At 69.3% G+C, this 57671-nt stretch carries 50 protein-coding genes (2 of these 50 cut by a window edge); 20 read left to right on the top strand and 30 right to left on the bottom strand.

Annotated elements, in window-relative coordinates; genetic code table 11:
• The 3 genes from OX958_RS15765 to OX958_RS15755 all read right to left on the bottom strand — a co-directional run.
• Window positions 1–1497, bottom strand: partial view of a X2-like carbohydrate binding domain-containing protein gene (locus OX958_RS15765; protein ID WP_270138440.1) — the 5' portion only. The gene continues 1011 nt to the left of window position 1, outside the view; 1497 of the gene's 2508 nt are visible here — the first part of the coding sequence; the start codon lies at window positions 1495–1497; the stop codon falls past the left edge of the window.
• Window positions 1498–1659: 162 nt separating this feature from the next.
• Window positions 1660–2637, bottom strand: a complete 978-nt coding sequence (locus OX958_RS15760) for an iron-siderophore ABC transporter substrate-binding protein (protein ID WP_270138439.1) — start codon at window positions 2635–2637, stop codon at window positions 1660–1662.
• 44 nt (window positions 2638–2681) lie between these two features.
• Window positions 2682–3032, bottom strand: coding sequence for a hypothetical protein (locus tag OX958_RS15755; protein ID WP_270138438.1), 351 nt, complete (start codon window positions 3030–3032; stop codon window positions 2682–2684).
• 143 nt (window positions 3033–3175) lie between these two features.
• Between OX958_RS15755 and OX958_RS15750 the strand changes: the two genes are divergently transcribed.
• From OX958_RS15750 to OX958_RS15735, 4 genes are read left to right on the top strand one after another with little or no spacing between them, the layout of a single operon-like run.
• Window positions 3176–3979 carry an alpha/beta fold hydrolase gene (locus tag OX958_RS15750; protein WP_270138437.1) on the top strand — a complete coding sequence of 268 codons (804 nt, stop codon included), beginning with the start codon at window positions 3176–3178 and terminating at the stop codon, window positions 3977–3979.
• Window positions 3976–5172, top strand: a complete 1197-nt coding sequence (locus OX958_RS15745) for a PP2C family protein-serine/threonine phosphatase (RefSeq protein WP_270138436.1) — start codon at window positions 3976–3978, stop codon at window positions 5170–5172. The genes OX958_RS15750 and OX958_RS15745 overlap by 4 nt, the downstream gene beginning before the upstream one ends.
• A 55-nt stretch (window positions 5173–5227) precedes the next feature.
• Entirely contained in the window at window positions 5228–5986 is a 759-nt protein-coding gene (locus OX958_RS15740) for a GAF and ANTAR domain-containing protein (RefSeq protein WP_270138435.1), read from the top strand.
• Window positions 5979–6335, top strand: coding sequence for an STAS domain-containing protein (locus tag OX958_RS15735; RefSeq protein WP_270138434.1), 357 nt, complete (start codon window positions 5979–5981; stop codon window positions 6333–6335). The genes OX958_RS15740 and OX958_RS15735 overlap by 8 nt, the downstream gene beginning before the upstream one ends.
• Here the strand turns inward: OX958_RS15735 and OX958_RS15730 are convergent.
• The 6 genes from OX958_RS15730 to OX958_RS15705 are packed head-to-tail and all read right to left on the bottom strand — an operon-like array spanning window position 6312 to window position 10255.
• Window positions 6312–7049, bottom strand: coding sequence for a lipoate--protein ligase family protein (locus tag OX958_RS15730; protein WP_270138433.1), 738 nt, complete (start codon window positions 7047–7049; stop codon window positions 6312–6314). The two genes, OX958_RS15735 and OX958_RS15730, sit on opposite strands and share 24 nt — an antisense overlap.
• 55 nt (window positions 7050–7104) lie before the next feature.
• The gene (locus OX958_RS15725; protein ID WP_270138432.1) at window positions 7105–7794 is read right to left on the bottom strand and encodes a transglycosylase SLT domain-containing protein; all 690 of its coding nucleotides are present in this window, start codon (window positions 7792–7794) and stop codon (window positions 7105–7107) included.
• Between the two features lie 29 nt (window positions 7795–7823).
• Complete coding sequence (locus OX958_RS15720; RefSeq protein WP_270138431.1) at window positions 7824–8708, bottom strand: serine/threonine-protein kinase; 885 nt, start codon at window positions 8706–8708, stop codon at window positions 7824–7826.
• A gap of 39 nt (window positions 8709–8747) precedes the next feature.
• Window positions 8748–9050, bottom strand: coding sequence for an ester cyclase (locus OX958_RS15715; protein ID WP_270138430.1), 303 nt, complete (start codon window positions 9048–9050; stop codon window positions 8748–8750).
• Between the two features lie 39 nt (window positions 9051–9089).
• A complete protein-coding gene (locus tag OX958_RS15710; protein WP_270138429.1) occupies window positions 9090–10049 on the bottom strand; it encodes a TIGR03557 family F420-dependent LLM class oxidoreductase in 960 nt (319 codons plus the stop codon).
• A gap of 14 nt (window positions 10050–10063) precedes the next feature.
• Entirely contained in the window at window positions 10064–10255 is a 192-nt protein-coding gene (locus OX958_RS15705; protein WP_270138428.1) for a hypothetical protein, read from the bottom strand.
• Between the two features lie 100 nt (window positions 10256–10355).
• Between OX958_RS15705 and OX958_RS15700 the strand changes: the two genes are divergently transcribed.
• Complete coding sequence (locus tag OX958_RS15700) at window positions 10356–11483, top strand: MalY/PatB family protein (RefSeq protein WP_270138427.1); 1128 nt, start codon at window positions 10356–10358, stop codon at window positions 11481–11483.
• Here the strand turns inward: OX958_RS15700 and OX958_RS15695 are convergent.
• The 4 genes from OX958_RS15695 to OX958_RS15680 are packed head-to-tail and all read right to left on the bottom strand — an operon-like array spanning window position 11477 to window position 13770.
• Window positions 11477–11821, bottom strand: a complete 345-nt coding sequence (locus OX958_RS15695; RefSeq protein WP_270138426.1) for a hypothetical protein — start codon at window positions 11819–11821, stop codon at window positions 11477–11479. The two genes, OX958_RS15700 and OX958_RS15695, sit on opposite strands and share 7 nt — an antisense overlap.
• Window positions 11808–12101, bottom strand: a complete 294-nt coding sequence (locus OX958_RS15690) for a hypothetical protein (protein ID WP_270138425.1) — start codon at window positions 12099–12101, stop codon at window positions 11808–11810. The genes OX958_RS15695 and OX958_RS15690 overlap by 14 nt, the downstream gene beginning before the upstream one ends.
• A 2-nt stretch (window positions 12102–12103) precedes the next feature.
• Complete coding sequence (locus OX958_RS15685) at window positions 12104–13333, bottom strand: NRAMP family divalent metal transporter (RefSeq protein WP_270138424.1); 1230 nt, start codon at window positions 13331–13333, stop codon at window positions 12104–12106.
• Window positions 13330–13770 (bottom strand): hypothetical protein, encoded by a 441-nt coding sequence (locus OX958_RS15680; protein WP_270138423.1) that lies wholly within the window; start codon window positions 13768–13770, stop codon window positions 13330–13332. Before OX958_RS15680 ends, OX958_RS15685 begins: the two co-directional genes overlap by 4 nt.
• Window positions 13771–13903: 133 nt before the next feature.
• Between OX958_RS15680 and OX958_RS15675 the strand changes: the two genes are divergently transcribed.
• The gene (locus tag OX958_RS15675) at window positions 13904–14869 is read left to right on the top strand and encodes a TIGR03557 family F420-dependent LLM class oxidoreductase (protein ID WP_270138422.1); all 966 of its coding nucleotides are present in this window, start codon (window positions 13904–13906) and stop codon (window positions 14867–14869) included.
• Here the strand turns inward: OX958_RS15675 and OX958_RS15670 are convergent.
• Window positions 14858–15475, bottom strand: coding sequence for a UdgX family uracil-DNA binding protein (locus OX958_RS15670; RefSeq protein ID WP_270138421.1), 618 nt, complete (start codon window positions 15473–15475; stop codon window positions 14858–14860). The two genes, OX958_RS15675 and OX958_RS15670, sit on opposite strands and share 12 nt — an antisense overlap.
• 14 nt (window positions 15476–15489) lie before the next feature.
• Window positions 15490–15696, bottom strand: a complete 207-nt coding sequence (locus OX958_RS15665; protein WP_270138420.1) for a CDGSH iron-sulfur domain-containing protein — start codon at window positions 15694–15696, stop codon at window positions 15490–15492.
• An 80-nt stretch (window positions 15697–15776) separates the two neighbouring features.
• Between OX958_RS15665 and OX958_RS15660 the strand changes: the two genes are divergently transcribed.
• Window positions 15777–16754, top strand: a complete 978-nt coding sequence (locus OX958_RS15660) for an iron-containing redox enzyme family protein (RefSeq protein ID WP_270138419.1) — start codon at window positions 15777–15779, stop codon at window positions 16752–16754.
• 9 nt (window positions 16755–16763) lie between these two features.
• On the opposite strand, the gene OX958_RS15655 is transcribed toward OX958_RS15660, so the two are convergent.
• The 5 genes from OX958_RS15655 to OX958_RS15635 form a co-directional block, all read right to left on the bottom strand.
• Window positions 16764–19139, bottom strand: coding sequence for a phosphoketolase family protein (locus OX958_RS15655; protein WP_270138418.1), 2376 nt, complete (start codon window positions 19137–19139; stop codon window positions 16764–16766).
• Window positions 19140–19149: 10 nt separating this feature from the next.
• Window positions 19150–19473 carry a plasmid stabilization protein gene (locus OX958_RS15650; RefSeq protein WP_270138417.1) on the bottom strand — a complete coding sequence of 108 codons (324 nt, stop codon included), beginning with the start codon at window positions 19471–19473 and terminating at the stop codon, window positions 19150–19152.
• Between the two features lie 55 nt (window positions 19474–19528).
• Window positions 19529–21202 (bottom strand): alpha-amylase family protein, encoded by a 1674-nt coding sequence (locus OX958_RS15645; protein ID WP_270138416.1) that lies wholly within the window; start codon window positions 21200–21202, stop codon window positions 19529–19531.
• A complete protein-coding gene (locus OX958_RS15640) occupies window positions 21199–22170 on the bottom strand; it encodes a TIGR03885 family FMN-dependent LLM class oxidoreductase (protein WP_270138415.1) in 972 nt (323 codons plus the stop codon). The genes OX958_RS15645 and OX958_RS15640 overlap by 4 nt, the downstream gene beginning before the upstream one ends.
• 84 nt (window positions 22171–22254) lie before the next feature.
• A complete protein-coding gene (locus OX958_RS15635) occupies window positions 22255–24828 on the bottom strand; it encodes a chitobiase/beta-hexosaminidase C-terminal domain-containing protein (protein WP_270138414.1) in 2574 nt (857 codons plus the stop codon).
• Window positions 24829–25012: 184 nt separating this feature from the next.
• Between OX958_RS15635 and OX958_RS15630 the strand changes: the two genes are divergently transcribed.
• Window positions 25013–27232: an NADP-dependent isocitrate dehydrogenase gene (locus OX958_RS15630; protein ID WP_270138413.1), complete on the top strand. Its 2220-nt coding sequence runs from the start codon at window positions 25013–25015 to the stop codon at window positions 27230–27232.
• 81 nt (window positions 27233–27313) lie between these two features.
• Here OX958_RS15630 and OX958_RS15625 read toward each other — a convergent pair whose 3' ends face one another.
• The 5 genes from OX958_RS15625 to OX958_RS15605 all read right to left on the bottom strand — a co-directional run bounded on the left by OX958_RS15625 (window position 27314) and on the right by OX958_RS15605 (window position 35334).
• Window positions 27314–28501, bottom strand: coding sequence for a type III PLP-dependent enzyme (locus OX958_RS15625; RefSeq protein WP_270138412.1), 1188 nt, complete (start codon window positions 28499–28501; stop codon window positions 27314–27316).
• A complete protein-coding gene (locus tag OX958_RS15620) occupies window positions 28498–30219 on the bottom strand; it encodes an IucA/IucC family protein (RefSeq protein ID WP_270138411.1) in 1722 nt (573 codons plus the stop codon). Before OX958_RS15620 ends, OX958_RS15625 begins: the two co-directional genes overlap by 4 nt.
• Before the next feature lie 157 nt (window positions 30220–30376).
• Window positions 30377–32035, bottom strand: a complete 1659-nt coding sequence (locus tag OX958_RS15615; protein WP_270138410.1) for an IucA/IucC family protein — start codon at window positions 32033–32035, stop codon at window positions 30377–30379.
• On the bottom strand, window positions 32032–33234 hold the full coding sequence (locus OX958_RS15610; protein ID WP_270138409.1) for an ATP-grasp domain-containing protein: 1203 nt from the start codon (window positions 33232–33234) through the stop codon (window positions 32032–32034). Before OX958_RS15610 ends, OX958_RS15615 begins: the two co-directional genes overlap by 4 nt.
• A 45-nt stretch (window positions 33235–33279) precedes the next feature.
• Window positions 33280–35334 (bottom strand): HelD family protein, encoded by a 2055-nt coding sequence (locus tag OX958_RS15605; protein WP_270138408.1) that lies wholly within the window; start codon window positions 35332–35334, stop codon window positions 33280–33282.
• A 349-nt stretch (window positions 35335–35683) separates the two neighbouring features.
• On the opposite strand from OX958_RS15605, the gene OX958_RS15600 reads away from it, so the two are divergent.
• The gene (locus tag OX958_RS15600; RefSeq protein WP_270138407.1) at window positions 35684–41371 is read left to right on the top strand and encodes an RHS repeat-associated core domain-containing protein; all 5688 of its coding nucleotides are present in this window, start codon (window positions 35684–35686) and stop codon (window positions 41369–41371) included.
• A 51-nt stretch (window positions 41372–41422) separates the two neighbouring features.
• On the opposite strand, the gene OX958_RS15595 is transcribed toward OX958_RS15600, so the two are convergent.
• On the bottom strand, window positions 41423–41851 hold the full coding sequence (locus OX958_RS15595) for a hypothetical protein (RefSeq protein ID WP_270138406.1): 429 nt from the start codon (window positions 41849–41851) through the stop codon (window positions 41423–41425).
• Window positions 41852–42033: 182 nt separating this feature from the next.
• On the opposite strand from OX958_RS15595, the gene OX958_RS15590 reads away from it, so the two are divergent.
• Window positions 42034–43365, top strand: coding sequence for an ABC transporter ATP-binding protein (locus OX958_RS15590; protein WP_270138405.1), 1332 nt, complete (start codon window positions 42034–42036; stop codon window positions 43363–43365).
• Window positions 43366–43388: 23 nt separating this feature from the next.
• Here the strand turns inward: OX958_RS15590 and OX958_RS15585 are convergent, their stop codons facing one another.
• Entirely contained in the window at window positions 43389–44072 is a 684-nt protein-coding gene (locus OX958_RS15585) for a FadR/GntR family transcriptional regulator (RefSeq protein ID WP_270138404.1), read from the bottom strand.
• 51 nt (window positions 44073–44123) lie between these two features.
• Here OX958_RS15585 and OX958_RS15580 point away from each other — a divergent pair, with 51 nt between their 5' ends.
• A complete protein-coding gene (locus OX958_RS15580; RefSeq protein WP_270138403.1) occupies window positions 44124–45317 on the top strand; it encodes an MFS transporter in 1194 nt (397 codons plus the stop codon).
• On the opposite strand, the gene OX958_RS15575 is transcribed toward OX958_RS15580, so the two are convergent.
• Entirely contained in the window at window positions 45314–46552 is a 1239-nt protein-coding gene (locus OX958_RS15575) for a Gfo/Idh/MocA family protein (protein WP_270138402.1), read from the bottom strand. The genes OX958_RS15580 and OX958_RS15575 overlap by 4 nt on opposite strands.
• Window positions 46553–46626: 74 nt before the next feature.
• Between OX958_RS15575 and OX958_RS15570 the strand changes: the two genes are divergently transcribed.
• The 6 genes from OX958_RS15570 to OX958_RS15545 all read left to right on the top strand — a co-directional run bounded on the left by OX958_RS15570 (window position 46627) and on the right by OX958_RS15545 (window position 54005).
• Window positions 46627–47754: an ROK family transcriptional regulator gene (locus tag OX958_RS15570; RefSeq protein ID WP_270138401.1), complete on the top strand. Its 1128-nt coding sequence runs from the start codon at window positions 46627–46629 to the stop codon at window positions 47752–47754.
• A gap of 63 nt (window positions 47755–47817) precedes the next feature.
• Entirely contained in the window at window positions 47818–49068 is a 1251-nt protein-coding gene (locus tag OX958_RS15565) for an ABC transporter substrate-binding protein (RefSeq protein WP_270138400.1), read from the top strand.
• A gap of 1 nt (window position 49069) precedes the next feature.
• Window positions 49070–49972: a carbohydrate ABC transporter permease gene (locus OX958_RS15560; protein WP_270138399.1), complete on the top strand. Its 903-nt coding sequence runs from the start codon at window positions 49070–49072 to the stop codon at window positions 49970–49972.
• Complete coding sequence (locus OX958_RS15555) at window positions 49965–50774, top strand: carbohydrate ABC transporter permease (RefSeq protein ID WP_270138398.1); 810 nt, start codon at window positions 49965–49967, stop codon at window positions 50772–50774. The genes OX958_RS15560 and OX958_RS15555 overlap by 8 nt, the downstream gene beginning before the upstream one ends.
• A gap of 29 nt (window positions 50775–50803) precedes the next feature.
• Window positions 50804–52567 (top strand): DUF4832 domain-containing protein, encoded by a 1764-nt coding sequence (locus OX958_RS15550; protein WP_270138397.1) that lies wholly within the window; start codon window positions 50804–50806, stop codon window positions 52565–52567.
• A gap of 16 nt (window positions 52568–52583) precedes the next feature.
• Entirely contained in the window at window positions 52584–54005 is a 1422-nt protein-coding gene (locus OX958_RS15545) for a DUF4832 domain-containing protein (protein WP_270138396.1), read from the top strand.
• Here the strand turns inward: OX958_RS15545 and OX958_RS15540 are convergent.
• Both OX958_RS15540 and OX958_RS15535 read right to left on the bottom strand, forming a co-directional pair.
• Window positions 53992–54471 (bottom strand): winged helix-turn-helix transcriptional regulator, encoded by a 480-nt coding sequence (locus tag OX958_RS15540; RefSeq protein WP_270138395.1) that lies wholly within the window; start codon window positions 54469–54471, stop codon window positions 53992–53994. The genes OX958_RS15545 and OX958_RS15540 overlap by 14 nt on opposite strands.
• The gene (locus OX958_RS15535) at window positions 54468–54785 is read right to left on the bottom strand and encodes a hypothetical protein (protein ID WP_270138394.1); all 318 of its coding nucleotides are present in this window, start codon (window positions 54783–54785) and stop codon (window positions 54468–54470) included. The genes OX958_RS15540 and OX958_RS15535 overlap by 4 nt, the downstream gene beginning before the upstream one ends.
• Before the next feature lie 68 nt (window positions 54786–54853).
• Between OX958_RS15535 and OX958_RS15530 the strand changes: the two genes are divergently transcribed.
• From OX958_RS15530 to OX958_RS15520, 3 genes are all read left to right on the top strand, one after another.
• A complete protein-coding gene (locus OX958_RS15530) occupies window positions 54854–55729 on the top strand; it encodes a helix-turn-helix domain-containing protein (RefSeq protein WP_270138393.1) in 876 nt (291 codons plus the stop codon).
• Between the two features lie 74 nt (window positions 55730–55803).
• Window positions 55804–56796: a hypothetical protein gene (locus OX958_RS15525; RefSeq protein ID WP_270138392.1), complete on the top strand. Its 993-nt coding sequence runs from the start codon at window positions 55804–55806 to the stop codon at window positions 56794–56796.
• Window positions 56797–56831: 35 nt separating this feature from the next.
• Window positions 56832–57671: the 5' end (the start) of a helix-turn-helix transcriptional regulator gene (locus tag OX958_RS15520; RefSeq protein WP_270138391.1), read on the top strand. 1899 nt of this gene lie beyond the right edge of the window; 840 of the gene's 2739 nt are visible here — the first part of the coding sequence; its start codon is at window positions 56832–56834; its stop codon lies off the right edge, out of view.

Raw genomic sequence — 57671 nt, 5'->3', positions numbered from 1 at the left:
GTCGCCGGTGTAGGAGACGCGCAGATCGTCGTCGTTGACGCGGACCGTCGACTTGCGCTCCGGCTTGACGGTGAACAGCCGGGTGCCGTGCGGCGGCACGGTCGCCGCGGTGTACGCCGACCCGAACTCGCCCAGGTTCTTCTTCGCCCACAGGTCACGCACGTCGGCCGGCCCGGTCAGGCCGAGATCCGACCAGTTCACGGTGATGTCGGCCTCGGTGGCGCCGAGGTTGAACAGCGCGACGGTGTAGGAGCTGTCCGCGTTGAGCGAGTACCACACCTGCTTGTTGGTCTTCGTCGAGACCGGCTGCGCGGGACGCCCGGCCTGGTTCACCGCGATCACCTCGCGGTTGGTCAGCAGCTCCAAGCCGTACGGGTCGAGCTTGGTCAGGTCGTTGCCGAGGTAGAACGGCGCCGCGGAGACGGCCCACAGGGTGGCGGCGGTCCGGCGCTCGTCCTTGGTCAGCCCGTCCATCTTGCCGTTGCCGACCAGCAGCGAGTCCAGGTCGTTCCAGCCGCCCGGCCCGGCGTGGCGCCACCAGTCCGCCGCCCGGGGGAAGAGCCGCGAGATGCTCGGCCAGTTCGTCAGGGCCTCGCCGGGGCAGTAGCACTCGACGTCCCAGTCGACCCGCCAGCCGTTCGCCCACTGCTTCCAGTAGTCGGCGTACTTGATGTCGAGGGCCCAGGACAGCTCGAACCAGATCTTGTGCCTGGCCAGCGCCTGCGACCAGCCCTTGACCTCGTCCCGCGCGTCCATCGACAGGTCGTTCTTGCCCGAGCCGGGCGTCACGCTGTCGTACTTGAGGAAGTCGACGCCCCAGCTGGCGTACAGGTCCGCGATCGAGTCGATGTACTTCTGCGAACACGGGTTGGTCATGTCCATCCGGTGCCCGAAGCCCCAGTAGTCACCCGGCTGGTGCGGCTTCACGGCCAGATCGCCGGTGCTGCACTCCGGGTGGCCGAAGACCGGGTAGTCGGCCTTCAGCGTCTCGTCCGAGATGCCCGGGATGCCGTACAGCCCGACCTTCTGCCCGTTGGCGTGGATGTGGTCGATCACGTCCTGCAAGCCCTTGGGGTACAGGGTTTTGCTGGGCACCGGCCGGCCGTAGGCGTCCAGCCCGCCGTTCCAGCCGGCGTCGATGTTGATGTACTCGTACCCGAACGGCTGGAGCGTGCGGTGCATCGCGTCCGACTGGGCCTTGAGCTGCGCCGCGGTGATCCAGCCACCGGGCGTCGGCTCGTACACCTGCATGCTGTAACTGCTCCAGCCCATGTAGGGCTTCTGCGCGACCTCACCCGCGGGGGCGAGCGGGTCCGGCGTCGCGGTGACGCTCGCCGCCGCGGAACCAGCCGCGGCGGTGGCCGTCGCGGTCTGCGCCCTGGGCGGAGCCGGCATGGCGGAGGACGAGGAGGACAGGCCGAAGGAGCCGAGCGCGGCGATCACGACAGCCGCGAGCACACCTCGCATCGCTGTCCTGGTTCGAAGGGATCTGGTCATGAGCGGCGACCTCTCTACGTGGTGCAGCGTCCGATCCCCGGGTGGATCACCGGGCAAATCGGATACGATATAGGAACCCTGAAGGGTGCCGGACGCTGTGTCAAGATCGCGCGGGCATTAACTTTCCTTGGGTAACAAACTCGTCGCGAGGTCGCCGCGCGGTCAGCGCAGGGCCGCGGCGAACAGCGGCACCACCTGGTCGAGGGCGTAGCCGATGGACAGGATCGAGTCGGTGGCGAACGCGCTGCTGAGCGTCTTGTCGGTGAAGACCACCACCCGGCCGGCCTTGACCGACGGCACCGCCCTGAACAACGGGTCGCCGCTGATGGTCGAGGCGTCGACCCCGATCGGCGCCATCACCGTCAGGTCGGCGTCCAGCAGGTCGAGCTGCTCCTGGGAGACCTTGACGGAGAATCCGTCGGTCGCCTTGGCCTCGACCTTCGGGTTGTTCCTGAACCCCAGCCGCTGGACGAAGTCCACCCGGCCGGTGCCGCCCACGTAGGCGCCGTACCCCTCACTGGTCCGCGAGCCCAGCGTGATCGTCTTCCCGGCGAACTCCGGATGCGCCGCGACGGTCTTCGCGAACTTCTCCTTGGTTGCCGCGATCAACTGCCTGCCCTGCTCCACCCGCCCGAGCGCGGCGGCCACCATTTCGGTCTGCTTCTCCCACGAGACCTTGTACGAGTCGCCACCGGCCGGTACGCCGACCGTCGGCGCGATCCCCTTGAGCGTGTCGTACCGGGTCTGGTCGCCACTGGACTTGGTGTCCAGGATCAGGTCGGGCTTCAGCGCGGCGATCTTCTCGAACTCCGGCTCCAGCGTGCCGATCTTCTCCGGCGCCTGCTGGTACCGGCCGGTCGCCCAGGGCCCGAGGCCGTCGCCGCCGAACGCGAGCCAGTCGCTGGCTCCGACCGGCTCGACTCCGAGCGCCAGCGCCGTTTCCGCGTCACCCCAGCCCAGCGCCACGACCCGCTTCGGCTCGGCCGGGATCGAGATCTCGCCGAACTTCGTGGACACCTTGGCGAACGCGGCCGCGGGGTCCGCCGTCCCGCCGTCGCCGCCGCACCCCGCCAACGTCACTACCGCGGCCAGCACCAGCGCCGACGAACGAACCAGGCTTCGAGTTGAGAGAAGTCGCATGTCGTCAAGGTTAGCCTGCCCTAACTTAACCGGATCACGCAGCCTCAGCCAGGCGCCGCGGCCGGTTGCAGTTCGGCGGAGATCCGGGCTCCGGCCAGCAGCCGGAGAACGGCCGGGTCCGGAGTGGCGACCAGGCAGCGCAGCCGTGCCGAGTGGAACCGGGCCTGGGTCTCGCGAACGATCCGGGCCACCAGTTCGGCGCCGTCGACCGAGATCTGCAGGTGCACGCGCAGCGTCTTCGGGCGCCGGTTGGCCACCTCCAGCAGGACCTTGCGCAGGGCGACCGCCAGCCGTACGTCGATCGTGCCCGCCACTGTCACGGTCACGGTCTCGCCTGTTGTCGACAACACGATCTCGCCCGGCGGCTCCGCCGTCCCCGTCTCGGTCTCGCTCACCCGGGTCCTCTCCGCAGTCGATCCCGGCCCCACGCCGCGACCGGTACCCAGCCGGCAATCCACCATGCCAGGTCCCGGCGGCACCAGCATGCACCACCCGTGTCGCCGCAACCCGGCCCAGCCGCTGCTGACAAGATGACGGCGTGGACATCCTGCGCCGGAACAACGTCGTGGTGACCGGCAACCCGGACGGGCGCCCGGTCGTCCTGGCCCACGGATTCGGGTGCGACCAGAACATGTGGCGGCTGACCGTCCCCGCGCTGGCCGACGACCACCGGGTGGTGCTGTTCGACTACGTCGGATCCGGCCGGTCCGAGCTGTCGGCCTTCGACGAGTCGCGCTACGCCTCCCTCGACGGGTACGCCGACGACCTGGCCGAGGTCTGCGCCGCCCTCGACCTGACCGGAGCCGTCCTCGTCGGGCACTCGGTCAGCGCGATGATCGCGGTGCTGGCCGCCCGGAAGGCGCCGGACCGGATCGGTGCGCTGGTGATGGTCGCGCCCTCTCCCTGCTACGTCGACGACGGTGACTACCGCGGCGGCTTCAGCCGCGAGGACATCGACGAACTGCTCGACTCGCTGGAGTCGAACTACCTCGGCTGGTCGGCCGCGATGGCCCCGGCCATCATGGGTACGCCGGACCGCCCCGAGCTCGGCGAGGAGCTGACCAGCAGCTTCTGCGCCACCGACCCGGCGATGGCCCGCGTCTTCGCCCGCACCACGTTCCTGTCCGACTCCCGCGCGGACCTGGCCACCGTCGGGGTACCGACTCTGATCCTCGAGTCGACCGAGGACGTCATCGCGCCTCGCCAGGTCGGCGCCTACGTCCAGGCGGCCGTCGAAGGATCGACCCTCGTCACCCTCGACGCGATCGGCCACTGCCCGCACCTGTCGGCGCCCGAGGCCACCAACGCGGCGATCACGCGCTTCCTGGCCCAGCTGGGATGACGATCCAGGACAGCACCGAGGAGGCCTACGAGACCGCCGCGTGCGGACATCTCTCGACCTCGCTGGACGGCATCATCGTCAAGGTCAACGACACTTTGCTCGGCTGGCTCGGGCTGCCCCGCGAAGCAGTGGTCGGGCAGCTCCGGTTCACCGATCTGCTGACCGTCGGCGGCAAGCTCTACCACGAAACCCACCTCGCTCCCCTGCTCAGCCTGCAAGGCGAGGTCAACGGCGTCGCGCTGGAGCTCAAGCGCGACGGCGGCGTGCGGATGCCCGTACTGGTGTCCTCGGCCGTCTCGTACGACGGCGACGGCCGGGGCCGGCTGATCCGCACCACCCTCTTCGACGCGCAGATCCGGCGCGCCTACGAGGAGGAACTGCTGCGGGAGCGACAGGCCGCCGAGCAGGCGCGACGGCAGGCCGAGGAGGACCGGGCCCGGCTGCAGGACGCGCTGGCCGTCCTCCAGCAATCGTTGCTGCCAGCAACCATGCCGGAGGTGCCCGGGGTCAGGATCGCGGCGTACTACCACACCGCCTCGCCCGATCAGCTCGGCGGCGACTTCTACGACGTCTTCTCCATCGACAGCGAGCGCTGGGCGTTCTTCCTCGGCGACGTCTGCGGCAAAGGGCCCGCCGCGGCCGCGGTGACCTCGGTCGCCCGCTACACCCTGCGCGCCGCGGCGTTGCACGATCCGGCGGCCGCCCTGGGCACGCTGAACGCGGTACTGCACGAGCGGTACGCCGGTGGCGACCCGCGGTACTGCACCGCTGTCTTCGGCACCCTGCGTACTGACCCGGCCACCGGACGGATCGCCGTCCGGTTCGCGTCGGGCGGTCATCCACCGCCGCTGCTGGTCCGCGCCGACGGCGCCTGCGAGTATCTGCACAGCGTCGACGGCACGCTGATCGGCATCCTGCCCGGCTCGCAGTTCCCGCACACCGACGTCACCCTCGAACCGGGCGACCAGCTGCTGCTCTACACCGACGGGCTGACCGAGGCCCGGGTCGCCGGCCGGCACGACTTCTACGGGCCGGAAGCCCTGCAAACGCTGGCCTCTCAGCATGCCGGCACGTCACCGACCGCGTTCGTCGAGGCACTGTCCGGCGTCCTCGCCGGGTTCGGGCCGCGCCTCGCGGACGACACGGCCCTGCTCGCCCTCGGCGCTCCCCGTCGCTCACGCGACGGGGTATGAAATCTTTACCTCCCACCGGTCCGATCAGCGGCGGTGGCCAGGCATCATATGGCCCATGGAACAGTCTGCTCAGCTTCCCGGAGTCCGGAGGGTCGACCCACCGCTCACCCCGGCCCCGGCGAACTCTCCGGAGCCGTTCGGGGCGGACGCGTTCGCTCGCCTGGCGGTCGAGCTGCACGACGCCGAGGGAATGAACGAGACGGTCGAGGCCGTGGTCCAGTTCGCCCTGCAGGCCGAGGCCTGCTCGTACGCCGGTGTCACGCTGACGGTGAGCGGCCGTCGCGAGGTCGCCGCGGCCACGGATCCCCTGGTGGTGGAGATCCACCAGTTGCAGTCCGAGCTCGGGGAAGGGCCGTTGCTGGCCGCGCTCAGCGAAGGGGTCACCGTGCACGTCACGGACGTCGAGGCCGAGACCCGCTGGCCGGGCTGGGCGGCCGCGCTGACGCAGTACCGGGTGCGGTCGTCCCTGCACGTGCCGATGTGGGCCGGCCCGGAGCTGATCGGGGTGCTGTCGCTGTTCAACACCGAGCCGCACGCGTTCTCGGTCGACGACGAGGCGATCGCCCAGATCCTCGCCCGGCACGCCTCGGTCGCGGTCGCCTCGGCCCGCGACGGCGAGACGATGACCGCGGCGGTGGACGCGCGCAAGCTGGTCGGTCAGGCGATGGGCATCCTGATGGAGCGGTTCGACATCGACGACCCGCGCGCCTTCGAGATCCTGAAGCGCTACTCCCAGCAGCACAACGTCAAGCTGCGGGACGTCGCCCAGGAGTTGATCGACACCCGCAAGCTGCGAGGCTCGTTCGGTGAGTGAGGAACTGCTGACGTTCGAGGTCCTGGACCGCGGCGCCGATGTCGTGGTCAGCATCTCCGGCGAACTGGACTTCGGCACCACCGCCGAGTTCCAGTCGGTACTCCAGCCGCTTGCGCGGGGCGGGCGACCGCTGGTGCTGGATCTGGCCGGCCTGGCCTTCTGCGACTCGACCGGCCTCGGCGCGCTGGTCCGGCTGCACAAACTGACCGAGGAGAGCGGCGGCAGGCTGAGTCTGGCCCGCCTCCGCCCGCGGATCGAGTCGACGATCAAGCTGACCATGCTGCACCGGCTGCTGCACCTCCTGCCCGAGGTGCCTGCGGATCACTCAGGCCCGGTGATCCGCGACTAGCGAGCCGGCCAACCGCATCGTCGCCTCGTCCAGGTCCGACCGCTGGAGCGAGCCCAGTACGCCGTACGCCGCGACGACGCGTTGCTCGAACCCGTCCAGGTCGAAGCCGGGCACCTCCGCGGCCAGTGAGCCGGCCGATGCCGGATCGAAGGGCAGTTCGAGCAGCGCGTAGATCTCCGTCAGCAACGGGCGGAGCACGTCGTCGTCGCCCGCCACGACCAGCGTGCTGAACAGCCACGCGTTGCGAACGACCCGCTGGCCGGTGCCCACCAGTTTCACCACCCCGCGAGCGTTGACGCTGTGCGCGCCCGGACAGTACTCGCCCGGTACGGCGCCGACCCGCGCGTCGATGCCGGCCTCCCGCAGCAGGGCGGCGTACAGGTCACCGAAGTACTGGAACCTGCTCTCCAGTCCCTCGGGAGCGAGCGGCTCGTGCTTGACGTGGTCGATCACCAGGGCTTGCGGGGTGTAGGCAACAGGCCGGCCGCCGACCGCTCGGACCAGCGGCTCGAACCCGGCCGACCGGGCTGCCTGCACCGCGGCGCCGAATCCGGGCAGCCGGGTGTCCCGCCGCCCGAAGACGACCACCGGCGCGGACGGACGGTAGATCCGCAGCGCCTCGCTGACGTCCGCGGTCGAGGCCCGGCTCACCAACGCATGAGCGAGCGCCAGCTCCATCGCCTCGTCGCCGGCCGCACCTGAGAAGAAACGCACCTCGGCATCGTGTCACGTCCGCCAGGACGTCACCCGGCTCCGGGCCGCGTGGCCGTCACTTGACCGCGGTCGCGGCCTTGTCCCAGTTGTCGTGCAGCCGGTCGAGATAGGACTGCGCCTGCCTGCCGGGCTTGGCGCCACCGGCGAAGGCCCGCATGTTGCCGGAGCCGGTGTTGTAGCCCAGGGCAAGCAATTCGTCCTTGGTGAAGGTCCCGCGCCGGCGAGTCGGCAGTCGTGCGGCGAGGTCGTGCAGGTGCCAGGCCGCGGCCTCGATCGCCAGCTCGGGGTGGTCGGGCAGCTCTTCCCAGCTCCGGCGGGCGAACCGGCCCCGCTTGGTCTCGTCGAAGGCGGCGCGGTGCATGTTGGCGATCCCGAACGCGGCATCGGGCTTGATCCGTTGCCACGAGCGTTCCAGGTCGGGCCGGTGCGGTTTGTAGTCCTCGTTGTAGAGGATCGCCATCAGCAACTGCGGGCTGATTCCCGCCTTGCGGGCGGACCGGCGTACCGGGGCGGCGAAGTGCGCCGGATCGTAGTCCTCGAACCATTCCGCGGCGGTCGGCGTCGCCTTGGGCTTCGGCGTCCGGGACGCCTCAGGCGTCCCGCGCTTCCCGGGCGTCTCCGTGACGGTGGCCTGGGGGGTAGCGGTCTTCTCCGGCGCAGCGGTTTGCTCGGCGTCCCCGCCCCGCGCGGCCCACGCGCCCACCACCACGGCGCCCACCGCGAGCCACCACCAGCCCTTGCTCACCCGACAAACCCTACTTCGTCTCCAGTTGACTAGACCGCGACGGTTTCGGTGAGAGCCGGTGAGGTCGCGAAACTGCCGTGCGGTTGAGGTTGCGCGGCCGTCTGGTCGTCAGCGGGACTCTCCAGGTAGGTCTGCCAGCACCAAGCCACCACGTCGTCCGCGTCCGGCCGGTCCGCCGGGCTCTTGGCCAGCATGCGCATCAGGTACTGCCTGAACCTCCCGTCCAGCCGCGCCGGCTGCACCGGTACGCCGACCAAGTGCTGCCGCAGTACGCCGGCCGGCGTGTCCGCGAGGAAAGGCGGATCGCCGGTCAGCAGTTGGTACAGCACGCATCCGAGCGAGTAGACGTCGGCAGGCGGCCCGACCGGTTCTGCCTTGGCTCGCTCCGGCGCTACGTAGTAGCTGGTACCGAGGATGCCGCCGTTACAGGCCGGCTCTTCCGGCTGGTCGCTCACGAAGCACGCGATGCCGAAGTCGGCGATCTTGACCGTCCCGTCGGCGGTCATCAGCAGGTTGCTCGGCTTGATGTCGCGATGGACCACCCCTTGGTGATGCGCCGCCGACAGTCCTTCCGCCGCCTGCGCGATGATCCGGGCGGCGAGCGGCGGGCTGAACGGCCCTTGGTGCCGCAGCGACGTCGCGAGGGTCTCCCCCACGACGAGTTCCATCACGAGATAGAAGCTCTCGCCGTACGGGCCGAAGTCGTGCACACCGACCACATGCGGGCTGTTCACCACCGCGGCCGCCTGCGCCTCGCGGTGGAACCGTTCGGCCGACGCCTCGTCGGTGCTGTCCGGCCGAGGCAGCTTGACCGCCACCGGCCGCGTCAGCACCTCGTCGGTGGCGCGCCAGACCTCCCCCATCCCGCCGTGCCCGATGACAGAGTCGAGTTCGTACCGGTCCGCGATGCGCATCACACCTCCCGACGATCCTCTGGACCACCAGGTACCCCTTCACTCGTCCAGCCACCGCGACACTCCGCACCGAGATGCGCCCGTAACCGAATCAACATGCCGACGGCAACTGATCAGCCGGGCCGACAGCCAGTCACCGTCCACCAGCACGTGCTGAAGGTCCCAGTGATAGTCCGGGAAGGCCTTCACCACCGCCCGCAGGCCGGTGACGTAGTGGTCCAGGCCGGCGACCGAACCGGAGACGTCCTCGGCGACGAACTCACCGAGTTCTTCGAACCGATACTCGTTGCACCGCTGCAGGTAGCGTCGGTAGAAGTCCACCCGGTCGTCGCGCGATGACACCGAGGATCTCCCGTCAGTACGGCGGACGTGCCGGAGTGGTCAGAGCTGTTCGCGGAGGGCGGGGCCGAGTTCGTTCTCGAAGAACTCGAAGAAGCCGTCCGGGTCCGGGCCGGCGTTGAGCAGAGCCAGCCGGTCGTACCCCGCGTCGGCGAACTCCTTCGCCACCTCCACGTGCCGCTCGACATCGGGTCCGCAGGCGAACTGTTCTGTCATGTGGTCGGCGGTGACGAGTGAGGTGGCGGCGTCGAAGTTCACCGGGTTCGGCAGTTCGGCCTGCACCTTCCAGCCGGTCACGCCGAACCGGAACAGGCGTCGAGCCGACTCGGCGGCTTCAGCGGCCGACGGCGCCCAGGCGAGCGGCACCTCGGCGTACCGGGGTCCCTGTCCGCCGGCCTTCTCGTACTCCGCGATCAGGTCCGCGCGAGGCTCTGTGGTGAAGAGCGCGTCCCCCAGCTCGCCCGCGATCCGAGCCGCGGCGGGACCGCCGGCGGCGACCGCGATGCGGGGCAGGGGATCGGGCAAGTCGAAGACCCGGGCGTCCTCCAGCCGTAGGTGCTTTCCCTCGTAGGAGTGGTATCCACCGCTCCACAGCAGCCGGATGATCTCCAGTGACTCACGGAGCATTTCGTGGCGCTGGGCGACCGCCGGCCACCCCTTGCCGACGACGTGCTCGTTGAGGCGCTCTCCCGCTCCGAGCCCGAGCGTGAACCTGCCACCGGACAGCAGCGCAGTGGTCGCCGCCGCCTGCGCGACGATCGCCGGGTGGTAGCGGATGAACGGGCATGTCACTCCGGTCGCCAGCTCGATCCGCGAGGTCCGCACGGCGGCGGCCGCGAGCATCGAGAAGGCGAAACCGGAGTGCTCGTGCTCGGGCACCCACGGATGGAAGTGATCACTGACCTCGACGAAGTCGAACCCGGCCTGCTCGGCCCGGACCGCCTGGTCGACGATGTCGGTCGGTGAGTAGGCCTCAGCGATCAGCTTGTATCCGAGTCGCATCCGATCAGGCCGCCTCAGTCGCGCGGGAGCTGCTCGTTCGGATCCTCGTCGGGATCGGGCTCCGGGATCGAGAGCGGGCTGTCGTCACCCGGCCGCCCGCCGACCTCCGGGTTTCCCACTCCGGGATCGTCGACCAGATCCGGGTTCTCGTTCGGGTCGCTGCCCGGACCGGTCGGCACGATCGGCGGCATCGGGGTGGTACTCATGGCAGTAACCTCCTGGTAGTTGGACGAAGTTCTGGTACCCCAAGGGCGCTTCGGGCAATCAGCCCCGGGGATCGGACCGGCGAGCGACCGAAGGAGAACCATGCCGAAGGTGCCGGCACTCGCGGAGCTGCAGCAGCGCCGGAGTGAGAAGTGGTACGGCCACGGCGAGGGCGTGATCGCCGCGACCGTCGCCGAGATGGATTTCGAGCTCGCCGAGCCGATCACCGCCGTACTGCGGGACGCGATCGCCCGCAGCGACCTCGGCTACACCTCCGGCGTACCGTCCGCGCTCGGTACGGCGTTCGCCGGGTTCGCGCAGCGCAGGCTGAACTGGCAGGTCGACCCGGACCGGCTGACGTTGGTCCCCGACGTGATGATCGGCCTGATCGAACTGTGCCGGCTGATCGCGCCGGGCGGTTCGATCGGCTTCGCCAGCGCCGCCTATCCCCCGTTCCTCCAGCAGCTCCCGGCAGCCGGGTTCTCGCTGGCGCCGATGCCGTTGCTCCCCGACGGCTCTTTCGACTTCGACACCCTCTCCGCCCGGCTCCAGGACGGCCTGGACATCCTGATCCTCGCCAATCCGCACAACCCCACCGGCCGCACGCTGCCGGAGGCCGAACTGGCCCGCATCGCGGAGCTGTGCGCGCAGTACGACGTCTGGGTGCTCGCCGACGAGATCCACGCACCGCTCGTCCTGCCGGGCGCCGAGCACAAACCGTGGCTCGAGGTCTCCGAAGCGGCCCGGTACTGCGGTATCTCACTCACCTCCGCGTCCAAGGCCTTCAACCTGGCCGGTCTGAAGGCCGCGCTGGTGATCAACTCCTCGGACCGCGCACAGGACCTCGTCCGCCGCCTGCCGCTCACCAACGACCAGGTGGGGTTGCTCGGCGTTCTGGCGGCCGAGGCGGCCTTCACCTCGGGTGACGAGTGGCTGGACGACGTGCTCCGCCAGCTCGACCGCAACCGGACGCTCATCGGCGAGCAGCTCCCCACCGGGATCATCTGGACTCCCCCGCAAGCCACCTTCGTGGCCTGGCTCGACTGCACCCAGGCCGGTGCCGGCGCCGATCCGGCCGCGTTCTTCCTCGAACACGCTCGGGTCGCGCTCAGTCAGGGCCGGACCTACGACCCCGCCGCCACCGCGTTCGTGCGCCTGAACTTCGGTACCGGTGAAGAACTCGTCACCGAGATGCTCACCCGGATGTCCGGCGCGCTGCGGCGTCAGTAGCGAGCCAGGTCATCGAGCCGCCTGAGGCCGGCGCGGCCGGTCTTCAGCTCGATCGCGTCCTCGGTGATCCGGGCGATGTCCGCCAGCGGCAGGTACCAGACGTCGCCGAGCCTGCTGTGGACGAGTGCGCGCAGCAAGGCCGGGCCGACGTGACGTTCGTAGCCGAACAACCGGCTGGCGTGGCGCTCGACGACGATCAGGCCGTCGATCCGGAACGCCGCCTGACCGCCGCCCGGAGGCAGCGGTCCGTCCTGCACCAGCCGGACATCCGCGACACCGCCGACACGCTGCTGGTCGCGATCGACCACGGGCCGGCCGAGCAGCTCATTCAGGCGCATGGCCGGCTCCCGGAATCTTGTCGATGACGTGCCGCTCGACCCAGTCGTCGCCGGCGGTCAGGTCGAGGTCGCCGGGCACGATCTTGACCGCCGTACCGACCTCCATCACTCGCACGGCAGGGATTCGCTCCCGGCCGGAGATCAGCGCGGACACCACCGGCGGGTCGGCGTCCAGGTCCAGTTCGACGTCGTCGACCTTGCCCAGCAGGGCTCCGGTCGCCTGGTCGATCAGCTGCCGGTCCAGCAGATGCAACTGGGCGTGCAGCACCCGTCCCGTCATCCTCATCGCCCCGCTCTGGTCAGGATCATCAGTGGGATCGCGGCAACGGAGGCCAGCAGCAGCAAGCCGAGATAGAGCTGCGCGAAGAAGTTCAGCACCCGGCCGTTCACGTGCTCGCCCATGTAGTCGGGATCGTTGGCGATGATCAGGATCGGCAGATAGGTCAGCGGCAGCGCGACCGCGGCGAACACCACCGAGTACTCCGTCACCTTGACCGGATCGACCATCGTCATCAGGGTCAGGATCGCCAGCAGCAGGCAGACGATCATCACCAGGTGGAACCGCGACGCCTGCCGCGGCCGGACGAACTTGCCCCACTGCCAGCCGAAGTACTGCGCGATCGTGTAGCCGCTCGACAGCGCCGTCTCCAGCGCCGCGCCGAAGGTGGCCGCGAACACCCCGATCAGTACGACCGCCAGCCCGACCTTGCCGAAGGCAACGGCCGCCGGCAGGGTCACCTGGCCGAGGGTCTCCACCTGGATCCCGGCCGGCAGGTAGAGCACCGCGGCGCAGCCCGCGATCGCCAGCGACAGCAGGCCACCGAGCGGGAACCCGATCAGCACGTTCGAGCGTGCGACCGACAGGTCCCGCCGGGTCCACTTCTCCTCGACCCCACCGGAGGAGAAGAAGAACACCTCGTACGGCGTCATCGCCGCGCCGAACAGCGCGATCGCGTAGTACGCGTAGGTCGCCCACGTCTCGTGCCCGACGGGGTGCGGGTTGCTCGCCTGGTGCACCAGCTCACCCCAGTCCGGGCCCAGCTTCCACAGCGCGACGGCGAAGACGATCAGCAGCAGGCCCATCAGCCCGAACATCGTCTCCAGCCGGGAGAACTTGACCCGCCAGATGACCAGCCAGACCGCCAGCGCGGCCAGGGGTACCCAGAGCAGGTAGTTGACCCCGGTGGCCAGTTCGAAGGCGAGCGCGACGCCGCCGATCTCGGCGATCAGGGTCAGCAGCGTGACCAGGAACGAGGCGGCCAGCGTCACCAGTCCGGTCCGCCGGCCGAGGCGTTCGCGGATCAGGTCGAAGACGGGGCGGCCGGTGATCGCGACCACCCGGCCGGACATCTCGGCGTACAGGCAGATGCCGATCACGCCGAGGACCACGACCCAGCTGAGCCGCATCCCGAAGCGGGCGCCGACCAGGGCGTTGGTGACCAGGTCGCCGATGTCGACGAAGCCACCGATCGCGGTGAGGATGCCGAGGGTGACCGCGAGCAGCCGCTTCACTTCTCGGTCTCCCCCAGTTCGCGCAGGCCCGCGGCGGTGCCGGTCAACTGCCGCACCAGCTTGCCGACTCCGTCGGTGTCGCCGTTGGTCAGGGCGATCCGCAGGTCGGTCAGGGTGCCCTCGGCAACCTCCAGCGCTTCGGTGAACCGGTCGTAGGTCTGCCGGGACTCAGGAGTCTTCGGCTGTTGCCGGCCGAAGGTGCTGACGACCTGCTCCATCGCCTCCTCCGCCTCGCCGACCATCCGGGTGGCGGGCTGGGACCACAGCTTGCGGTCGAGGTACGCCTGACCGGCCACCCGTGCGGCACCGACCGCCGACGCCGCGTCGCGCGCGGCGCGGGCGCCTTCCGACCGCAACTGCTGGTCGGGATCGCCGCAGCCTGCCGTCAACGCCAGCAGCAGGCAGCCGACACCGCACCAACCGAAGAGACGCCGCACCCGAAAACCCCTGTCCGTCGAACCCCTGTCCGTTAGTCGTACTCAGGCCGGGTACCCGACTTCGGAGCCACCATGCGTAACGGCGTGCCCGCCGGGGAACCGGACGCGGCACAGACGAGCTTTTGGAGGCGCAGTGAAGATCGGCTATTTCCTGTCCAGCGAGGAGTACACCCCGGCGCAGTTGATCGAGCAGGCCAGGGTGGCCGAGGAGTCCGGTTTCGACGGTCTGTGGATCAGCGACCACTTCCATCCCTGGAACGACGAACAGGGACAGAGCCCGTTCGTCTGGTCGACGATCGGGGCGATCTCGCAGGTGTGCGAACTGCCGGTCACGACGGCCGTCACCTGTCCGACGGTCCGGATCCATCCGGCCGTCGTCGCGCAGGCCGCCGCGACCTGCGCGGTCCTGCTGAACGGCCGGTTCAGGCTGGGGATCGGCAGCGGCGAGGCGCTCAACGAGCACATCTTCGGTGGCCCGTGGCCGACCGTGGACGTCCGGCTGGAGATGCTCGAGGAGGCCGTCGAGATCATGCGGAGACTCTGGAGCGAGGACGGCTTCGTCTCGCACCGCGGCAAGCACTACACCGTCGACACGGCCCGGATCTACACCCGCCCCGACGCCCCGTTGCCGATCTACATGTCGGGTTTCGGCCCCGAGGCGACCGATGTCGCGGCCCGGATCGCCGACGGCTTCGTCACCACCAGCCCCGACCGGGAGCTGCTCGAACGGTTCCGCAAGAACGGCGGCTCGGACAAGCCCGCGCAGGCCGGCTTCAAGGTCAGCTACGCCCCGACCGCCGACGAGGGGATCGACCAGGCCCACCGGATCTGGCGCAACGCCGGCCTGCCGGGCGAGCTGGCCCAGATCCTTCCTTCCCCGCGGCACTTCGAACAGGCCGGCGAACTGGTCACCAGGGAGCAGACCGCCGGCTCGATCGCCGCCGGGCCGGACGCGGCCGACCACCTCGCGGCCTTCCAGCCGTACGTCGAGGCCGGCTTCGACGAGATCTACGTCGCGAACATGGGCCCGCATTCCATCGACATGATGAAGCTGTACCGCGACGAGGTACTGCCCGAGCTGCGCCGGTCAGGTCAGTAGCGCGGCAGCGGCCCGGAGATCGTCGACGAAGAGCCCGAAGTCCCGGCGGTACTCGTCGGAGCGCACCACAGCCGACGGATGGACTGTCGCCACGGCGGCAGTCCCATCCGGGAGTTCCGTCGGGCGGCCGCGGTGCTCGGTGACCTTGAAGCCGGTGCCCAGCAGCGATCGGGCGGCCGTTGCTCCCAGGACCACCACCAAGGCGGGCTCGACGATCTCGAGTTCCCGCCGCAACCACGGGCTACAGGCAACGATGTGCCCGACGGCCGGGGTCTTGTGGATCCGCCGTTTGCCGCGCCGCTCGAACCGGAAGTGCTTCACCGCGTTGGTCACGTAGACCTCGGTGCGATCGATCCCGGCCGCTTCGAGCGCCTTGTCCAGCAGCCTGCCGGCCGGCCCGACGAAGGCCTCTCCCGCCTTGTCCTCGACGTCGCCCGGCTGCTCACCCACCAGCATCATCCGCGCCTTCGCCGGACCACCACCCGGTACGACCTGCTCCGCGTCCTGCCACAGATCGCAGCCCCGGCAGTCCGGCAGCGCCGCCTCGAGCTTGGGCAGACCGCCCCGGGCGGGCACCCACTCCGCCGCTCCAGCGAACTTCTGCATCACTGGCTCCCTTTCTAGCGGCGCTTCTTGAGCACGCTGTGGGTGCCGTCACACAGCGGTTTCAGAGCGGAACGGCCGCAGCGGCACAGGGCGATCGTCGCCCGACCGGGATCGATCAGCGCGCCGTCCTCGTCGCGCAGCTCGAAGTCACCGCGAACGATCAACGGCCCGTCGGGGTAGGCACGAATGCTGGCTGCTCCGGGCTCGGACGATTCACTCATGCGCTGCCGGTACCCACCGGTAAAAATGCTTGAGGCACCGATCCGGCGGGTACTGGGCCGACGTCAGAAGGAGACACACCATGCAACTGCCCCCACCCCGTGGGCCGCTCACCCGTTGGCTGACCGATCACCTCACCGGCCGTCCGGCGGTACCGCCACCGCCGGTCGTGGTGACCGGCGAGCCGTGGGCCGACGAAGACCTGCAACTCGCGCTGTGGTGCTGCTACGAGCTGCACTACCGCGGGTTCGACGACGTCGACCAGGCCAGCGAGTGGGACCTGGAGGTGCTGGCCTTCCGCGCCGAGCTGGAACGGCCCTGGACCGAGTGGCTGACCAGCAGCTACCGGCCGGAAGTTGCCGACGGCAAACCTTCGCTGTTGCTGAAGCAGCTGATCGAGCACGACGACGGACCGTCGCTGTCCGCCTACCTGCAGCGTCATGCCGACCTCGACGAGTTCCGCGAGTTCGTCCTGAACCGGTCGGTCTACCAGCTGAAGGAAGCCGACCCGCACAGTTTCGGTATCCCCCGGCTCGACGGCGCGGCCAAGACGGCGCTGGTCGAGATCCAGTCCGACGAGTACGGCGGCGGGCGGCCCGAGCGGATGCACGCGGAGCTCTTCCGGACGACGATGAGCTGGCTCGGCCTGGACGGCAGCTACGGCCGGTACGTGCCCGAGGTCCCCGCCGTCACGCTGGCCGTCTCCAACGCGATGTCGTTGTTCGCCCTGCACCGCCGCTGGGTCGGCGCCCTGATCGGCCACCTCGCGGCCTTCGAGATGACCTCGACCCTGCCCAACCGCCGGTACGCCGGCGGCGCGGTCCGGCTCGGCGCCGATCCGGCTGCGGCCCGCTACTTCACCGAGCACGTCGAGGCCGACGCCGTGCACGAGCAGATCGCGGCGCACGACCTGTGCGACAGCTACGCCCAGGACCACCCCGAAGCCGTGGCCGACATCGTCTTCGGGGCAGCCTGTTCACTGGGGCTGGACAACCTGTTCGCCGCGCAGCTGCTCAGCAGCTGGGACGCCGACAAGAAGTCCATCCGGACAGCCAGCTGAGCAGCGGCCTCACCGGCTCCACCGCCAGTTGCGGACCTCCGGCAGATCCTCGCCGTACGTCGTGACGTGCGCGCGGTGCCGGGTCCGCTGGTCGGCGAACCACTGCCGCCGCGACACGGCCCGACTGCCCAGTGACGGCACCCGGTCGATCACGTCCATCGCCAGGTGGAACCGGTCGAGGTTGTTCAGCACCACCATGTCGAACGGCGTGGTGGTGGTGCCCTCCTCGACGTAGCCGCGGACGTGCAGGTCCTCGTGGTTGTTCCGCCGGTAGGTCAGCCGGTGGATCAGCCACGGGTACCCGTGGTAGGCGAAGATCACCGGCGTACCGGGCGGGAAGAGCGCGTCGAAGTCCGGATCGGTCAGCCCGTGCGGATGCTCCTTCGCGTCCTGCAGGCGCATCAGGTCGACCACGTTCACCACCCGGATCCTCAGCTCCGGCAGGTGTTCGCGCAGCAGGTCGACCGCGGCCAGCGTCTCCAGCGTCGGTACGTCGCCTGCGCACGCCATCACGACGTCCGGTTCGCCTTCGTCGTTGCTGGCGAAGTCCCAGACGCCGATCCCGCGGGCACAGTGCAGCGCGGCCGTCTCCCAGTCCAGCCAGCTCGGCTGCGGTTGCTTGCCGGCGACAACGACATTGACGTAGTTGCGGGTGCGCAGGCAGTGGTCCATGGTGGACAGCAGCGTGTTGGTGTCCGGCGGCAGATAGACCCGGACCACCTCGGCCTTCTTGTTCACCAGGTGATCGATGAAGCCCGGGTCCTGGTGGGAGAACCCGTTGTGGTCCTGCCGCCAGACGTGCGACGTCAGCAGGTAGTTCAGCGACGGGATCGGCCGGCGCCAGTCCAGCCGGCCCACCGTCTTCAGCCACTTCGCGTGCTGGTTCACCATCGAGTCGACGATGTGCACGAACGCCTCGTAACACGAGAACAGCCCGTGCCGGCCGGTCAGCAGATAGCCCTCCAGCCATCCCTGGCAGGTGTGCTCGCTGAGCATCTCCAGCACCCGGCCGTCCACCGCGAGATGCTCGTCGGTCTCCAGCCGGCCCGCGTTCCAGGCCTTGCCGGTCACGTCGTAGACCGCCGACAGCCGGTTCGACTCGGTCTCGTCCGGCCCGACCATCCGGAAGTTCCGGTGCTCGGCGTTCGCCGTGAAGACGTCCCGCAGGAAGGTGCCCAGCACCTTGGTCGGCTCACCGTCCTCGGCCCCGGGCGCCTTCACCGGTACGGCGTACTCCGCGATCGGCGGCAGCTCCAGGTCACGGGTGATCGACCCGCCGTTGGCATGCGGGCTCGACCCCATCCGCAGCTCGGCCGGCGGCGCCAGCTCCAGTAAGCCGGCCACCGGCCGCCCGTCCGGCTCGAACAGTTCCTCGGGCCGGTAGCTCCGCAGCCAGTCCTCTAGTTGCCGGAGGTGCTCCTCGTTGCTGCGAACCCCGGACAACGGCACCTGGTGGGACCGCCAGGTGTCCTCGACCGGCAACCCGTCGACCGTGTGCGGCCCGGTCCAGCCCTTCGGCGTCCGCAGCACGATCATCGGCCAGGCCGCCCGCGGCGGTGCACCGTCGGCCGCCGTCCGGGCTTCGAGCTGGATCTCGTCGATCCGGTCGAGGCAGTGGTCCATCGCGGCGGCCAGCGCCTGGTGCACGGCGGCCGGCTCCGACCCCTCGACCAGGTAGGGCTCGTGCCCGTACCCCTGGAGCAGGGCGGTCAGCTCCTCGTCACCGATCCGTGCCAGCACCGACGGGTTGGCGATCTTGTAGCCGTTCAGGTGCAGGATCGGCAGCACCGCGCCGTCGTTGCGCGGGTCGAGGAACTTGTTCGAGTGCCACGAAGTTGCCAGCGGCCCCGTTTCCGCCTCGCCGTCGCCGATCACGCAGGCGACCACCAGATCCGGGTTGTCGAAGGCGGCGCCGTACGCGTGGCTGAGCGAGTAGCCCAGCTCGCCACCCTCGTTGATCGATCCCGGCACCTCGGGCGCGACGTGGCTCGGAATGCCACCGGGGAACGAGAACTGCTGGAACAGCTTGGTCAGCCCGGCCAGGTCCTGCCCGGTACTCGGGTACGTCGCCGACCAGCTGCCCTCCAGCCAGCTGTTCGCCACGATCGCGGGACCACCGTGCCCGGGCCCGATCACGTACATCAGCTCGCGCTCGCGCTGCCGGATCACCCGGTTGAGGTGCGCGTAGACCAGGTTCAGGCCCGGCGTGGTGCCCCAGTGGCCGAGCAGCCGCGGCTTGATGTGCTCCGTCCGCAGCGGCTCGGTCAGCAAGGGGTTGCCGAGCAGGTAGATCTGGCCCACGGACAGGTAGTTGGCCGCCCGCCAGTACGCGTCGAGGCCCTGCAGCTCCTCGTCGGTCAGCGGGTTGGCGTCGATCAGCTGCACTGCTGCTCCTCTAGCGGCCGACAGCCTTCTCCAGCTCGGCCTTGCTCATCTTGGATCGGCCCTTGATGTTCTTCTGCTTGGCCTCGTTGTAGAGCTGCTCCTTGGTCCGGCCCTGCGCCCCGCTGTGCGAGCGCAGACCGCCGCGGCGGCCCGACGAGATGTCGTGGGTGGAGCTGCGGCTCTTCTGCTTCGCCTCGCCCGAGCGGGCGCGCTCCTTGTTGACCGTGCGCGCGGCGATCTCCTCGGCGGTGTCCTCGCTGCGGCCACGCTTCTTCAGGCCGGCCTTGATGTGCTCGTACTGCCGTTCGCGTTTCTTGCTCGACCCTGCGGGCATGCTGATCTCCCTTCGACCTTCGGCCGGTACCCCCTGGCCCCGGCGCCAATCAGGCTCAGATGATGTACCGGTCCCCCGGGCGCAGCACTCGCAGCCAGCACGAGCCGTAGCCGGCCAGGGCGTGCTCGAGGGTTCCGTCGACGTCGACCTCGCTGGTCTTGCCGGTCAGCAGATCCGCAACCCTGAGGCCGGCCCCGGCGCCGGCGACCGGCAGTGTGACGGTGACCGGGGTGTCGGCGAAGTTGTGTACGGCGATCACCGCACCGCCCTCGCACTCCGAGCGGTGGGCGAAGACCGACTTGTGGCCGAGGTCCAGCAGGGTGCACTCGCCCCAGGACAGCTCCGGGGACTCCCGGTACCGCCGGACCAGCAGCTTGATCCAGCTCAGCAACGAGTCGGGGTCGCGCCGCTGGGCGGCGACGTTGACGTGTTCCGGCGACAGCTCACCCTCCACCACCGGCGCGGCCAGCTGATCCGGGTCGGCGATGGAGAAGCCACCGTTGACGCCGTCCGTCCACTGCATCGGCGTCCGGACGGCGTTGCGCCCCTCCGCCTCGAGGTTCTCCCCCATCCCGATCTCCTCGCCGTAGAACAGCACCGGCGTACCGGGCAGCGAGAACAGCAGGCTGTAGACCATCTTGATCCGGGCCAGGTCGTTGCCGAGCATCCCGGGCAGCCGGCGCCGCAGGCCACGGCCGTAGAGCTGCATGTCCGGGTCGGGCCCGAAAGCGTCGAACACCTCCTGCCGCTCGTCGTCCGACAGCTTGTCCAGGGTGAGTTCGTCGTGGTTGCGGATGAACGTGCCCCACTGCGCCTCCTCCGGCGCGGCCGGGCGTTCCTGCAGGGCCTTGATCAGCTCGGCCGGCTCCGACCGCGCGAGCGACAGGTACAGCCGCTGCATGCCGATGAAGTCGAACACCATGTTGAGCTCGTCGCCGTCCTCGTCACCGAAGAAGGTCCGGGTGTCGGCGTAGGACAGGTTCACCTCGCCCAGCAGCACCGCCTGGCCGTTGCGCCGGCTCAGGAAGGACCGCAGGTCCCGTAGGTAGTCGTGCGGGTCGGCCAGGTTCGCGGCGTCCACCGAACCGGCGGTGTCCAGCAGGAACGGCACCGCGTCGACCCGGAAGCCGGACAGCCCGAGGCGCAGCCAGAAACCGATGATCCGGAGGATCTCGTCGCGCACCTCGGGGTTGGCGATGTCCAGATCGGGCTGGTGCTTGTAGAACTGGTGCAGGTAGTACTGGCCGGCCTGCTCGTCGTACTCCCAGAGACTGTCCTCCTGGTCGGGGAAGACGATCCCCTCGTGCTGGTTGGCCGGCGGCTCGTCCCGCCAGACGTACCAGTTCCGGTACTTCGAGTCGCGGGACGCCCGCGCGCTCTGGAACCACGGATGCTGGTCGGAGGTGTGGTTCACCACCAGGTCGGCGATCACCCGGATGCCGCGGTCCTGGGCCAGCGTGATCAGCTCGACCAGGTCGCCGTGCGTGCCCAGGTTCGGGTCGACGCCGTAGAAGTCGGTGATGTCGTAGCCGTCGTCGCGATCGGGCGTCGGGTAGAACGGCATCAGCCACAGACACGTCACGCCGAGGTCGGCGAGGTGGTCGATCCGTTGCGACAGGCCGCGGATGTCACCGCGGCCGTCCCCGTCGGTGTCGAAGAAGGTCTCGATGTCCAGGCAGTAGACGACGGCGTTCTTCCACCAGACGTCGGCGGTCTCGGTCAGCCTCACGGGTGAGTCACCTCCAGCTGGGAGAGCACCTTGGCGCCGAACACGTCGAGGAACTCCGACTGCTGCTGCCCGACGTGGTGCAGATAGATCGCGTCGAACCCGAGATCGGCGTAGTTCTGCAGCCACCCGGCGTGCCGGCCGGGATCGGACGAGATCCGGACCGCGTCGTGCATCGCCTCCGGCCGGACGTGCTCGGCCGCCAGGTCGAAGGCCTCGGCGGAGTCGGTGTCCCAGCAGAACGGTGGCGGGAACACGTTGGACCGCCACTGCTCGTGCGCGATCCGGAGCGCCTCGTCCTCGTCCGGGTGATAGCTCAGGTGCACCTGCAGGCAGACCTTCCCCCGGCCGCCGTTGTCTTTGTACGCCGCGATCATCCGGCGCAGGTGATCGTCGTCGCCGGCCGGAATGGTGATCATCCCGTCGGCCCAGGCCGCGCTCCGCTCGGCCGTCGCCGTGGAGACTGCCGCGGCCAGCAGCGCCGGCGGCTCCTCGGGGCGGGTCCAGACGCGAGCTCGGTCGACAGTGACCAGCCCGTCGTGGCTCACTTCCTCACCGCTCAGCAGCTTCCGGATCACGTCGACCGACTCCTCCAGCCGCTGCTGCCGCACCTCCTTGCGCGGCCACGGGTCGCCGGTGATGTGCTCGTTGCTCGCCTCACCGGTGCCGAGCGCGGCCCAGAACCGGCCGGGGTACATCGACCCCAGCGTCCCGATCGCCTGCGCGATGATCGCCGGGTGGTACCGCTGGCCGGGCGCGTTCACGACGCCGAACGGCAACCCGGTCGCCTGCAGCGCGGCCCCCAGCCAGGACCAGGCGAACCCGGACTGGCCCTGCCGGGCGCTCCACGGGCTGAAGTGGTCGGAGCACATCGCCGCGGTGAACCCCACCTGCTCGGCCCTGACCACCGCGGCCAACAGGTCGGCGGGCGGGACCTGTTCGTGCGAAGCATGGAATCCGTAGACAGTCATGCCCCCTCTCGTGCCCACAGACCCGCCCGGCCATGCGGCCGGACGGGTCTGTGGTCGATCCACTGCTCAGCTCACCTGGTCAGCTCACGGAAAGCTGACCACGTTCACCGGGACGGTTCCCGGCGGTGTCACCCCGCCGGTGTCGTTGATGACGTGGGTGATCGTGCCCTGGTAGTTCAGGGAGACCGTGGCCAGACTGTGGAAGCGCACTCCCGCGTTGACCGGTGTCTCGAAGGCGTTGTACGCGCTCACCGAGGGATTGACGTTGAAGAAGTTGTAGCTGCCCAGCCCCCAGGCCTCGTGCGAGGTGACGTTGTCGGCGACCTTGTACGCCGCGAAGCCGTTGCGGCCGCTCGGCCGGTTCCAGCTCGCCTGGTTCGGCACGTCGTAGGGCATCTCGTTCTGGAAGAAGATCGTCCGGCCGCCCTGGCCGTTCCAGATCACCTGGGTCTTCTGGTAGTGCTCGACGAACAACCCGGTCGCCAGCACGTTGTTGCCGTTGACAATCAATCCGGTGTCCCCGGTGGCCTGGGTCCACCCCCAGGTACCGGCGTTGCCGTGGTCGGCGCGCCAGGCCCAGATGTGGTCGATGATCGTGTTGTGGCTGTTGACGATCAGGCTGGTCGTCGCGTGCCCGGCGATGTAGCCGCCGATCCGGAAGAACACGTCCTGCAGCGTGGTCGGGTTGGTCGCGTGGTTCGCCGACGAGCCCACGTGGCCGACGGTCAGCAGCGCGGCCGAGTTGGTCGTCCCGGCGTCGAACAGGATGCCCTTGATCCGGACCCCGTCGACGTCGGCGACCTGCATCGCGTTGACGCCGTTGTCGGGAATCAGCGTCGGGTAGCCGATGCCGAGCACGACGGTGTTGGGCTTCGTCACGTTCAGCGTCTGGTTCAGGTGGTAGATGCCGGGCGTGAAGAACAGGTGGCAGCCCGACGCGAGCGCCGAGTTGATCGACGACGCGGTGTCGCCGGCCTTGACCACGTAGAACTGGCTCATCGGGATCGAGGTCCCCGGGGTGGAGCCGTTCGCCCAGCTGGCGCCGGAGGCGTTGGTGCGCAGCGACGGCGTGAACACCCGGTACTTGCCGGCGCTGTCGAGGTACAGGTAGGGCACGTCCCGGGAGACCGGCGTGGTGGCCAGGGAGGTGATCGGCGGGTTCGGGAAGGTGGTCGCCGGAGCGCCCGGCGTACCGGAGAAGACCATGTTCCAGACGCCACCGGCCCAGCTGCCGAGGTTGCTGTCGCGGGTGTACCACTGCTGCTGCGAGATGGAGGCCGTCTGGCCCGACACCTTGCTGTCGGCGATGTAGCCGCCGCTGGCGAAGCCGTAGCTGGCCGGGTAGAGCTGCAGGTTGCCGCGGATGTCCATCCGGCGGAACGGTGCCGCCTGCGCGACCGCCCAGCGGTTGGAGCCACCGATCGGGTTCACGGCCATGTTCTCCGCGGACCGCCAGAAGTTCTGCAGCGCGACGCCCTGGTCGGACTCGTTGAACGCGTCCACCGTGATCGCACCGTTGATGACCACGTCACCGGGGTTCTGGCCCAGGCCGGCGACCGAGGTGTAGTAGCCGACGTCGTCGTGCACGCTGTACGCGCCCGGCTTGAACAGATGGGCGATCCGCCCGGTGCCCATCTGGTGCGTCAGGGTGTCCTTCTGCGCGTTGAAGTCGGCGTCCAGCTGCGCCTGGATGGTCGCGGCCGGCATGCTCGGGTCGAAGATCCGGGTGTTCGGGCCGAAGTTCGGGACGTCGGGCTGCGTCGGGCAGCCCGCCTGGGTACCGATCGTGTACGTCGCGCTCGCGACGGCCGAGTTGGCCAGCCCGGACTTGATCCCGATCGCGTTGACCGTGCGGGTCGACGGCACGCTGATCGGGCCGCTGTAGAGCGGCGAGGAAGCGGTCGGCGTGGAACCGTCCACCGTGTAGCGGATGGTCGAGCCGGAGGTGGCGGTGGAGATCGTCACCGTCTGGGCGGTCGCGTAGCTGCCGCCGGCCGGCGAGAACGTCGGCGTCACCACCGGCGTACCGATCACGTAGCCGGCCGTCGCGACCGCGGAGGTGGTCGACCCGGCCTTCAGCGCGATCGCCTTCACCGTCCGGTTGGTGGTGATCGAGATCGGGCCGCTGTAGAGCGTCGAGGACGCGGTCGGCGTGGAGCCGTCCAGCGTGTACCGGATGGTCGATCCCGCCGTGGCGGTCGAGATCGTCACCGACTGCGCGGTCGGGTAGGTGCCCGCGGCCGGCGAGAAGGTCGGCGTCGCGACGGTCGACGTCCCGCCGCCGTGGGTGTAGCCGAAGTGCGGCGTGTCGTACTGCGGACCGCTCTTCTCGTAGGTGAACCAGTAGTCGATGACGCTGCCCGTGGAGAGTCCGCTCACGGTCTTGCGCCAGGTGCCGGCGTTGAGCTCCATCCGGAAGTTCTGCTGGCCCTGCCCGGCGACGACGTAGTGCACGTCGACGTAGACCGCCGAGGTGGCCGGAGTGAAGGAGAGCTGCGCCTGCGTCGCGCTGAGTGACGTCGCGGACTGGGTGTAGTCGTCGGCGGCCGTCGCCACGCCCCCCACCAGGAGGGTCGAGCAGACGGCCAGGACGAGGGCGACGAGGGCCGCGCGCAGGCGCGAGCGGCGTCGGCGGGACTTTTCGGGACTCCGTAGCACGGGGTACCACCTCCGGGGCGGAAGAGGGCGAGTCAAACGATGGAGTGAGTGAGAGCGCTCTCACGTCCCGTGAATGTAGACGTGATCGGCGCCATGGGGAAGAGCTCGGGCCACCTACTAAGGTGGGGCCTGCTCGACCGGGAGGCCCGGGGAGCGACATCGACGGAGCAGAGGACAGACGCGAGTGACTGAGTCGACCATCATCTACACCCACACCGACGAGGCGCCGGCCCTGGCGACGTACTCGTTCCTGCCGGTGATCCAGGCGTACGCCGCGCAGGCCGGTGTCGGCGTGGAGACCCGGGACATCTCGCTGGCCGGGCGGATCATCGCCGTCTTCGGCGACCACCTGACCGAGGACCAGCGGATTCCGGACGCGCTGGCCGAGCTGGGTGACCTGGCCAAGACCCCGGGCGCCAACATCATCAAGCTGCCGAACGTGTCCGCCTCGATCCCCCAGCTGAAGGCCGCGATCGCCGAGCTGCAGAGCCAGGGCTACGCGCTCCCGGAGTACCCCGACGAGCCGAAGACCGACGAAGAGCGCGACATCCGCACCCGCTACGACAGCACCAAGGGCTCGGCCGTGAACCCGGTCCTGCGCGAGGGCAACTCCGACCGTCGCGCGCCCGCGTCGGTGAAGAACTACGCCCGCACCCACCCGCACCGGATGGGCGCCTGGGCCGCGGACTCGAAGACCAACGTGGCCACCATGGCCGCCGACGACTTCCGCTCCACCGAGAAGTCCGTCGTGCTCGACGCGGACAAGACGCTGCGGATCGAGTTCGCCGGCGCCGACGGCGAGACGACCGTACTGCGCGAGTCGATCCCGGTGCTGGCCGGTGAGGTGGTCGACTCCTCCGTCATGCACGTCGCCGCGCTGCGCGAGTTCCTCACCGCCCAGGTGGCCCGGGCCAAGGCCGAAGGCGTGCTGTTCTCGGTGCACCTGAAGGCGACCATGATGAAGGTGTCCGACCCGATCGTGTTCGGTCACGTGGTCCGGGCCTTCTTCCCGAAGACCTTCGAGCAGTACGGCGCGACGCTGGCCGCGGCGGGGCTGTCCCCCAACGACGGGCTGGGCGGCATCTACAACGGTCTGGCCGCGCTGCCCGAGGGCGACGCGATCAAGGCCTCGTTCGACGCGGAACTGGCCGACGGGCCGGCGCTGGCGATGGTCGACTCCGACAAGGGCATCAGCAACCTGCACGTGCCGTCCGACGTGATCGTCGACGCCTCGATGCCGGCCATGATCCGCACCTCCGGGCACATGTGGGGTCCCGACGGTGCCGAGGCCGACACCCTGGCCGTGCTGCCGGACAGCAGCTACGCCGGGATCTACCAGGTCGTCCTCGACGACTGCCGGGCCAACGGCGCCTTCGACCCGTCGACGATGGGCTCGGTCCCGAACGTCGGCCTGATGGCGCAGAAGGCCGAGGAGTACGGCAGCCACGACAAGACCTTCGAGCTGGCCCAGGCCGGTACCGTCCGGCTGGTCGATGCCGACGGCAACGTCGTGCTCGAGCAGGAGGTCGCGGCCGGTGACATCTTCCGCGCCTGCCAGACCAAGGACGCGCCGATCCGGGACTGGGTCAAGCTGGCCGTCACCCGGGCCCGCGCCACCGGCAGCCCGGCGGTGTTCTGGCTGGACGAGACCCGGGCGCACGACGCGTTGCTGATCACCAAGGTCAACCAGTACCTGACCGAGTACGACACCGAGGGTCTGGACCTGAAGATCCTGGCGCCGGTGGAGGCGATCAAGTACTCGCTGGACCGGATCCGCCGCGGTGAGGACACCATCTCGGTCACCGGCAACGTGCTGCGTGACTACCTGACCGACCTGTTCCCGATCCTCGAGCTGGGCACCAGCGCGAAGATGCTGTCGATCGTCCCGCTGATGGCCGGTGGCGGTCTGTTCGAGACCGGCGCGGGCGGCTCGGCGCCGAAGCACGTGCAGCAGCTGGTCAAGGAGAACTACCTGCGCTGGGACAGCCTGGGTGAGTTCTTCGCGCTGGCCGCGAGCTTCGAGCACCTGGCCCAGACCACCGGTAATGCGCGCGCCCAGGTGCTCGCGGACACCCTGGACCGGGCCACCGCGACCTTCCTGAACGAGGACAAGTCCCCCACCCGCAAGGTCGGTGGGATCGACAACCGCGGCAGCCACTTCTTCCTGTCTCTGTACTGGGCGCAGGAGCTGGCCAAGCAGACCGACGACGCCGAGCTGGCGAAGTCGTTCAGCCAGGTCGCCGAAACGCTGGCCACCAACGAGAAGACCATCATCGAAGAGCTGCAAGCGGTACAGGGCAGCCCGGTCGACCTCGGCGGCTACTACCACCCCGACCCCGCCAAGGCGGCAACCGTCATGCGCCCCTCCCCCACCTGGAACGCCACCCTCGCCACCCTCGCCTGAAATCCCGGAGAGTTACCCCCAGCTGAGGTGAGTTACCCCCGGTACCAACCGGGGGTAACTCGCGTGGAGTCGGGGTGGGTTTCAGGGGAGGAAGTGGAAGGTCGGCGGTGGGTGCATGAGGAAGTTGTGGTGGGAGATGTTCCAGGCGTAGGCGCCGGCCAGTTCGAACAGGACGCGATCGGCGGCGCGGATCACGCCGACCGGGACGCGGGACGCGAGCACGTCTTTCGGCGTACAGAGCTGACCGGTCAGGGTGACCAGTCCCCTGGCCGCGGGGCGCTGCCAGGGGTGAGGCCAGGCGGTGACGGGCAGCACCGTGAAGGGCTGGTCGTGGCCCTTCGTGGCAGGTGTGCGCAGGTGGTGCGTCCCGCCCTTCAGTACGGCGAAGTCCTCGCCGTGGCTGCGCTTCACGTCCAGCACCTCCGTCACGTACCACCCGCAGTACGCCGTCAGCGCGCGTCCGGGCTCGAGCCGCAAGGTCAACCCGGGATGCCAGTCGAGCAGCTTCTCCAGACCTGCGCCGAACGCCGTCCAGTCGAAACGGGCGCCCGGATCGGCATAGTCGACCGCCATCCCGCCACCGACGTTGACCTCGTTCAAGGTGTGCCCGTAGTGCTCGGCGAACAGTTTCGACCACTCGACGATCTGCTCGGCGAGCAGCAGTTGCTCACTCGCACCCAGACCGCTGGCCAGGTGGGCGTTGATGCCCTGGAGCCGAAGCTGCTCCCCCAGCGGTCCGGACAGCAACCGCATGCACTCGTCCGCGCCCTCGGGATCCAGGCCGAACGGACTCGGCCGGCCGCCCATCGCCAGTGAGACCGAGTCCAGTGAGCCGGCCGTCACCGGCAGATTGACCCGCAGCAGGATGTCGAGCGTGACGTCCGGCGTGGCCGTCAGCGCCCCAGCGAGCTGATGGATCTCCTGGACGCTCTCCACGTGCCATCGGTGCACCCCGGTCCGGAGCGCCAGCGCGATCTCCGCGGCCGTCTTGCCCGGACCCCCGAAGGCAAGGCGAGCTTCCGGCACCACTTCGTGGACGTGGGCCAGCTCGCCGCCACTGGAGACCTCGTAGCCGTCGACGATTCCGCGCATCGCGGTCAGGACGGCCGCCTCGGGATTGGCCTTGGCCGCGTAGTAGAGCTCGACCCGCGGCGGCAGCGCAGTACGGACCGCTTCGAGCTGAGAACGCAGTTCGGCCAGGTCGTAGACGTACGCCGGGAACGCCTCCGAGTCGAGACCTGCGACGAACTCACGAACTGCAGCGGTCACAGCTCGCTCCAGGCGGCGGGCCGCGCGGCAGCGGCGAGGACCGACTCGGCGATGGGTGACGACAGCAGCACGTACTCCGCCTCGCGGTCCGCCTTCCGCGCCCAGCGGATCAGCATGTTGGCCTTCGCCGGCAGCGGCCCACCGGCCAACAGCGCCTCCAGACGCGGCGAGCAGCCGTAGTCATCGGCGTACGACTGCAGGGCGGCGCGCACGGCCTTCCACAGTTCACCTTCCAGCTCCGGGTGCTGGTCGGCGATCGCCGCGAGTACTTCGGAGACGTTGTTGACGAGCAGGCAGTAGACCACCCGGTCCCAGCCGCGCTGCGCGTCGTACGTCATCGGCCGGGCGACCTCGGCCGGCAGCTCGGCCAGCAGCGCCGCGTTCTGGTCGGGAACCAGTTTGGTTCCTTCCATGTCGCGGAAGAGGATCTGGGCGGGCCGGCCGTCGTCGTCCACGCAGACCATCACGTTCTGCAGGTGCGGCTCCAGCACGATGCCGTGGTCGAAGTACGCGGCGAGCACTGGCGGCAGCAGCAGTCGCAGGTACGTCGTCCACCAGCTGAGGGCCTCGCCCGGACCCGCTCCGGCGAGCAACCGGGAAATCTGCGCCGAGCTCGTCGGATACTCGTCGGCCACCGCGGCGGCCAGCAACGGGGTGAGGCCGGGGCGGACGACGCTGTCCAGGCTGTCGCGGACGATCAGCCCGAATCCCTCGAACAACGACACGTCCGGCGTACCGTCCGGGCCTGGTACGCCGAGGGTGCGGAAGGCGGGCTCCCGCAGCATCGCGGCGTCCGGGAACCTCGTCGCCAGGTCGTCGAGCGCCGGAGCGAGCAGCCGGCTTCCGGCGACCGCGCCGGCCAGCTCGTACGCCGCGTTCTTGCGCAGGCAGTTGGTGATCCGGACGTTCAGGCTGAACTTCAGGAACGCCTCCGTGCTGTGCAGCGTGCGGACCGAAGCCGTCGGGGTGAGCCTGTCGCCACCGGTCCCGAGGTCGAGCACGTCACCACGCGAGAGGGCGTCGCGCAGGGCCTGGTTGTCCTGCAGCAGCTCGTACTGCCACGGATGCGCGGGCAGCAACCGATAGCCGGCCGGTACGGCGTACAGGCTGTCGAGCAGCGCTGTCGCTTCCCCGGTCAGGCTCTCCTCGGCCAGGAGGTCGGCGCGCACCGCGAGGTAGCGCAGCGGGAAGGAGGCCCGCGCCTCGGGCGCATAAGCGGCCCAGGCGTCGGAGCCTTCCGACCTGGACTTCGGCGCTGGGTGGAAGCGGTGACCGAAGACCAGCGCCTGCTCAGACTCCAGGTAGCGATCGGGGCCGGCGTCGCCGCGGCTCTGCAGCGCGTTCGCGACGCCTTCATGACTCAGGGCGATCTGCTCGAGGAACTCCTCGTTGGCGAAGCCGCTGCGCAGCGCCAGCTCCTGACCGACGTACCCGGCGAACTCACGCCAGCCCAGTTCGGTCCAGCCGAGCGGTCCCTCGGCGAAGACCGGACCGGTGAAGCGGTGGGCGCCGATCAGCGACGTACGCCGGAGCGCGACGCGCAGCAGGGCGTCACAGCGGGGCAGGCGGATCAGGAGGTGACCGTCGTCGACAGTGCTCTGCCGATCGGGGCCCGACACCTCGCGGAGCAGGCAGTTGAGCAGGGTGTGCGCGACGACGTGGTCGGCGCTCGGCAACCCCGTGCCGGTTGAGGTGAGCGACTGTGCGGATGCAGGCATATAGAACTCCAGGAGAGGACGAGGGGCGAAAACGGCAAGGGGGCGCGCGGGATCGCGAGCGGGGAGCTGGCAACGATGCCCGGGACAGCGGCGAACGGAGGAACGGCCATCCTCAAATAGTGCCGGTCGGCGGCGATCCGCGGGCTGGAACCGAGCGTCACCGCGGGCTCGCCGGCCCGCGCAGGTAGTTCGGACCGGAGGTGTAGTGCTTGTTGATGTCGGCGGCACCCGAGCGTGCCTTGCTGAGCAGCGTTCCGGCGGTGACCATCGCTTTGACCGGCAGGCGATCCGCGTCCAGCAGGTCGGCACGCAGTACGGCACCTTCGGCGCCCAGTGCGTCGATGGCCTCCGTGAGTCGCCGGCGCAGTACGCCGAGGGAGCGTTGCAACGGGAGGCGGTCGGCCAGCGCGAAGGCGACGGACGCCGCGCAGAGATGGACCGTGATCGTGGTGAACAGGTCGGTCAGCCCGCGATCCCCGTCGGTGAAGATCCGGGCGTCGTCGAACTCCTCGGCCGGCAGGTTCGCGGGGAGCCTGGCCGGATTGATCCGCAAGCCGTCATTGTCCTTGTAAAGCAGGCGGATCCGGGTCACTCCGTCGACTCGATCGAGCACCAGGGAGGTGTTCTGCTGGTGTGACTCCAGGGCGATGCCATAGCGGAAAAGAGTTATCTGCCAGTCGAACAGGAGCAGCACGAAGGCGTCGTACAGAGCGAGCACCTCGCCGCCGTAGAAGCTGTCCGCGAGTTGCTCGATGACGAGGCGGCCGTTGGGCGCCGTAGCGGTCAGAGCGGCGAGCGGCACGGTGACCGCGTCGTCGAGTCCGGCGGGATAGCGACGAAGGAGAACGGCCAGCAACTCATGGCCGCTCTCGGCGAAAGTCTGCTCGTCGGCGTTCAGAATGGTGGTCGCGAAGCGCGGCTCCCGCGCGATGACGGAGCGCATCAGCCGCTCCCCCGCCGCACCGTCGGCCAGTACTCCGGCCTTGATCGTCCGCCGGTTACGCACCCCGAGGGTCGCGGTCGGCAGCGGCAGCTTGAGGTGGTGCCGAGGATCCTGCACCACAGCCACCGACCGCATGGACAGCGTCGGCACGACGTCCAGGTACGGCGCTGGTCCTCTGACGCCTCCCAAGATCTCCGTCGGCGCCGTGTCGAAGGTCAGGGGGTGGATGGGCAGTGTCGAACAACCTTCCAGCTCAGGAAGGCCGATCTGTGCCGGAGTCGGCCACCACTGCGGCAACTGCCCGCCCTCGAACCTGAGCGTGCCGCTCGGCACGGCGATCCAGCGCAGCTTGAACGATGGGTGGAACTCGGGCGCGTAGCGCGCCAACTGGTCGTCGGTCAGCCCCGAACGACCCCGCGCGGCCGGATAGACCGGGTGATCCAGGAAGGCGGCCAGCGTGTCCTGAGCGAGCGAGCTGCCCAGCCCGATCCAGCCGGCCGGGTCGCTGCCGTAGCGGGCGCCGAGTGCGGCCAGTACCCCGGGTTGCACTTCGGCGTGAAGTTCCATGGTCGCGAGCGTTTGCCTGCACTCCTCGGCGAAGGCGTCATACCCGCCTTGGTCCTCCGGGTCAGCGCGCTCACGCAGTACGGCGATGAGGTGGTCGAGGCCGGCGACAGGCTGCCCGTCGACCTCCAGGAGCGGCAACCGGGCGGCATACTCGGACTGGAAGCCTTCCTCGATGACCGGCAGGGCCAGGTGATCGCCGCTCAGCCAGAGACCGTCGGCCCGCTCCTCCACCGTGCGCACCCCGAGCACGTTCTCGCGCAGCAGCGCGGACAACACTCGCAGAGTCAGCTGATCCTCGGCGCTCACTCGCTGATCGTCCACTCGTGGGCAGCGACGAAGTCAGCAGTGACCCGCCGCAGCTCCTCCAGTTCAGGACCCATCGCCTCGACCACTCCGAGGTAGTCGCGGTTGGTGCCGTAGAGCGGATGGTGCTCGCCGACGGCACGCAGCGGCCGGTACGACACCTCGACGCCGTCGATCACCAGGTCGCTCGCCGCCGGGGCAGCGGTCAGGACGCCGGCGCGGTCGGCACAGAGGTAGAAGCTGTGGGTCAGCAGGCCGGTCTGGATTCCGAGGTCTGCCGGCAGGGACTCTCCGAGGTGAGCCCGCAGGACCAGTTCGAAGTACGGGATACCGAGCAGCCGGGGCAGCAGCAGGTCCAGCCGGTCGCCGATCGCGCGGTAGTTCACCTCGATGATCCGGGCCCGGCCGTCGGGCTGGACGACGAACTCGGTGTGGCAGGCGCCGAGGCCGACGCCGACCGCGTCGAGCTGCGCGAGGAGCTGGTCCATCACCGGCCGAGGGTGCTGAGGCACGAACTCCAGCGACTTCTCGATGAAGGTAGGCAGCACGACCTCGGTCCGGAAGCCACCCAGGACGTGCCGGGTGGTCCCGTCGCCGAGGGTCTCCAGCGTGTAGAGCTGCCCTTCGAGGTACTCCTCCACCACGAGCCCCGCGTCCGGACGCCGCTCGCGGATCCCCCGGGCTGCGGTCAGCAACTGCTCCAGGTCGCCGGCCAGCGCGACGTCCTCGCTGGCGACGCCCTCCCGCGGCTTCACGATCGCCGGGAACGGGAGCTCCAGGCCGGCCAGCTCACCAGGATCGTTGCCTGGGGCCACTTCCACGGACCGGACCGTGTCCAGCCCGGTACCGGCCAGGTGCCGCCGGAGCTGCGCCTTGTTCTTGGCGCGGAAGGTGGCCTTCCAGTCCTTGCCCGGCAGCCCGAAGTACTGCGCGGCCAGCGCGGTCTGCGTCTGCAGGTGATCGCTGTTGCTGAAGATCGCGGCCGGCACGTGCTGCCGGGAGACGAAGCTGATCACCTCACGGAAGTCGCGCGGATCGACCTCCACCACCTCCGGGGCGCCGGGCAGCCCGGCGTACGCGCGCCGGTGCGGTTCGGCCCGGTCGGTGAGCACGGTGACCTCGAACCCGAGGCGCAGGGCAGCAGGCAGGAATCCTTCCGTGACGGAATCGGTCGGGGGCAGGGCGAGCAGGTACAGCCGCATAACGACCTATGTTAGGTAAGGGTCACCTAAGGCCTCAACCGGGACTCACTTCAATGCCGTAGGCAACGACGTCGCATGCACGATCCGCAGGCTGCTGACCGCCCGGGTGAGGACGACGTACAGACGTTGCAGGCCGCGCGCTTCGGCCGCCACGATCCTTTCCGGTTCGGCCACGACGACCGAGTCGAACTCCAGACCCTTCGCCAGCGTCGCGGGAACGCAGACCAGCCGGGTGGTGTCCATCTCGTCCTCGGTGGTGCCGAGCAGCGCCGGCTGCAGGCCGGCCGTGAGCAGCGCCTCGTGCAGAGCGACGATCTGGTCGTCGGCGGCGATCAGCGCGACCGATCCGTCACCGGCCAGAGCGGTCCGGCAGGCCGTGACGAGCTCCGCCACGAAGGTCTCGGCGCCGGTCTCGACGATGCTCAGCGCGTCGGCGACCGTGCGGACACCCCGCGGTACGCCGAGCGTCGGGGCGATCTGCGGCAGCAGCTTCGCCGCGAAGTCGATGATCTGGTCCGGAACGCGGAAGCCACGGTCCAGCTCGACCACCAGAGCATCGGACTTGCCCAGGTGACCGAGGACCCGGTCCCATGACCCGGCCGCCGACGGAGCCGTGGCCTGCGCGAGGTCACCGAGCACCGTCGCGGACCCGGAACGGCAGCGGCGGCTGAGCGCGCGCAACTGCATCGCCGACAGGTCCTGTGCCTCGTCCAGGACGAGATGGCCGAGTGAGCCCGAGCGCCGTTCGATCAGGTCCTCCAGTTCGTCCAGCAGCAACGTGTCGGCCGCCGACCACTTCGCCGACTTCCACGACCGGGCCGGCTTGGTCCAGAGCAGCTCGGCGCGCTCCTCGGCGGTGAACTCGTCACCGGCACACCAGTCCAGGAACGCGGCGTCGGACAGCAGTCGATGCAGCACCTGCTCCGGTACGACGCGCGGCCAGACGGCGTCGACCACCGCCTTCACCGGCTTGGAGCGGGCCACCGCGTTCTGCGTGCGGTCGTCCGGCGACTCCCCACGCCGCTCCATCAGCACCAGGACCGCGTGCGCGATCCGTTGCGCCAGGGCGTCCCGGCCGGGCGCGTACCGGGTGGACTCCCGCAGGGACTCGACGATGGCGGCCAGCTCGTGATCGTGCACCCGGAACCGCTGCGATCCCTTGCTGTAGAGGACTCCCTCGGTCGGCGCGGTGACGTGCGACCACAGCGCCCGGCGCAGGGCACCCGTCATCCGGACATCGTTCTTGAGCCGCGCGGCGACCGGACCGTCGATCGCCGCCGCGGGCCGGCTGATCAGCTCGTCGATGGTGATCTGCCGGACGTCGACCTCGCCGAGGGCCGGCAGCACCTTGCGGATGTAGGACAGGAACGAGCGGTTGGGCCCGACGATCACGACACCACCGCGCGTCAGCCGCTCCCGCTCGGTGTAGAGCAGGTACGCCACCCGGTGCAGGCCGACGGCCGTCTTGCCGGTGCCGGGCGCACCCTGCACACAGACGCTGGGGTGCAGCGGCGCGCGCACCAGGTCGTCCTGTTCGGGCTGGATCGTGGCCACGATGTCGCGCATCGGACCGGTGCGCGGCCGCTCGATCTCCGCGCGCAGGAACGCGTCGGCCTGGTCGGCCTCGGCGGCACCGATCAGCGGCTCGTCCTCGAAGCCGGTCAGCTCGGCAACATCGGAGAAGCCGTACCGGCGGCGCATCACGACTCGTTGCCGGTCGCCGCGGGTGGCCCGGTAGAACGGCACCGAGACCGGGGCCCGCCAGTCGATGACCAGCGGTGAGCCGGAGCCGTCATGGACGTGCCGGCGGCCGATGTAGATCAGGTCCAGCCCCTCGATGGTGCCGGCCTCGTAGTCGAGCCGGCCGAAAAACAGCGGGACGTCGGGCAGGTCGAGCAGTGCCTGGGTGCGCATCCGCTTGGCGCGCTCGTTCGCCTCGTTGGTGAAGCGCTCGTCGTTGTCCTCGCCACCGATGATCGGGACGTCGCGCTCGTCGACCTCCTGGTGCATCCGGGCCAGGGCGGCCCGGGCCTCGGCCAGGAAGGCGCGTTCGGCGCCGAGCTCGGGCGTGGCGGCAGGACGGGGTGCGGATTCGGCCATCGGAGATGCCTCGATTTCGTGGGAGCGAACGACGGGACCAGGGGCGGTCAGAAGATCCCGCCCCGGAGCAGTCCGGTTCGATTCGATCCTTCACGCAGTGCTGGAAAGCCACCCGAAAAGACAGACCGGGGACGGTACCAGCGCGTCCGGCGGGCCGCAACCCGATTACCGCTGCCGCAATTGCAAATTACGGTCCCACCCATTCCGGAATTCATTATCGAGTGGCCGGCCGCCGCTGTCCAGCAGATCGCCCGCACCTTCCACGGCGGTCGAAACCCCTTACCCGGCAGCATTTGCCGGCAATACGCTTCCGTTTCACCTTCCTGCCCACCGCCCCGGGGGAATTCCGATGACGTCGACGCCGGTCGGCCGCGCCTTGCGCGGCCTCGTGCTCCTGCTCGTTGTGCTGCTCACCGTCACCCTGACCACGGCCGGTGGAACCTTGCCGCCGCCCGGCGCCGCCGATCCGGCCGACGGGAAGAGAACCCCGCTCGCCGAGATCGCGAAGACCCCGGAACCACAGGTCCCCGAGCAGAACTGGCAGGTCGACGCGCGCGGGTCGTTCACCGACAAGATTCCGCTGGCAGTGCCGGCCTTTCGCGACCTCACTCCCCCGCTCGCGCTGCGGTACGACTCGGCGGGCGGCAACGGCTGGGCCGGCGTCGGCTGGAGTCTGGACGGAGTGAGCGAGATCGAGCGGGCCGGCACCGGCCGCGGCACACCGAAGTACGACGCGACCGACGGCTACCTCCTGGACGGGACGGAGCTCATCGCTTGCGGGGCAGGCAGTGTCAGCCCGAGCTGCACGACCGGTGGAACCCACTCGACCAAGACGGAGAGCTACGCCAAGCTGACCCTGACCGGCACCGGCTCGGCCGCGCGCTGGACCGTGGTCGGCAAGGACGGCACCAAGCGGCTCTTCGCGCCGGTTCACCCGGCGGGCGCCGACCTGGTCTTCCGGTGGGGGCTGAGCCAGATCATCGACCCGTCGGGCAACACGGTCACCTACACCTGGTCGAACAACCAGCTCGACACGATCGCCTACAACGGCACGACGGTGAAGTTCGCGTACGAGACCCGTTCCGACGCGGAGCAGAAGGCGATCGGGAACGGCGCGCTGCTGACCATCGCGACCCGGCTCAAGTCGGTCGACGTGACGGTGAGCGGGAACCGCGTCCGGGCGTACAAACTGAGCTACACCACCAGCACCGCGACCTCGCGGTCCCTGCTGGCGAGCGTGCAGCAGTTCGGCAAGGACGCCGTACTGGACCCGACCGGCACCGTCACCGGCGGGACGAGCCTGCCGGCCGTGACGACCGGGTACCAGGCCGGCGCGCCCGCCTTCGCCTCGGGGAGCAACACCACGTTGCCGGCCAAGGCCAACACGCGCTATCTGCCGATGGACATCAACGGTGACGGCAGGTCCGACATGCTCGAGCTCTACCCGGGCTGGACCACCTTCGAGCGGCATTCCTGGCTGTCCGACGGCACCGGCTTCACGCTGGCGTCGAACGACGTTCCCGGCATCCCGATCAAAACCGACACCCGGTTCCTGACCGCCGACGCGAACGCCGACGGCAAGACCGACCTGATCGAGCTCTACCAGAACGGCTTCAACTGGGGCCGGCGTCTGTGGCTGTCCACCGGCACCGGCTTCGCGCTCGCCTCCACCGGTACCTCGGTGGGGAACAACAGCGCCGACTCGCGCTTCCTGGCGATGGACGTCAGCGGCGACGGCAAGAGCGACGTCGTCGAGCTGTACCGCTGCGGGTTCATCCCGGTGCACTACTGCCGCGCGACCTGGCTGTCCAACGGCACCGGCTTCACCAAGGTGGCCGACGACCCGGGCATCGGCTTCGGTGCCGACCGGCAGTTCCTCTCCGCCGACGTGAACGGCGACGGCAGGTCCGACCTGATCGAGATCTACTCGGCCGGATTCGGCGCCGGCGGCCGGCACATCTGGCTGTCCAACGGCACCGGCTTCGTCTCCGGCGCGGTCGACACCGGCATGCAGTTCAGTACGCCGGAGGCCGACGGCGCCGGCAGCAGGTTCCTGGCGATGGACCTCAACGGTGACGCCAGGACCGACATGGTCGAGCTCTACCCGTACTTCGGCATGTACACCCGCCGCACCTGGATCTCGACCGGCTACGGCTTCACCCTCGGCAGTACCGACGGTGAGATGCCCAACTCGAGCAACTCCCGGCAGCTCGTCGCGGATCTCAACGGCGACCAGCGCGACGACCTGATCGAGCTGTCGCCGTACGGGCTGTCCACACGGCGGCGCATCTGGTTGTCCACCGGCGCCGGCTTCACCAGCGGCCCCACCGACACCTCGATCGGTTCCTTCAGCTGCAGCAAGGGCTCCTGCAGCAGCGAGTTCCTCGGGATGGACGTCAACGGCGACGGCCTGGACGAGATGACCGAGCTCTACAACACCAACTTCGGCTTCAACAAGGGCCGGCACGTCTGGAACATCGGCGGCGCCGTCGCCGACCTGCTGACGTCACGCACCGACTCGTGGGGCGCGACGATGGCTGTGGGTTACACGCCGTCGTCGGCCTGGCCGAACACCAACAACCCGCCGCTCACGCAGACCGCCTCGAAGGTGGTCGTCGGTGACGGCCGCGGCGCCACGGCAACGACCGGCTACAGCTTCGCAGGTGGTGCCTACGACAGGGTGGAGCGCCAGGCTCTGGGCTTCCGCCTCCAGAAGGAGACCCGGCCCTGTATCGCGGGTGAGACGACCTGCCCGTCCGTCGAGACGTCGTACCGGCAGGATCTCGGGGCGGTCGGCGAACCGGAGCGGGTCGACCGGCGGACCGGAGCAGGAGCGCTGCTCAGCTCGACGATCCACGAGTACACGACGAACGGTACGACGGTGCCGCGGACCGCACTGCTCACCGGGACCTGGGAGAGCTCCTATCTCGGCTCGGGCGCGGACTGCCCCGGCGCCGACTGCAAGCGTTCCTACACCAGCCAGCAGTACAACGCGTACGGCGAGGTCACCCAACTGGTGGAGCACGGCGACCGGGAGGTCACCGGGGACGAGCGCACCACCGTGACCACCTTCATCCCCAACACCGAGGCCTACCTCGTCGCCAAGCCGGCCGGGATGAAGACCTTCCAGGGCGTCGGCACGACCGGTTCCAAGCTCAGCGAGTCCATCGCGTACTACGACGGCGCCACCACCCCGAACCAGCCGCCCACGAAGGGCCTGGAGACCAGGTCCGGGCAGTGGCTGTCGACCACCGACTCCTTCGTCGACACCCGCAAGGAGTACGACACCTGGGGCAACGTCACCGCGGAGATCAACGCACTCGGCGCCCGCACCACCCTCGGCTGGGACCAGACCTACCACCTCTACCAGACCTCGGAGACCAATGCGCTGAACCAGCAGGTGACCGCGGCTTGGGACGCCTCCTGTGGGCAGCCCACCCAGCTGCGGAACACCAACGGTCAGACCACGACGGTCAGCTACGACGCGCTCTGCCGGCGGACCGAACTGAAGGAGCCCGGCGGCAAGTTCGAGCGCTACTCGTGGGCCAACCTGGGGAACGCCACCACGCAGTACGAGCAGATCGAGCGACCGGCCGCGGACGGTACCAGTAGCCCGTTGTGGAGCCGCCGCTACGTCGATGGACTGCAGCGCGACTGGCGCACGGTCGAGAAGGGTCCTGACGCGGCAACCGGTGACATCTACACGGACATCTCCTACAACCAGCGCGGCCAGGTTGCCTCGAAGACCGCTCCCTATTACTGGGTTTCCGGCCAACCGCAGCCGGCCGCCCACCCGACGGCCAACAGCTACGACGCCCTGGACCGGCTCGTCAAGGTGACGATGCCCGGCGGCGCGACCCAGACCAAGAGCTACGGTCTCTGGTCGACCACCAGCGTCGACGAACGCGGCACCGCGACGACCGACCGGCTGGACGCCTACAGCAAGCGCGTCGCGCACCAGCAGCTGATCGGTGGCACGACCAGGACCACCACCTACCTGTACGACGGCCGCGGCAACCTCGCGCGGTCGACCGATCCGGCCGGCAACGTCACGGCGTACCTGACGGACTCGCTCAACCGCCAGACGCAGATGACCGACCCGAACTCGGGGACGACGAAGTACGAGTGGGACGTCGCCGGGCGGATGGTGGCGCAGACCGACGCGAAGAACGAGCGCACGACCTACAGCTACGACGCGCTCGATCGCAAGACCGGCAAGACCAGCCGGGCCGGCACAGCGGCGGCCGTGAGCGTTTCGTGGACCTACGACCAGGCCCGCGCCGGGTTCCACAACGTCGGCCAGGTGACCACGGCGACGGACCCGGCGGGCACCAAGACCTCCGACTACGACGCCGCCGGTCACCTGGTGCGGGCGGTCCGCACGATCCACGGCGCCAGCTACACCTTCCGGTACGGCTTCGACGCCGGCGACCGGGCGCTGTGGACCACCTATCCCGACGGCGACACACAGGGCACCGAGGCCTCACCCCTGCGGTACGACGGCGCGGGCCGGCTGCTGTCGATCCCCGGTTTCGTCACCGCGACCAAGTACGACGCCTCGGGCGAGCTGATCCGCCTCGACAATGCCAACGGCACGGTCACCACCCGCCCGCACGACGCGGAGCGTGGCTGGCTGACCGGGATCAAGACGATGGCCGGCACCACCACCATCCAGGACAACACCTACACCCGGGATCTCAAGGGCAAGATCACCAAGGTCAGCAGCCCGTTCGCCAACGAGGCCTGGAACTACACCTACGACGACGCGGACCAACTGACCGGCTCGGTCAACCCGTCGAGCGCGCCGAGCAACCAGGCCCTGGCCTACGACGCGACCGGCAACGTCACCTCCAACTCGCGGCTCGGCTCGTACTCCTACGGCGCCTCACGTCCGCACGCGGTGACCTCGGCCGGCTCGAACACCTACACCTACGACGCGACCGGCCTGATGACCTCGGGCGCCGGGCGCAGCCTGACCTGGGACGGCGACAACCGGCTGGCCTCGGTCACCAAGGCCGGCAAGACGACCACCTTCACCTACGACGCCGACGGCGCCCGGCAGCAGCAGGCCGAGGGGACCACGGTCCGCCGCTATCTCGGCGAGGACTACGAGGTGGACGTGGCCGCCGACACGGCCAGCAAGTACGTCAAGATCGGCGGCGCCGTGGTGGCCCGCGTGGACGGCAGCACGAAGTACTGGGTGCACACCGATCACCAGGGATCGATCCAGGCCGAGACCGACGCCGCCGGCACCGAGGTGCACCGCAAGAAGTACGCGGCGTACGGCGAGGTGCTGTCGGCCGCGGGTCCGCTGTCCTACGAGTCTCGTGGCTTCACCGGGCAACGACACGACGCCTCCGGCCTGGTCTATCTCCAGGCGCGGTACTACGACCCCGAGCTCGGCCGGTTCATCTCCCCCAACCCGGTCGTCGACGGCGACGACAGCATCGGGCTCAACCGGTACGCCTACGCCGCGAACGACCCGGTCAACCACACCGACCGGACCGGGCTCGACTGCGAGGACGGCGGGAAGAAGTGCGACCGCGACAACGTCGAGTCGTGGAAACAGAAGTACGAGTACTCCTGTGGTCCGGCGGCAGTCCGGGTCGCCCTGCAGGCGCAGGGCATCGAGGTCACCGAGGACTACCTGATCCCCGAGCTCGGCACCACGGAGGACGGCACTGCCTCGGTGGACGACACCACCCGGGTACTGAACCAGGAGCTCGGTACGTCGTTCTACGAAGCCAAGCGGATCAGCCACGCGGGACCCGACGAGATCAACCAGCTCAAGCACGACGTCCGCTACGACCTGGTCCGCAACCGGACGATCGTGGCCAACATCGTCGGTTCGGCGCAGGACACCGACGGCGACTGGCACAGCTACTCGGGCGGGCACTACGTGACCGTGATCGGCTACGACGACTTCGGTGACAAGGTCAGGATCGCCGACTCCGCCGACGTCAACCGGGTGTACAGCTACTGGATGAGCACGGACAAGCTGGCGGTCTGGATCGCCGGCCGCGGCTACTCCGGCTGAAGCTGCGAGGGCTGAGGCCGCGAGGGCTGGGGACGCTCGGTACCGGCGTCCTCAGCCCTCCGGCGCGGCTTCGTCGAGGCGGGCCTGCAGCAGCTCCGCCAACGGCAACGACTCGCCGTCGCGTGCGCCCCGGCCGACGACGAGCGGCGGGTCCGTCGGCAGCACCGTCACCCCGAACAGCCACGCTCGCAGGCCGGCCGGCGTCCCGAGGATGTAGAAGTTGCCCTCGACATCCACCGCCAGGGAGCGATTGCGCCGCAGGTACCACCCGGTCAGGCCGGTGCGGTAGTTCGCGCCGGTTCCCACCACGGGCGCGCGCAACGGGCCGGGCTCGACCCCGCGCCGCTTCAGCTCCTCGATGAAGGCCGCCAGCAGCTCGCGGGCCTTCGCGGTCTCCGCCGCCCGGCGCCGGTCCAGCGCCGCCGCCTGCTCGATCGACGCGTCCCGCCTGCGCTCCCGCCAACTCGCCTCGTTCTCCACCAGGCCACTCTACGGGTCGCGACTTTTGTTGCCTTGTGCAACAGGATTACCGGCTGCGGTCGGACCGGCCCGCTCCGCAACGTCAGGACATGACAGGCCGGACCTATCCGTGACCGTTGACGCCTGGACAACGCATTCGGCTGGCTGTGTACTCAGGCCTGACCAGCTTGTAGGAGGTGGGGATGGCGGGGATCCGGCTGGATGCGGTCTCGAAGGTGTACGACGGGAAGTACCTCGCCGTCGACGGCGTCTCACTCGATGTCGGCGACGGCGAGTTCATGGTGTTGCTCGGGCCGTCGGGGTGCGGCAAGACGACACTGCTGCGGATGATCGCCGGCCTGGAGGAGGTCACCGCGGGCGAACTGTGGTTCGGGCGCACCCACGCCACCATGCTGTCGCCCAAGGACCGCGGCGTCGCGCTGGTGTTCCAGAACGGCGCGCTGTACCCGAACCGGACCGCGCGGGAGAACATCATGTTCCCGTTGCGGATGGCCGGCGAGGACGCGGCCGAGGCGAGCACCAAGGCGGCCGGGCTGGCCCGGATCCTGCGGATCGACGCGGCACTGGATCGCTTGCCCAGGACGCTTTCCGGTGGCCAGCGGCAACGGGTCGCGATCGGCCGGGCGATCGTGCGGAAACCGAAGATCTTCCTGATGGACGAGCCACTGTCCAACCTGGACGCGACGATGCGGACCGAGCTGCGCCAGGAGATCGGCGCGATGGCCCGCGATCTCAAGGTGACCACGGTCTACGTCACCCACGACCAGATCGAGGCTCTCACGCTGGCGGACCGCATCACCGTCATGCGCGACGGCCGGATCGAGGACGTCGGCACTCCGGACCAGGTCTTCAACGATCCGGCCACCGCCTTCTCCGCGGGCTTCCTGGGCACCCCGCGGATCAACCTGATGTCCGCGGTCGTCCGGGTCACCGCGCACCACCGGGTCAGCCTCGACTTCGGCTCCCAGTCGATCCAGCTGCCGCCGATCGACAAGCGGTCGCTGATCCTCAGCAGCCACGACGGCGGGAAGGTGATCGTGGGTGCCCGCTCGGACGCCTTCACCCCGGCGGCCGACAGCGGCGGGGCAGGTCAGTTCTCGGGCCGGCTGCGGACCCTGGAGTTCCACGGCAACCAGTGGATCGCCTTCATCGAGTGCGGCGCCGAGATGGTGAACGCCGACCTGGTCGGACTCAGCACTGTTCCGAAGCGCGCCAGGCGTGCGCTCCCGAGCAACGGCGGCTCGCCCAACCGGCACGTGGCACCCCACCTGGCCGGACTGAACAACCGCCTGTCCGCCCTCGGCACCAAGGCGAGAACCCGCCTCGGCCGACCGGACCGGCCGGCTCCCCTCGAGCCGCTCGCGGTGCCGACCCACCGGCGCGCCGATCTGGTGATCGAGATTCCGGCCGGCGCCGGGCTGCAGACCGGGACGAAGGTCCACCTGGCCGTCGACACCTCGCGCCTGCACATCTTCGACGAGTCCGGCCGCCGGGTCGATCGGGTCAACCGCTGACGATTCCCCGCCCCACCGCGGGATCACTCACCGGCGGCAGACTCCTTGACCGACTCGATCAGCGCGTACGACGCCTGGGCGGCGACTTCCGGACCACCTGACCGGATCGCCGCCACCAGCGCGTGGTGCGCGTCGCGAACGCGCGGGTCCTCCGGGATCGTCGCCGTCCGGTGGATCGAGTCGGTCAGCACCTCGGCCACCGCGTCGTACAGGCGCAGCAGCAGCGGGTTGCCGCTCGCCTCGACGATGCCACGATGGAAGGCGGCGTCGGCGGCGACGTAGGCATCCAGGTCGCCCGCCTCATGCGCCGTACGGCGTGCGTCGAGTGCGCCGTCCAGAGCGGCGAGCCCCGCGGCCGCAGGTTGCTGGGCAGCCAGCCGAGCGGCGGCCGCCTCGATGCCCGCGCGGGCGTCGAGCACATGGGTCAGGGTCGCCGACAGTTCGTCGCGGACGAGCACACCGCTGATCTCGTTGGTCGCGCGCACGTAGGTGCCGTCACCGACGCGCGGCTCCAGCAAGCCGGTGAGGCTCAGCGACCGCAGCGCCTCCCGCACCGTTCCGCGGCTCACGCCGAGGTCGGCGGCGAGCTGGTTCTCGCCCGGGATCTTGGCGCCCACCGGCCAGGAGCCGGACTCGATCAGCCCCCGGAACTGCTCCGCGACCTGCAGCACCAACGGGGCCTGACGTACTGGTCCGCTCAACGACATGGTTACAGTGTAAATGTCGGACATTTACTGATCCAGGAACGAGGGCGTGGCGTGGCAGCGGTATCCGAGAGCTCACCAGCCGCCACTCGCCGACGGGGAGCGCTGATCGCGGCCTCGGTGTTCCTGGTGGCCCTGTGCCTGCGGCCCGCCCTCACCGCGGTCGGCCCGCTGCTCCCCCAGCTCGGCGCCGACGAAGGACTCGGCGAAAGCGCGCTCGGCCTGCTCGGCGCCCTGCCACTGATCGCCTTCGGACTCGCCTCGCCGCTGGTCCACCGGCTCTCCGGGCGCTTCGGGATGGAACGCGCGGTGTTCTGGTCCCTGCTCGTGCTGGCTGTCGGCAGCGTCGTCCGGTCCTACACCGGGCACGTCGGCCTGTGGCTCGGCACAGTCGTAATCGGTGCCTCGATCGCGGTCGGCAACGTGCTCGTGCCCGTGCTGATCAAGCGGGACTACGCCGGTCACGTCTCCCGCGCGACCGGTGTCTACACCGCCTTCATCACCGGCGGCGCGGCGATCGCTTCCGCCGTCGCCGTACCGGTCGCGGCCGGATCGGACTGGCGACTCGCGCTGGCGATCTGGGGTGGCCTCGCCCTGATCGTTGCCGTCATCCGCCTTCCGGCCGGCCGGGCGGCTGCCACAGTGGCGCCAGAGGCAACGACCGGCCCGCCACTGGTCAGTGTGTGGCGTCAGCCGATGGCGTGGCTGGTCACCTTCTACATGGGCCTGCAGTCGACCAGCTTCTACGTGCTGGTCACCTGGCTGCCCACGATCGAGATCTCCACCGGCGTCTCGGAGCGGACCGCCGGGATCCACCTGTTCCTCTTCCAGTGCTTCGGCCTGATCGGCGGCCTGAGCATCCCCCGGCTGATGAAGAACCCGAGCACCCAGCGGGCGGGGGCGATCACGGCCAGCGTGCCGATCGCCATCGCTCTGCTCGGCCTGCTGCTCGCACCGGGCCTGGTCGTCGTCTGGGCCGTCGTCGCCGGGCTGGGTCAGGGAGCCGCGCTCGTCGCAGCACTCTCCCTGATCAGCATCCGTGGCCGCACCCATCACGAGACGACCCAGCTGTCCGGCATGGCCCAGTCCATCGGCTACCTGCTGGCCGCCACCGGCCCGGCCCTCGCCGGCTACCTGACCGAGCAGACCGGCGAGTGGACCGCCAGCCTGACCGTGTTCATCGCCCTCGCCGTCGTCCAGGTCTGCGTCGGCGCCGCCGCTGCCCGTGACACCAGCACCGCGGCCTAGGACAGAGTGACCACCGTGCCGGTGGTGCGGGCCTGTTCCGCGGCCCAGACGACGCGGTGGGTGGCGAGACTGGTGCCCGCGTCGCTGGAGAGCAGCGCCGGGTCGCCGGTCAGGACCGCCCGCAAGAAGGTTGCCGTCAGCTCCTGATCTCCGCCGCCGTGCCCGTCGCCGTCGGCGTCCGGCACGGCGATGAGTTCCTCGTCGCCGGTCCGGAAGTCCACCAGGCGAATCGTCTGGCCGTCGCCGTCCAGGAAACCGTGGGTACCGAGCAGCCGGGTCCGGCGATGCTCCATCGGCGTGAAGGCGCTCATCGTGAACGAGCAGGTGCCGCCGTCGGGGAACTCCATGTTCACCACCTGGTGGTCGACCACGTCGTTGTCGCAGGCATACACACACCGGCCGTACGGGCCGTTCCGCAACGCTTCCAGTACGCCGGTCTCGGTGTGATCCTCCGTCACCGCGCTCAGCGGCCAGAAGTGCTGGTCGGGATCGGCCAGACAGTCGAGGTACAAGCGCTTCGCGGAGTACGGGCAGGTCGGCTCCAGCGGGCAGTCGAGGCACCGCGACGCGGCGCCGGCCGGCCGCTCGCTCGCCTTGAAGTGACTCAGGCTGCCGAACGAACTGACCCGGGCCGGTACGGCGTCGAACAGGTGCACCAGCCAGTCGATGTCGTGACACGCCTTGGTCAGCAACATCGGCGCCGACGTGTCCGACCGGCGCCAGTGCCCGCGGACGAACGAGTGCGCCTGATGCCACCAGCCCACCGGTTCGAGGTGCTGCACGTTGACCAGCCGCCCGATCCGGCCCGAGTCGAGCAGGTCCTTGAGAATCCGCGTGTACGGCGTGTACCTCAGCACGTGGCAGACGGCCAGGATGATGTTGTTGCGCTCGGCCGCGCTCGCGATCGCGCCCGCCTCCACCTCGGTGGTGGCCATCGGCTTCTCCAGCAGCAGGTGGTAGCCGAGATCGGCCATCCGGACCGCGGGAGCGGTGTGCAACCGGTCCTGGGTGGCGATGATCGCGGCGTCGGCCAGCCGCCCGGCATCCGCGAGCTCCCCCCAGTCGGCGTACAGCCGATCGGCCGGTACGCCGAACTCGTGGCCGAGCGCCGAGCGGCGGCCCTGATCGGGTTCGGCGATCGCGGTCACCCGCGCCGCGCCGGAGTCGACCGCCGACCGCGCGTAGAGCTGACCACGCAGTCCCCCGCCGACCAGGGCTAGAGTCACGCTAGTCATGGATTCCTTTCCTTTACTTATTAAGGAGTCCATCATTATTGACACCGATGGTGCGAAACCTCAAGGGGGCGGCGATGACCGAGGAACCGAGTGGGGGCGACCTGTCCCGGCTGCGGCAGCTGAACGCGATGGCAGTCATGCGGGCGCTGCGTGACGACAAGCCGCTGACGCTCACCGAGCTGGCCAAGCGCACCCGCCTGTCCCGCGCCTCGACCGAGGACGTGACCAGGGAGCTGATCGACCGGGGCTGGGTCGCCGAGGTCGAACCGGCCGCCGGCGGCGTCGGCCGGCCCGCCCGGCGCTACCGCTTCCGCGCCGACGCCGGCCGGGTGCTCGGCGTGGACATCGGTGGACACACCATCCGCGCCCTGGTCACCGACCTCGACGGCGAGGTCGTGCACTCCACCAGCGTCCAGGTGACTCCCGAGCTCGGCCGCCGGGAGCGGCTGGCAACTTTGGACAAGTGCGTTTCCGCGGCACTCAGTGGCGCGAAGGTCGCGCCGGCCCAGATCTGGTCGACGGGCGTCGCCACCACGGGTCTGGTCGACGGCACCGGGCGGGTGATGCTGTCCGACTCGCTGACGGAGTGGACCGGCGTCGACCTCGCCGGGCACCTGCGCCGGCTCGTTCCCGCGCCCACCCGGGTCGAGAACGACAGCAAGCTGGCCGCGCTGGCGGAGTCCTGGCGTGGAGTCGCCCGGTACGCCAAGGACGTGGTCTTCCTGCTGGCCGGGGTGCGGACCGGTACCGGCCTGATCATCGACGGCAAGCTGCATCGCGGTTTCGGCAACGCCGCCGGTGAGCTCGGCGCGCTGCCGGTGATCGGCTGGCAGAAGGCCCCTGAGCACCTGCGCGCCTGGTCCGGCGGCCAGGACGAGTTCGAGGACCTCTTCCAGGCGGCCCGCGACGGCGACCGCGGCGCCGTCAAGGTCATCCGCCGGTACACCCGCGACATCGCCATCGGGGTCTCCGCCCTGGTCCTGACCCTGGATCCGGAACTGGTGGTGATCGGCGGCGGCTTCTCCCGCTCCGCCGACGTGCTGGTCCGGCCGCTCCGCACGGAGCTGGATCGCTGGTGCCTGCGCACCCCGGAGATCCGGATCTCGACCTTCGGCGACGAAGGCGTGGTGCTCGGCGCGGTCCGGCTGGCGCTCGAACAGGTCGAGACGAGCATGTTCGAGGGCGCTGACCCCTTGACATAATTTCAATGGACTCCATGATTAGTCCCAATCACCCGGGATGTGTCTGGAGGACCCACGATGCGGATGTCGAAGAGGCTGAGCGCCGTACTGATCGGAACGCTGCTCGCCGTTTCAGCCTGTTCGGGAGGCGACGGCGGCAAGACCGCCGCGGCCGACCCGAACGCCAAGGTGACGCTGTCGTACGGCGTCTGGGACGCCAACCAGAAGCCGGTGATGGAGTCGCTGGCGGCCGAGTTCACCAAGACCCACCCCAACATCAGCGTCCAGGTCCAGCTCACCCCGTGGGCCGACTACTGGACCAAGCTGAAGGCGGCGGCCACCGGCGGCGCGGCGCCGGACGTCTTCTGGATGAACGGGCCGAACTTCCAGCTCTACGCCTCCAACAAGGTGATCACTCCGATGCCGGGTGAGGCGGACCTGTCGGTCTATCCGAAACCGCTGACCGAGCTCTACACCTTCGAGGGCAAGCCGTACGGGCTGCCGAAGGACATGGACACCGTCGGCGTCTGGTACAACAAGGCGCTCTTCGACGCGAAGAAGGTGCCCTACCCCAAGGACGACTGGACCTGGGCCGACTTCAAGGACACGGTGGCGAAGCTGACCGATCCGGCCAAGGGCGTCTACGGCACCGCCGCCCAGCTGGGCAGCTTCCAGGAGTACCAGTACGACACCATCGCCCAGGCCGGCGGCTACGTGATCTCCCCGGACGGCAAGAAGTCCGGGTACGACGACCCGAAGACGATCGCCGGCCTGACGTTCTGGACCGACCTGATCAGGAACAAGCAGTCGCCGGACCTGAAGACGATGACCGACACCACCCCGTTGCAGCTGTTCGAGGCCGGCAAGATCGCGATGTACTGGGGTGGCTCCTGGAACGTCTCGGAGTTCTCCGCGAACGCCTACACCAAGGGCAAGGTGGACGTCGCTCCGCTGCCCCGCGGCGAGAAGCAGGCCACCGTCATCCACGGCGTCGCGAACGTCGTCTCGACCAAGACCGAGCACCCCGACCAGGCCTGGGAGTTCGTCAAGTACCTCGGGTCGAAGGAAGCGGCCGAGATCCTCGGCAAGAAGGGCCCGATCCCGGCGTACAACGGCACTCAGACCGCCTGGGTGCAGGCGCACCCGGAACTGAAGCTGCAGACCTTCCTGGACTCGGTCAGCTACGCCGTGCCGTTCCCGGTCTCCAAGAACACCGCGGCCTGGAACGAGGCCGAGCTGACCCATCTCACCAAGGCGTGGACCGGCGAGGTCTCCACCGAGAAGGCCGCCACCGACCTGGCCCAGGCGATGAACGCCCTGCTCGCCAAGGAGTGACGTGGCGCAGCGCGGACGAGTCAAAGAAGCCCTGTGGGGGTACGCGTTCATCGCTCCCACCGGGCTGGGGATCGCGATCTTCTACCTCTGGCCGGTACTGCAGACGGCGTACTTCTCGCTGACCGAGTGGGGTGCGTTCGGCGGCCACACCTGGACCGGGCTGGACAACTACCGGCGGCTGGCCAGTGATCCGGAGGTGGGCCGGTCGCTGGTCAACACGCTGACCTACACCGGCCTCGGCCTGGTCAGCATCCCGCTGGCGATCGGCTTCGCCGTGCTGCTCAACCGCAAGGGGATGCGGTTCGTCGGCCTGTACCGGACCCTGTTCTTCCTCCCCGTCATCACCATGCCGGTCGCCATCGCGATGGTCTGGCGCTGGCTCTACAACGGCGACTACGGACTGATCAACTACCTGCTGTCGCTGATCGGCATCGACGGGCCGAACTGGGTCGCCGACCCCGCGACCGCGCTGTACGCGCTGGTCGTGGTCGGTGTCTGGGCCAGCGTCGGCTACAACCTGATCATCTTCCTGGCCGGTCTGCAGGCGATCCCGAAGGAGTACTACGAGGCGGCCGAGATCGACGGCGCGGGGCCGGCCCGCCAGTTCTTCCACGTCACCCTGCCGCTGCTGTCGCCGACCGCCTTCTTCGTCTCGGTCGTGTCGGTGATCGGGTCGCTGCAGCTGTTCGACCTGGTCTACGTGATGGCCGGATCCGGCGCCGCCGCCCGCGCCAACCCGGCGTTCCCGCGGCTGCAGACCGTCGTCCAGTTGTTCTACGACCGCGCGTTCGTCACCAACGACCGGGGGTACGCCGCCGCCATCGTGATGATGCTGCTGCTGCTGATCGTGGTTCTGACCGCCGTGCAGTTCAGGTTCCAGAAGAGGTGGGTGCACTATGCGTAGGAACCTCGGAGTGCACACGATCCTGATCGCCTCGGCGCTGGCGATGGTGGCGCCGTTCGTCTGGCAGGTCATCACGTCGCTCAAGACGTTGAGCAGTGCGACCAGTGTCCCGCCGTCGCTGTTGCCCGAAGGGCGATGGGACAACTACAGCAGGGTCTTCGACGTCATCCCGTTCGGCCACCAGTTCCTCAACACCGTGCTGATGGCGGGACTGCGGACGATCGGGCAGGTGCTGTTCTGCTCGATGGCGGCCTACGCCTTCGCCCGGCTGCGGTTCCCCGGCCGCAACGTGCTGTTCGGCGTCCTGCTGTCGGTGCTGATGGTGCCGCCGCAGCTGTTCATCATTCCGCAGTACCAGATCATGTCGTCGCTCGGCTGGCTCAACTCCCTGCAGGCACTGGTGGTTCCGGGCCTGTTCAGCGCGTTCGGCGTCTTCCTGCTCCGTCAGTTCTTCCTCGGGCTGCCCCGGGAACTCGAGGAGGCCGCGGCGATCGACGGCGCCGGACCGGTCCGGATCTACTGGTCCATCGTGCTTCCGCTGGCCCGGCCGGGACTGATCGCGCTGTCCCTGCTGGTGCTGCTGTGGTCCTGGAACGACCTGTTCTGGCCGCTGGTGGTCAACACCGATCCCGACAAGATGACGCTGTCGGCCGGACTCGCTTCCCTGCAAGGGCAGTTCCAGACCGACTACCCCGTCCTGATGGCCGGCTCGCTGCTCGCGTCACTGCCGATCATCGCCATCTTCACCGTGCTGCAACGCCAGTTCATCCAAGGCATCGCGACCACCGGCACCAAAGGCTGACCCCTATCCGCCCCTGGGAGGAACCCGCCATGAGATCTGCCCGACGCCCACGCTCGTTGCTGAAACTGCTCGCCGGTGCCGTCACCGGCAGCCTGCTCGCCCTGCTCGTCGCCGCCGCCCCCGCCTACGCCGCCATCAGCGGCCAGTCGGCGACGAACACCGCGACCACCGTCACGTACAAGTTCAACTACACCGGAGCGCCGGCGTTCGCGCGGGTCTACGTCGACACCGACCGCAACGCCGGGACCGGATTCGCGCAGAGCGGTGTCGGTGCCAACTACCTGCTGGAGAACGGCAACCTCTACAGCCACAACGGGGGCGGCTGGAGCTGGACGCTCGTCGGAGCGGTCACTTTCTCCGCCAGTGGCGGGGTCGCGCAGTGGACCGTGAACCGGTCCAGCCTCGGTGAGACCGCCACGCCGAACGATGCCGACCTGATCTTCCAGGTCGAGACTCCGCTGGAGACCTCCGCGAAGTACACCCACACCTACAGTGGCGGGGGCGGCGGCGGCTCCAGCGACGTCACCTACACGGCGTCGACCGACAACTTCGCCAACCCCGAGCGCGGGCTTTACCACCACACCGGCGACTGCGACAAGAACGACTTCTCGCTGGCGACCCTGCAGAGCTACCGTACGAGTCAGGGCATCTCGCTGGTGATGTGCGTCTTCTACCTCGCGGAGTTCAGGAACTCGGCGATCTCCCAGGCGGCGCTGGACCAGTTCCAGCAGCAGGCCGCGACGGTTCGCGCGGCCGGACTCAAGATGATCCTGCGCTTCGCCTACACCACCTCCACAGCCGGCGACGACGCGCCGCCGGCCCGGGTGCAGTCCCACCTCGATCAGCTGGCGCCGTACCTGAGCAGCAACAAGGACGTCATCGCGGTCATGCAGTCAGGTTTCATCGGCGCCTGGGGTGAGTGGTACTACACCCAGAACTTCGGCAACGCCGGGGTGATCAGCGCGACCGACTGGGCCAACCGCAAGCTCGTCGTCGACAAGATCCTCAGCGTGCTGCCCTCGGACCGGATGGTCCAGCTCCGGACGCCGAAGATCAAGCGAACCATGTACGGCACCACGGCGGTCACCTCCGGCCAGGCCTACAACGGCTCGTGGCTGTCCCGCCTGGGTCACCACAACGACTGCTTCCTCGCCGGCCCGGACGACTTCGGCACCTACGAGAACACCGCGGTCGAGTATCCCTACCTCCAGGCCGAGACCACCTACACCGCGATGGGCGGCGAGACCTGCGCGTCGAACCCGCCGCGATCGTCCTGCCCGACGGCGCTGAGTGAGCTCGGGCAGTTCCACTGGTCCTACCTGAACACCGACTACGAGCCGACCGTGCTCAACTCGTGGAACAGCGGCGGTTGCCTGGCCGACGTCACCAAGCGTCTCGGCTACCGCTTCACCCTGCAGACCGCCACTCTGCCGACCACCGCCACCCGCGGCGGCGCGCTGCCGGTGACGATCAACCTGCGCAACGACGGTTTCGCCACCCCGTACAACCCGCATCCGGTCGAACTCGTCCTGCGCAACACCTCCACCGGCGCGATCCAGAAGCTCGCGCTGACCACCGACCCGCGCCGCTGGACGGCCGGTTCGGCCACCACGATCTCGCAGACGGTCACCGTCCCCGCGGGTCTGCCGACCGGGTCCTACGCCCTGCTTCTCAACCTGCCCGACCCGCAGCTGTCCAGTCGCCCCGAGTACTCCGTGCGCTTCGCCAACCAGTCCACCTGGGAAGCCTCGACCGGTCTGAACTCGCTCCTGCGCACCATCACCGTCAGCTAGTTCCAAGGAGACCACCGTGAAACGGCTTCTCGCCTCCATCGCCCTACTGGGCCTGGTCGTACCGACCCAGGCCGCCGTTGCCACCGGCAACAAACCGACGAGCACCCGCACCTACACCGCCTCGGATGCCGTGATCGCCAACCCCGAGCGCGGCTTCTACCACCACACCGAGACGCACTACCGCGCCGACGGCACCGGCTACACGCCGCTCGACCGGACCACCCTGACCAACTACCGCACCAGTGAGAACATCACCCAGATCCTCCGGGTCTTCTACCTGGAGAAGTTCGCCGGCCAGGACAAGCTCGACCGGGCCTACCTGGACCAGGTTCGCGCCGACTTCAGGACCATCCGCGCCTCCGGCGTGAAGGCGATCGTCCGGTTCGCCTACGCGCTGCCCGGGGCCGGCTGGCCACCGCCCACCCCGTACGGCGACGCACCGGTGGCCCGGGTGCTCAAGCACATCGACCAGCTGAAGCCGATCCTGCGCGAGAACGCCGACGTCATCGAGGTGATGCAGCAGGGCTTCATCGGGTTGTGGGGCGAGGGCTACTACACCGACCACTTCTCCGACCCCGCCGACCCGAGCATCGTCACCGACCAGAACTGGGCCGACCGCAAGGCCGTCACCGACGCGCTGCTGCGGGCGCTCCCCCGCGACCGGATGATCCAGGTCCGGACGCCGTACATGAAGCAGCGCACCTACGGCGTACCGACCGGTGCGGCCGGCGGACTCGATGCCGCGCAGGCGTACAACGGTTCGGTGCCGGCCCGGATCGGGCACCACAACGACTGCTTCCTGGCCAGCCCGGACGACTTCGGCACCTATCTCAGCAACCCGATCCAGCTCGACAAGGACTTCGTCGCGCAGGAGAGCAAGTACCTGCCGCAGGGCGGCGAGACCTGCGCCGTGAACTCACCCCGCTCGGACTGGCCCGAGGCCTCCGCCGAGATGGCCGAGCAGCACTGGTCGTATCTCAACACCGACTACAACAAGGACGTTCTCGGCAGCTGGGGCGACAACATCACCACCGCCCAGAAGCAGCTCGGCTACCGCTTCACCCTGACCAGGGGGACCTTCACCAAGAACACCCGGCCGCGCGGCGACGTCTCGATCAGCCTGGATCTCCGCAACGACGGCTGGGCCGCGCCGTACAACCCGCGGCAGGTGCAGCTGATCTTCCAGGGTGACCGGCGCAGTTACGTCGTACCGCTGAAGACTGACCCGAGGCACTGGGCTCCGGGTACGACCACCACCCTCAAGCAGAAGGTGCGCGGGCCGGCCGTCCCGGGCAAGTACAAGCTGCTGCTGAAGATCGCCGACCCCCGGCTGGCCAGTCGTCCCGAGTACTCGGGACAGCTGGCCAATCAGGGCACTTGGCAGCCCACCACCGGCACCAACGATCTCGGCCACACCGTGACCGTCAGCACCAGATAGGACGATCGGCAGGGCCGCCGGGGACCGGCTCGAACCCGACCTCCTCGTCCGGTACTGCGTTGCCGTGCTCATCCAGGAAGCCGACAGTGACCAGGCCTCCGGTGCGGGTGTTGCGGCGCAGTACCGTCGGGCCCTCTTCACGAGGCTCGTGCACGTCGCCCCACTGCTGCAGGGCGGCGAGCACGAGCTTGAGGTCCATACCCGCGGGCGTCAGGTGGTACGACGATCGCGTGCGCTCCCCCTCGGGGCGGTACTCGCGCTTCTCCAGCACACCGGCGTCGACCAACGCGGCCAGCCGGTTGGTGAGGATGTTCGGCGCGATACCGAGAGCGTCGCGGAACTCGGCAAAGCGGGTGCGGCCCCGGTGCGCGTCGCGAAGGATCAGCAGGGACCAGCGATCGCCGACGACCTCCAGGGTTCTGGCGATCGAGCAGGTCGGCCGGGCGTCACTTGTCGCAGTACTCATCGCACCTCCTCGACCAACGTACTGGCGCCCCGGACCGCGAGGTACCGCGCCACCGCGAAGGTGAGCAGCGCGAGTACGCCGATGGCCAGAACGCCCACCAGCAAAGCGGTTCCGAGCCCGGAGGCGGTGGCGATCAGGCCGAGCGTCAAAGCGACCACGCCCTGGCCGACACATGCCACCAGATAGACGGCAGCGACGGTGCCGCCGCGGTGACGAGCCGGCGCGTGGGTGGTGATGAGACCGAGACCGCCGGAGAAGAGCAGCCCGTAGGGGACGGATGCTCTTCGCGACCTACCGGTCGTGAGCCCGGTCACAGGCCTCCCGATATCCCTGACCCTCAGCGGGTCAGGCTGAGCCGGGCCGGCCGACGCATACTCGATCCATGACCGGTAGCGGGGATCTCGGAGACTTCCTGAAGACGCGACGGGGGCAGTTGCGCCCCGAAGCTGCGGGGATCAAGACGTACGACGAACGGCGGCGGGTGCCCGGTCTGCGCCGCGAGGAGGTCGCCTTGTTGGCCGGGATCAGCGTTCCGTACTACACCCGGCTGGAGCAGGGGCAGTCGCACCGGGCATCGCCCGAGATCCTGGACGCCATCGCCCGGGCGCTGTCCCTGACCGAGGCCGAGCGGATCCACCTCCATGCGCTGGCCGACGCTCAGCAGCGGCGGCCGTCACAGCGCCGGCGCGCTCCCGAGCGCATCACCGAGGCGACCATCGCGCTGCTGGACGCCTTGGGAGCGGCGCCCGCGATCGTGCTCGGGCGTAGTACGGAGGTGTTGGCGTGGAACCGGCAAGGCCACGCCCTGTACGCCGGTCACCTGGCCTTCGACGCGCCACAGCAGCCGGCCACGCGACCCAACATGGCCAGGCTGGTCTTCCTCGACGCGCACACCCGTGAGCTGTACTCCGGCTGGCCGGCGAAGGCGCGCGCGGTGGTCGGGAACCTGCGGATCGCGGTCGCCCGGAACCCCGGCGATCCACTGCTGCTGGGGCTGATCGGCGACCTGACCGTCAACAGTCCCGAGTTCGCCAAGCTGTGGGCAGACCATCGCATCAAGACCTGCCATGTCACCGACTACGAGATGCGCCATCCGCTGGTGGGCACCTTGACCGTTACCCAGCAGACGCTGCAAAGCCCGTCGCAGCCTGATCAGTTCATCGTCGTCTCCACGGCATCGCCGGGGTCGCCGTCAAAGGTCGCGCTCGACCTGCTCACCCAAGCGACTACACCGGCCGAGGCACACCAGCCGGCCTGACACCACGCACGAACCACGGCAGGACCGCACTGGTCGTTGCCGCTGACAAGCACGCCTCCAACCAAGGGGAATTCATGCACAAGTCATTCGCAGCCGCAGCGCTGGCCACCGCGAGCCTCGCGGTGGTCGGCCTGCAACCGGCGTCAGCCGCCGTCTCCTCCCCCACTGGCTCCTCCCCCACCATCTCAGCCGCCGCTGTCGCATCCCGGGCCCGTGTCGTGACACACTTCGACCTGGCCTCCGGTCAGCAGCCGGAGAACGTCGCGCTCGCCCCCGGCGGCTTCGCGTACGTGACCTTCGCAGTCGGGCGTCAGGTCGCCCGCATCGCTCCCGACGGCACCATGCGCATCCTGGCGACGATGCCCGCTCCCGCCGACGGTGGCAGCAACACCCCGGTGCTCGGCTTCCCGCTGACTTCTGGGATCGTCCGTGACAGCCACGGCACGCTCTACTTCCTCTACGCCACCGGTACGGCGGACCTGACGGGCGTCTGGCGGTTGCGTCCGGGCGGTACTCCCCAACGCATCGCCGCGCTGCCGGCCACCGGCGTACCGAATGGGCTGGCACTCGACGAGCGCAGCGGCAACCTCTACATCGCCGACTCCGTCCTCGGCATGATCTGGCGGGTGCCGAAGTCCGGTGGCCCAGCGAAAGCCTGGTCGACCGCTCCTGAGTTGGCCTCGACCGGCTTCCTCGGCGCCAATGGTCTGAAGCTCCGGGGTGGAGCCGTCTGGGTGACCAATCTCGACCAGGGCACCATGCTGCGGATCCCGGTCGACCGGCGCGGTGGTGCCGGTCAGCTCCAGACTCGGGCCACCGGCCTGACCGGTATCGACGACTTCGCGTTCACCGGTCGCGGCGACCAGTTCCTGGCTGCTCTCAACGGGCCGAACACTGTCGTCCTGGTCCGCTCCGACGGGACCAGCAAGACCGTGCTGACCGCGGCCGACGGTCTGCAGAACCCGACCTCGGTCGCGGTCCGTGGCAGTACGGCGTACGTGTTCAGCGCCGCCTATCTCACCCAGCAGGACCCGAACCTCCTGCGGGCACGCCTCGACCGGTGGTAGTTGTGCGGGAGTGACCCAGGTGCAAACCTGACCTGGTGGCCAGAGGAGAGCGGGAACTGCGGGGCCGTCAGCAGGAGTTCGCTGCCCTGACCGGGTTGGTCGACGCGGCGCGGACCGGACGCAGCGGCGTACTGGTGCTCCGGGGTGAGGCCGGCGTCGGCAAGTCGGCGTTGCTCGAGTCGTTGGTGGCCCGGAGCAACCATTGTCAGGTGGCCCGGGCCGCCGGGATCGAGTCCGAGATGGAGCTGGTCTACTCAGGCCTGCAGCAACTCGTGCACCCGTTCCTCGACCGGCTCGACCGGCTGCCGGCTCCGCAGCGCGATGCTCTCGGTACGGCGTTCGGCCTGGTGTCCGGTCCCGCGCCCGACCGGTTCCTGGTCGGCCTGGCCGTGCTCAGCCTGCTGTCCGAAGCGGCCGGTCAGGAGCGTCCGGTGCTCTGTGTCGTCGACGACGCGCAGTGGCTGGACCGGATGTCGGCCCAGGTGCTCGCCTTCGTCTCCCGCCGGCTGGAGGCCGAGTCGGTGGTGATGGTCTTCGCCGTCCGCGACGGCGTGGAGCACCAGCTGACCGGGCTCACCGAACTGGAGGTCCGCGGCCTGGACGACGAGGACGCCCGGGCCCTGCTCGACTCGGTGCTCCCCGGCCCGACCGACCCGCGCATCCGCGAGCGGATCCTGGCCGAGACCCGCGGCAATCCGCTGGCGCTGCTCGAGCTGCCCCAGGCCTGGACGACGGCCGAGCTGGCGGACGGCGTCAGTTCCGGTTCGCTGGCCGGCAAGATCGAGGAGAGCTTCGCCCGGCGGCTCGAACCACTGCCGGCCGACACCCGGCTGCTGCTGCTCATCGCCGCCGCCGAGCCACTCGGCGACGCGACC

Origin of the sequence: Kribbella sp. CA-293567 (assembly GCF_027627575.1) — a bacterium.
GTDB lineage: Bacteria > Actinomycetota > Actinomycetes > Propionibacteriales > Kribbellaceae > Kribbella.
The sequence above is the reverse complement of the archived record's forward strand: the minus strand, read 5'-3'. Positions and strand labels throughout refer to the sequence as shown.

Excerpts from the sequence above, each read along its gene's own strand:
- OX958_RS15640 (WP_270138415.1), bottom strand. The coding sequence starts at position 22,170 with ATGACTGTCTACGGATTCCATGCTTCGCACGAACAGGTCCCGCCCGCC.
- OX958_RS15740 (WP_270138435.1), top strand. The coding sequence starts at position 5,228 with ATGGAACAGTCTGCTCAGCTTCCCGGAGTCCGGAGGGTCGACCCACCG.
- OX958_RS15710 (WP_270138429.1), bottom strand. The coding sequence starts at position 10,049 with ATGCGACTCGGATACAAGCTGATCGCTGAGGCCTACTCACCGACCGAC.
- OX958_RS15605 (WP_270138408.1), bottom strand. The coding sequence starts at position 35,334 with ATGGCCGAATCCGCACCCCGTCCTGCCGCCACGCCCGAGCTCGGCGCC.
- OX958_RS15690 (WP_270138425.1), bottom strand. The coding sequence starts at position 12,101 with ATGACGGGACGGGTGCTGCACGCCCAGTTGCATCTGCTGGACCGGCAG.
- OX958_RS15670 (WP_270138421.1), bottom strand. The coding sequence starts at position 15,475 with ATGCAGAAGTTCGCTGGAGCGGCGGAGTGGGTGCCCGCCCGGGGCGGT.
- OX958_RS15575 (WP_270138402.1), bottom strand. The coding sequence starts at position 46,552 with ATGACTAGCGTGACTCTAGCCCTGGTCGGCGGGGGACTGCGTGGTCAG.
- OX958_RS15720 (WP_270138431.1), bottom strand. The coding sequence starts at position 8,708 with ATGCGCATCGCGGACCGGTACGAACTCGACTCTGTCATCGGGCACGGC.
- OX958_RS15525 (WP_270138392.1), top strand. The coding sequence starts at position 55,804 with ATGCACAAGTCATTCGCAGCCGCAGCGCTGGCCACCGCGAGCCTCGCG.
- OX958_RS15590 (WP_270138405.1), top strand. The coding sequence starts at position 42,034 with ATGGCGGGGATCCGGCTGGATGCGGTCTCGAAGGTGTACGACGGGAAG.
- OX958_RS15745 (WP_270138436.1), top strand. The coding sequence starts at position 3,976 with ATGACGATCCAGGACAGCACCGAGGAGGCCTACGAGACCGCCGCGTGC.
- OX958_RS15585 (WP_270138404.1), bottom strand. The coding sequence starts at position 44,072 with ATGTCGTTGAGCGGACCAGTACGTCAGGCCCCGTTGGTGCTGCAGGTC.
- OX958_RS15705 (WP_270138428.1), bottom strand. The coding sequence starts at position 10,255 with ATGAGTACCACCCCGATGCCGCCGATCGTGCCGACCGGTCCGGGCAGC.
- OX958_RS15695 (WP_270138426.1), bottom strand. The coding sequence starts at position 11,821 with ATGCGCCTGAATGAGCTGCTCGGCCGGCCCGTGGTCGATCGCGACCAG.
- OX958_RS15620 (WP_270138411.1), bottom strand. The coding sequence starts at position 30,219 with ATGCCTGCATCCGCACAGTCGCTCACCTCAACCGGCACGGGGTTGCCG.
- OX958_RS15570 (WP_270138401.1), top strand. The coding sequence starts at position 46,627 with ATGACCGAGGAACCGAGTGGGGGCGACCTGTCCCGGCTGCGGCAGCTG.
- OX958_RS15540 (WP_270138395.1), bottom strand. The coding sequence starts at position 54,471 with ATGAGTACTGCGACAAGTGACGCCCGGCCGACCTGCTCGATCGCCAGA.
- OX958_RS15760 (WP_270138439.1), bottom strand. The coding sequence starts at position 2,637 with ATGCGACTTCTCTCAACTCGAAGCCTGGTTCGTTCGTCGGCGCTGGTG.
- OX958_RS15550 (WP_270138397.1), top strand. The coding sequence starts at position 50,804 with ATGAGATCTGCCCGACGCCCACGCTCGTTGCTGAAACTGCTCGCCGGT.
- OX958_RS15530 (WP_270138393.1), top strand. The coding sequence starts at position 54,854 with ATGACCGGTAGCGGGGATCTCGGAGACTTCCTGAAGACGCGACGGGGG.
- OX958_RS15650 (WP_270138417.1), bottom strand. The coding sequence starts at position 19,473 with ATGCCCGCAGGGTCGAGCAAGAAACGCGAACGGCAGTACGAGCACATC.
- OX958_RS15600 (WP_270138407.1), top strand. The coding sequence starts at position 35,684 with ATGACGTCGACGCCGGTCGGCCGCGCCTTGCGCGGCCTCGTGCTCCTG.
- OX958_RS15665 (WP_270138420.1), bottom strand. The coding sequence starts at position 15,696 with ATGAGTGAATCGTCCGAGCCCGGAGCAGCCAGCATTCGTGCCTACCCC.
- OX958_RS15700 (WP_270138427.1), top strand. The coding sequence starts at position 10,356 with ATGCCGAAGGTGCCGGCACTCGCGGAGCTGCAGCAGCGCCGGAGTGAG.
- OX958_RS15555 (WP_270138398.1), top strand. The coding sequence starts at position 49,965 with ATGCGTAGGAACCTCGGAGTGCACACGATCCTGATCGCCTCGGCGCTG.
- OX958_RS15610 (WP_270138409.1), bottom strand. The coding sequence starts at position 33,234 with ATGCGGCTGTACCTGCTCGCCCTGCCCCCGACCGATTCCGTCACGGAA.
- OX958_RS15660 (WP_270138419.1), top strand. The coding sequence starts at position 15,777 with ATGCAACTGCCCCCACCCCGTGGGCCGCTCACCCGTTGGCTGACCGAT.
- OX958_RS15565 (WP_270138400.1), top strand. The coding sequence starts at position 47,818 with ATGTCGAAGAGGCTGAGCGCCGTACTGATCGGAACGCTGCTCGCCGTT.